Raw genomic sequence first — 55,551 nt, 5'->3', positions numbered from 1 at the left:
GGCCTGTGCAGTCGCGGTCTCGGCCCGGGCCTTTGTGGCCCCTCGCCAGGCCCTGGCTTGCTCCCACTTGGGAGCCTTCGCCCACGCCGGAGCAGTCACAGTCTCGCGCAGCTGCCGCCGGTGGGAGTGGTACCAGCAGTACCTGCGCGAGAACCTGCTGTACCTGCCCGCGCACCACCGGGTCGCCGCCGACCCGGCCCGCCGTCACCGGCCATGGCTGCTGCCGCGCCTCGTCGAGGAGGCTGGACGGCATGCCCCCGGCGATTCGGCGGTCGTTCGGACCCTGAGCGAACAGCGTCGCCTCCAGCAGGAGGTGCTCCGCTCCCGGTGCCGTACATCCTGCTGGCGAAGGCCAATATCGAATGCGAGGGCGGCGCTTCTCGCGGTGGTCGCGGGGTCAGCGGGTCGCTGAGACGGCCTCGTCGCAGGTGGTGCGCAGTGCCCGCACATAGGCGTCGGGCGGGCTGTGCGCCGGACAGGGCCTAGCGTCGTCCAGGATGTAGAAGGGGCACTCCGGTGATGCCCGCCTGCCGGGATTTCTCGGAGGTGCTGACTGGGACAGGGCAATCGCCGGCGACCTCCCGACCGGCGCTCGCCTGGTCCGGGCAGCCTTCGAGGGGACCGACTACAGCGACGCGTGGCGGATGAGGATGCGTCCCGCGATGCCGCGGGACCCCGAGTCCTGGCGAAGTGTCCTGCGCGGAGCCTCCTTCCCGGTGGTGGGCAGCGAGGCCGGCGAAGTGCTCCTGGGCGAGGACGCCGGACACCTCGACTTCCGCGCATCGATCCAAGTCGACGACCTTCAGGTCACGCTCAGTACGGTCGTGAGGATCCACAACTGGCGTGGCCGGCTGTACTGGGCCGTGGTCAAACACGTCCACCCGTTCATGGCCCGCACCATGCTCCGCCGCATCCACCGCCGACTCGCCCTCACGGCTCCCAGCGCCGCCGAACGCGCACAGGAGGCGACCACTCCCGCCGTACGGCCAGGGAGTTGAGCCCGACCCGACGCCACAGCGGCGATCAATGGGACCCGCACGACGGCAGTCCAGCCGTCGCCGAGGCCAACCCAGGTCGGCGGCATGGAAGTTGGTGAAGCAGTGAGCACGCGAAGCGCAAAGCGCCCGGCCTCTACAGGCCGCGCGCGCGTGACAGTTGGGGCCTGGGACCGGGACCGTGACCGGGACCGGCGCGAGTCTGTTCACGAACGTGTTGTTCCCGAGCTGACCGGACGAGTTCGCTCCCCACGCCACGACGGTGCCGTCGCCCAGCAGCGCCAGGCTGTGCTCCCCGCCCGCCGCGATCGCGTCGACGCCGTCGAGATTGAGCACGGTGACCGGAACGTCGCTGTCGTTGACCCGGATCCGACCGACAGGCAACCGAGACCGCCGACCGTGACCGCCAAGTGACTGTCGGCCCGGCGTGCTGACCTCTGGCCCCCGGACGCAGGCCGGCCGGTCGGGGGCAAACCCTCGAACGGGCGCCGTACAGCGCGCGCCGGGTGGCAGTCGGCTCACCAGGGGCGCGGAAGACCCTGGCGCGCCTCAGCTTCCTCCACCCGGCCCCCTCAGGGCGTCGACGCGCGGACAGCGGTCGGGTAGGCATGAGGGGGGTCGCGCCGACCGGAGCGATCGCCGCACACAGTGAGCGAGCAGTGGGGGGACGACATGGCCATCATCGTCACATTCGACATTCCGGGCGTCGGGCAGGAGCTCTACGACGCCTGCATCAACCACCTCACCGACGGCGGCGAGTTCACCTCGCTCGCCGACATCCCCGCACCCGGACTGATCTCCCACGCGGCCGGGCCGGTCGACGGCGGGTGGCGGGTCGTCGACGTGTGGGAGTCCGAGGAGGCGCTCGAGAACTTCTCGAAGATCCTGCAGCCGATCCTCTCCGATCTGGGCCACGCCGACGGCGAGCCGCAGATCATCCCGGCCCACAACGTCGTCACCCGCTGACCGACACACTCGTCACGGCGCGGCGGGTCAGGGCACCCAGTACCCCAACGGCAGCCCGGCGCGTGCGCACGCCGGGCTGCCCGCGTCGCCGATCGTCCCGACCGAGGAGACCAGGGCACACGCCATCGATTCAAGGTCACTGGTTCAAGTGTCCAGGCCGTAGCCGAGCGTGCCGTCACGGGACATGTCCCGTGACGGCGCCTTCGTGAGTACCGGGCTGCTGCTTCAGCGGGCGCGGGCGCTTGCTAGATGATGATCGGGTTCGCTTCCACAACGCAGCCCGATCCGATCACCGCGAGCGTCTTCCCGCCCGGCACGACGACGCCGCCGCTGTCGAGCAGGTTGCCGAGGGCGCTGACCGAGTTGGTGCAGTACACCTGTGTCGGAGCGGTTTCGCTGGTGCGGAGCACGACCGGGCCGGACCCGGGGTAGGGGTGGGTGCCGGAGTAGGGGTCGGTCGGTATGGACTTGTCACAGCCCAGGCCGACGGCGGTGGGGACTTCGGCCAGCCCCAGCCTCTTCGCCAGGTCGTTGATCGTGGCGACGGGGTAGCCGAGAGGGGGGTTGGTGAGATCGACCGTGCCCAGCCCGCACGCCAGCGCCGGGGTGTCCCCGGGGGGAGTGGGGGCTGCCTCGGCAGGTGAGGCTAACGCGAGGGCGGCGACCAGGGCGAGCGAGGCGACAGCAAGAGTCCTCTTCATGTTCCTGATGGTTGCCTGTACACGACCAACAGGCGCGGTCTTCAATGCTTAATCGCGAGATCTCCGCACTTCCTTGCTGCCCCGCCCTTCGCGGTCGGCAGAGTAGACGCAGCGCCGTCTGCGCTGGTGACGCGGTTCTTACCGGCCTCCTGGCTTCGTTCACGTTCAGCAGCAGCGTTTGTCGATGAGTTACAGCAGCGGTTGGTCAGCAATCGAGTCGTGGATGTTCACGAGAACTAGCGGCAGTGCCGTGTCGCTGAAGCGATCATCGTGAGGGGACGCTGCGGCAGTTCACGTTGAGTCCCAGCCACTCGCGCCCCGGACGAAGGTGCGATGATCTGTTCGTGGCGACAGATGCCGAGTGGGCTCGGATCCGGAGGGACCTGTGCTTCGGGCAGGTCTTCGAGGGCACCGTGGTGAAAGTTCCCCGGCCCGGTGCGATCGGGATCTTCGTGGACATCGGGCTGAGCGTCGGAGGCTTTGTCGACGTCCTGTTGCTGCCGAACGAGGGCGAAGACTGGCCAGCGGAGGGCATGGTTGCCGATTTCGAGATCTGGTGGGCAGACAGCCGCCAACAAATCCGGCTGAAGCCGTCCGACTCTCGGTATCTACGGACCGACTTCGCAGACTTCGTCGAACGCGTTCGTCCCAGTTGGCCATCCGAAGTCGGTCAGCCCGTTCGTGACTAAGGGCCTGTCATCCCCGACGAGTTGCAGCCGTGCTTCGCTCCGATGGGCCGCCGGCCAACTCCCCATGAGACTGGAGAAGTGGCCGGCTGTCCTTCGGCGGCTAGTGCGTTGTCCGTGATTGTCGGCCGCACCCTCACGGACAGCGCACCAGCTGGAAGGGGTTGCCCTCTTCCCTCGCGATACGGTGCTGCCATGTCTCGATCAAGCGAAACCGGATCAGTCTTGTCTCCCGTCACCGCGGACGACGTCGACCTTGCCGTGCGGCTCGCCGTGGGCATCCTTCGGGACGCACCCCCGCAGGGGTGGGGCGGTAAGGCCGGTTCGCTGGAGTGGGACTGCTGGGAGACCGCCGAGCACCTCGCCAACGACCTGTTCTACTACGCCGTGCAGCTGGGGCCGCAGAGCCCACCGCTGGACACCCATGTGCCCATCGCGTTGAGCCAGAAGAGGCCGGACGGACCCACGGTCTTCCTCTACGCGGACCGTGACGCGGGTCCGGCCGGCCTGCTGCAGGTGCTGGAGGCGTGCGGCGCGCTGCTGGTCGCCATGGTGCGTACCACGCCGCCCCGGGTCCGCGCCCACCACGCCGCCGGGGTGTCGGACCCCGAAGGCTTCGCGGCGCTGGCGCTGCAAGAGACGCTGGTACACATGCACGATCTGGCGGAAGGCTTCGGGCTTGCCTGGACCCCGCCCTCCGCTCTCTGCTCGCGGGTGCTCGCCCGTCTGTTTCCAGAGGCTCCGGGCGGCGCGGATCCCTGGCTCACCCTGTTGTGGGCCACCGGCCGCGCCGAACTGCCGGGGCACCCTCGTCTCACCAAGTGGCGCTCGGACAGCACACCGCGGTCATAGCAGCGGATCGGCCTCAGCCGCCTCCAGGCTGATGATCGTGCCCCTACCGCGGCGAGAGCACACCGGGCCACCCGTCCCAACCGGCAACCCGGCGAACCTATGCGGTCACGGCACTAGCTGGCTGCAGCTTCGGCGCGTGCTCGGGTGCTGGCGAGGCGGCAGGAGTCGGTGCCGGTCTCGATGATGGTGCCGTTGAAGGTGAGGCGGTCGACGATGGCCGCGCAGAGACGCGGGTCGGTGAACGTCTTGGTCCAGCCACCGAAGGATTCGTTCGAGGCGATGGCCACGCTGTTCTTCTCCTCCCGTTCGGTCAGAACCTGGAAGAGGAGTTCGGCGCCACGGCGGTCGAGTTCCATGTAGCCGAGCTCATCAATGCAGAGCAGGTCGACGCGGCCGTAGCGGGCGATCGTCTTGGTGAGCTGCTTCTCGTCGGCGGCCTCGGCAAGCTCGTTGACCAGTTTCGTCGCCAGGACGTACTTGACCCGGTAGTCGGCCATTGCAGCCTCGGTTCCCAGACTTCTCGCGGGGGAAACTGGCTGCCTTGATCCGACGTTCCGACCGGCGCCGAGACCGGTCATCGCACTCGGCCATCAGCAGCTCGGCGAGAAAGCCGCGGTAGGTCATCTGGTCCTTCATCGCCCGGTCGGCGATGTCGGCGAACTCGTTCCTGATCGACGGAAGCCGCAGCAGGCGGCAGGCAGTGTCGATGGCCGTGTTGGCGGCCTGCTCGGTCAATCCTCGCTGGAGGGGCAGGGTCACTGTGCTTCTCCCTCGCGGTGTTCACCGCCGCTGGTGCGACGGCGTCGGAGCAACTGGTCGTAGTGCGTCACCGAGGGCAACGGCCTGGTGTCCGGCGGAAGATGAGCGAGTCGCCACTCGTGCAGAAACGTCACCTTCACCTCACCGGCAGGTCCGCCCGGCGACAGGTGGCCAGCTGGCTCGTCCTCGGCCTGGGCGACCTTGCGGGCCTCGAGGGCGACCGCGTCCGCGGTCAAAGCCCCAGCCCGCAGAGCCATCGCGAGACCAGCGACCAGGTGCTCGTGCGAGACGTGGCGGCCCAACAGCAGCACCTCGATCAGCGCCCGCGTCCCAGCTGTGTCACCGTGAGCCTTGACCGCGGCGGCCCACCAGGCGTCATGGACCGGGGTGAACTTGCCTGCGGAGCGGGCCTGTTCAAGCGCGGTGGCGCCAGGAAAAGCTCCCGGCTTGCGGATCAGGGCCTCCAAGTAGTGGTCCAGATCCAGGCGGCAACCGCCCTTCGCGATCAGCCGCTCGTGCCGGGCCACTTCCACTCGGTACCGGTCCGGCTGATCGGAAAGCGCGTTCGGGTCGTGCTGCACGCTTCCCACCTGGCGGTTTATGACAAGGGCGTCCGATCCGGCGCCGTCCGTCGTGCAGATCCCACTGATCGACCAGCTCGTCAACAGCTCGGCTCTCGAGGCGGTCGGCCGCCGAAGTTCGACAAGACCGACTACCGCGAGCGGCATGCCGTCGAGTGCGGGATCAACCGCCTCTAGCGCCGCCGGGCCGTGGCTGCGAGGTACGACAAGCTTGCCGTCCGCTACCAGGCGACCGTGCTGGTCGCAGTGTTCAACGAGTGGCTGTGACCAGCACTTTACCGACAGACCCCAGGCGTAGCCCTGGCGATCCATAAGGGGTGAGATGCGGCACCGCACCACCGGCGATAGCATCGACATAACGGCCGCGCGAGCCCAGTGACCGGTGGCCGAATTCCCGTAGCGTTCCTTGCGTTCCTTCGTGCGCCTTCGTGTTCCTTCGTTCTCTGGGCCCGCAGACTGCGGGAAAGGAGATGGAACACGATGAGTCAGACGGACACCCTCATCGCCATGGAGAAGGCCGAAGTGGGATACCACGAAGGTTTCTCGAACGGCCACTACAACAACCATCAGAAGTTTTCCCCCGCCGTTCCCGGACTGGAGTGGTCACAGGATCAGTCATGGTGTCAGACCTTTCAGTCCTGGGCCTTCCAGCAGGCCGGCGTGAAGAGTCTGGCACCTGTGACCGCCTCTTGCCTGACGGCTGTCAACTGGTACAAGAGCCGCAGCAGGTTCTCGTACTATCCCGCGATCGGGGCGATGGTGTTTTTCGGCCCCTCGGGAGGCCAACACGTCGGACTCGTCTACAAGTACGACGCGGATTATGCGTATACCATCGAAGGAAACACCAACGCCAACGGTTCGTCCGAGGGCGACGGGGTGTACCTGAAAAAGCGTGCCCGCCGGGACAGTCATCTCTACGGATACGGGCTGCCGAAATTCGCGGAGGGAATCGTCACGGCCGATCCGGGTTTGAAGAACAAACCCGGATATACCTATATGGCCGCTGCCTCGTCCCGTGAGTCCGACGCACTACCCGTGGCAGAGGTCGAAGAGGCGCTGCCGTGGGTGTCCTCGAGCCAGCTCACCTGGGCGGCCACTCACCCCACGGCCGAGGAGCAGGCCGCGGGAAACGGCGGCGGCACCACGGCGGACGATGTCGCTCTCGTACAGGACGCGTTGGAGAAGGTCATGGGCGCCGCCCCGGACGACCCGCACTCCGTGTTCGAGGCGGAGACACAGGAGCTCTTCGAGCGATTCCGCACGGAGAAGCTGGGCCACTACGAGGCGGACGGCCACGGCGTTCCCAGCACGCAGGAGCTGGTCGAACTGGGCAGGCAGTCAGAGCTGTTCAACGTCAGGGCGGGTTCGTCGCCGGCCGCAGGGCAGCCCTGGGTCAGCCTGAACCAGGTGGTCTGGGCCTCGACGCACAGTGCCCAGGAGGAGCAGGCGCAGCCGGGCGGGGACGCCAGCCCGAAGGCCGATGTGGCTCTGGTGCAGGACGGGCTGGAGAGGGTCATGCACACGGACGTGGCCGATGAACGCGGGATCTTCGAGACCGCCACCCAGGCCCTCTACAACGAGTTTCGTCGTACGGTGCTGCATTTCTCCGGCAGTGACGCCGTCGGGACGCCCGGCATGCAGTCGCTGACAGAACTCGGGCAGCGCGCCGGGCTGTTCCAAGTGCGTACCGGTTTCCCGGTGGGCGAGACGACGGGTGGTACCGGCGTCGATGCCATGGGAGAGATCGACCCGAAGCAGGTGACGTTCCATCGGTACACACCCGAGGGCACGCTGGAGGACTGGATCGCGCAGGCGAGTACGGCGGCCGGAGTGCAGGCGAGCAGCTACTGGGTGAAGGGCTTCAAGACAGCCGTCGCGCGTGAGTCGTCCGGCAACCCCAACGCCTGCAATCTGTGGGACTCCAACGCCAAAACGCCTCCCGGCTTCAGCAAGGTCAAGGACTTCGGGGACGGCTATCTGCACGATGGGCGGATCGTGAGGCTGAACGGCGCGCTCACACATTTCCAGTGCTCCCGGGGCATCGTGCAGTGCATCCCGCAGACATTCGCCCAGCGCCACGCTCCCGGCACCTCGGTGAACATCTACGACCCTGTGGCATGCATCGCCGCCGCGATGCGGTACGTCCGCAGCCGGTACGGCGTCGCCATCGACGGTTCCAATCTCGCCAAGAAAGTCCAGCAGTTCGACCCCAACCGGCCTCCCCACTGGTACTGACGGCGAGGCCGGACAAGTACGACGAGCGGCGCCTGGCTCCGGTCGGGGGGAGGGGGCAGGCGCCACCGAAGGGGTCCGGGGTGACCCCGGACCCATGCCGCCGTACGACTGGGACGTGGCCAACCGAAGGCACACGGTCGCCTACGGACAGGTGCGGCCGGTTGCGGACGTCCGCCGCGGGTGTGGCGGCGCCCACGGGGACGGCGTAGCACATACCGACGTCGCCACTGCCTGTTCAAGACCTGCCGAGTGTCAACAACGCTCGTGATCAATACAGCTAGGAAATGCGAACAACCTCGTCGGTCACTGTATGACGACATGGCCGAGGCCGTTCAGGACGGCGCGGGCCGTCTCGAAGCGGTGGCGGCCTTGGCTTCGAGACGGTCGGCGTCCACCATCGCGAATGCCGCGGTGTCGAGACGGGCGCGGGCGATCCACCCGACGGTGGACCGGGTGCCGTCACTCCATACCCACCGCGCCGGGTGCACCGGCCGGCCTGGTTGCCCAGCCGTGCGCCGACCGGTCAAGTGATCGCCTGCGTGGTCCCGTCAGGCAACGCGCAGGCGTCGCCGGCGTAGGGGCGTGAAATGATCTGTCCGCCGACGGCCGTGCAGTCGTCTCTGGAGATGTTCGGAGACGAGGCGGCCCCGGCGCTGACAGCGCCGACGGCGCTCACGCCGGCAAGGGTTGCCGCGGCCAGGGCGAGGCCCAGGATTCTTCGCATGCGCATGACTTCCTCCTCCTCTCAGGCGCCTTCGTTCGGCCTTCGGGAAGGACAAGTCTCAAGACGACGGCGCCCTCCTACTCAGCATGGGCGCTCCGCATGAGGCCCGCGAGGCGAGGCTGGACGCCGCGCCCGGGGCGGTGAGTGCCCGGCCCCGGGGAGGCATGACGTCACCGACCTCGACCGGCCGCATCGGTACGCCGCGTGCGCGTCGGTAGGAGCGGGGCGACGTCGATGTCCCTGGCGTCGAGACTGCCCACCGGGGCCGCGTTGTGTCCGGGCAGGCCGGGGGCTGAGGAGGAGACGGGCCGTACCTGCCTCCGACCGGTGCCGGCGGGCGGCTGCCGCGCGGTCCTCTAACGCGGTTCGTGGGCCGCCGCCCGGCAGGCACCGGTGGCGGCGCCGGCCGCCACTCCGGCCCCGGTCAGCCCGGTCACACAACCCTGCAGGTCTCCGACCACGCCACGGCTGCAGGCCGCTGTGACGGAGTCGGAAGCGGTGGCACCGGCCAGTTCGGCCATCTGTGTGCAGGCGGGGATGTCCGCCCGGACCGCGGGAGCGGCGAGGACCGCACCGCCGAGGGTGAGGGTCAGGCCGGTGAGGGCACCGGCGATACGGGTCGACGTGCGCATGGGACGCACCTGCCTTCCGGGTTGGTCGCGCGGTCCTGGTCCCGGCGGCCCGGATCCACGCGGTAGGGCCGCCTGGCGACGCTCGGTGAGTGGTGCCCCCGGCCGGTGGGCTCACAGACTGACCGCACGATTCTGCGTCGCATCCATTGAGCCGCACCGGGACATGGTCGCCAGGCCGATGGAGAGGGCCGCGGACCGGATGAGACGCACTCGGACCTCCACTCGCGGGGCCCTCACTCCAGCGTCGCATCCTCTCCCCCGCCCGTCCTGGGCACCCGGGGGCGGCCGCGCTGAGTAACTGCGATTGTGCGAAGCGCGGTAGCCGGCCCGTCCGGCCGACCAGGTGGATCGGACGGCCCAGCGTCCCGCCCGGCTGTCTCCTGCACACCGCCGGGCGCGGCCGGCCGGGGAGGCGGCCGGCCTTCGCTTCCCCGCGAGGTGCTGGGCCGCCACTGCGGTGGCACTTCACGGCGAGCGCCGATGGGAGGCCAAGGTGTCGCCGGGGAGAGCGAAGCCCGGCAGGGCCGTGAGGGCGGCGCGGCCTATGCCGGTCTCCAGCATGTCGCCACACCGGACCGGGACGCTGTGGGCGCGGGCGATGTCGCGGGTACGGCGGCCCCCGAGGCAGGCGTCGATGGCAGCGCCCCTCCCCAGCGTCCCAAGATCCGGACCAGTTCCGGACCAGCCCCGCCCAAGGAGCCGCACCGACCGCCGTTTTCGCTGGTCAGCGTGGGCGAAGCCGCTGTACAGCCAGCAACCGAAGAACATTCTTTGTTCCTACAGCCCCAAGAAACCTGGGTTCTTCCAGAGTCCGAAGTCGGTTGCCTGGAGGCCCCTTGCCATGCTCAAGCGGGTCCATCAGCGTGCGACTGCACTGCGTCGGCTCATGCCGCAGTTGCTCAGTGCCGAGGGCTGGCGGCTCATTGCCCGTTGTCACCAAAGGTGGGCGGGCATGGGCGCACCTCGACCTCGTTCACCTGACAGGCCATCTGGCTGCGATCGTGTTCATGGCCACTTCAGGCTGCACCTGGCAGCAGCTGCCGTCCGCCTCGTTCGGGCCGTCGGCTACGACTACAACCACTTGCGACGATGGTTACGCAGCCGCGGAATCACGCCTCGGATCGCCCGCAAGGGCACAGTCTCCAGCGAACGGCTGGGCAAGCACCGCTGGACCGTCGAACGCACCATGGCCTGGCTCGCCGGATGCCGACGTCTCCACCGCCGCTACGAACGCAAGGCCAGCCACTTCCTGGCCTTCATCGGCATCGCCTGCACCCTCATCTGTTCTGGACGACTCGCCCAAGCAGACGACTTCTAGGATGCGTCGGCGTAGGCGAGATGGGCGCCGCAGACGGTGCAGCGGAGAAGCATGGCGGTCGCCCCCTCGCCCAGGTTGGCCAGGAAGTGCTCAAGCTGGTTTTCGTCGTGCCAACCGTCGATGCGCATGTCGGCCCGCAGCTGGTCGAGGGCTTCGGGATGCGCCGCCAGCTCGGTGTACCCGACTTCGCCTACGAAGGCGGCCGCGTCCTGGCAATGGACGAGCCGGCGCGGATCCTGCCAGGCGTGGAAGCCAGGGATGCGGCGGGTGACCTCATGCAAGACGTCCTCGCTGACACCGTCGAGTCCGTAGGAGTCGGTGAATTCACCCGCGAAGCGTTCAGCAGCAGCGCTCCCGTCTGCGATGCACCATGGACAGAATCGTCCGCTGACGTCCTGGGCGGTGTAGAAGGTGGCCGTGTAGATCCAGCCCGTGTTGTGCTTGCAGCAGGCGCACGTCTCGGGGGCCGCCCGGACGGACCCACTTGCGAGGGGGTCTGGATGATAACGAAAAAAGGGCAGGTCGGCACTCATCGCCGGTTTCCGACCTGCGCCCTGATGGCCATGCCTACTGATCTCCTGGAGAGCAGTCTGTCCGGGAGCAGGTCCCTGATCAAGCGCGGTGTCGGACTCCTCCTGGCCCAGCCGATTGAGACAGCTCGTAAGGGAGCGTTTCCGCAGGTCAACACGGCTCTTAGCATGGGGCCGGTTGCGGACGCTGCCCCCTCCGGAACAACGAAGAGACCACCCATCCGGCCGGGGCGGTCTGTTCGTTCCAGGGCCTGTCCGACGGGTCGCGTCACCGACCCCGCACCCGACAGCACTGTCACCCGAATGGCCCAACATGACGTGCCACCCACATGGGTGAAGATCAAGCTGGCTAGTGCCCCAACCGAGGCAATCCGTGAAAGGCGAACCAAATGCGCATTCGACGAATCCTCGCCGCCGTCATCGCCACGGCAGCCCTCGCCGGACTCGGCCTCACAGGCGCTGCCACCGCCACCGCCGCCGCACAGGGTGCCCCGTCCTACGTCACCCCTTCTCAGTGCAAGCAGGGCGGCGGAACGGCCGATCTGACGGACAACACCTGCAAGGGCGGTATGTACGACGGGGAGAAGATCGACTGAACCCCACAAGGCGCCCCGCAGCCACGCGCCGCGGGGCGCTCCCGTGCGAGCGTAGCCGTGAGAGTCGCAGGGACTGTGCCGACCCGTCGGGCACGCTGGGTCCGAGTCGGCCCGGAAGCACGCGGCGGGCGGGAGCTCTGGCTCGGCCGCGTAGCGGTTCCTCATCTCGGCTGCCAGCTCGCGGCTCGTCATGATGAGCGAAGGGACGGACTGGCGCTCGCCTTCGAGGGCGCGCTCGCCCATGACGAGCTCCTGTTCCAAGTCGCCCTCCCGCGCGGCAGTCACTCCCAGCGTTACCCGCGCCTCAGCGTTGCGCATGGGTGAGCGCTCCGTGCCGTCGAAGTCCGTGCCCGCCCGAAGGACTTCTTCCGCGAGCGCCCGGGCTAGCTTGTCCTCGCCGACCAGGCGATAGTAGTCCATGGCGTAGAAGTCGAACTTCGCCGAGTCCACCACGAAGTGATTATCGAGGTTCTCCGGGTGCGGCACCCCTTCGAGCAGGTTGCGCCCAGGATCGAGCGCCACCTCGACGCGTCGGCGGTCCCCAAGTCGGGCCCACGCCTTCGCTTCCTGCCCGGCGAGCTGTACAGCCACGCCCTGGTGTGGGGCCACGTCAGTCCCCGCCTGAGCCGCCGCGATGCCCCCGCGATAGTCGCCAGTGGTGAGCGCGAACCATGCGCGCATCTCGTGAGCCCATCCGGCGATCTCTGCGTGGTCCGCTTCAGAAGCCAGGGAGAGAGCAGCCCGACGCGTGGACTCAGCGGCATGACGGTCGCCCGTGTCGTACTCCACGCACCCTACGAGGAGTGCGAGCCAGCCTGAGAGGGCCAGTACCTCGCGGTGCTGCGAGAGCGTGAGGCTCTTCGAGTGGAGTTCCACAACGGGGCGGAGCCATTGGCGCCCCTCGATGAGGAGCTGCTCGCTCGGCATGAATGGGTACTCCGAGCAGAGTCGATCCGTGGTGATCCTTAGAGGTCACCTCATTTGGTTGCCTCGGTAGGCTGTGGGTCGTGGTGGGGATCGTCGAGCGGCTGGTGCCGGACGAGTTGTGGGAGTTGTTCCAGCGGGTGGTGCCGGAGGCGCCTTCGCCGCCTCAGGGCGCTGGCCGCCGCCGGCATGGCGACCGTGAGGTGCTGGCCGCGATCGTGTTCGTAACCACCTCGGGATGCACATGGCAGCAGTTGTCCGCTGTGTCGTTCGGTCCGTCGGGGACGACGGCTCACCGCCGTCTTGCCGAGTGGACGAAGGCCAGGGTGTGGGCCAAGCTCCACCGCCTGGTCCTCGACGGGCTCGGCTCCCGCGGCGAGTTGGACTGGTCACGCTGCGCGATCGACGTTACGAGGACGTGGCATCAAGCACCGCATCGCCCGCATGGGGATCGAGACCTCACAGTGGCTGGGCCGCCACCGCTGGACCATCGAGCGCACCATGTCCTGGCTCGCCGGCTGCCGCCGCCTCCCTTCGCCCCAAGGGGCCGCGCCCATGAACGCCGGTCCGGCCGGCCCGAGGGCGACCGGATACAGTGCGCGAGACGGCAGCCTGGTCAGAGAGGGGAAGCGTGACCGACACCAGCAACACCCAATCCGTCGACAGCGAAGCGCAAGCTCCGCGGCAGAGCCGACTGCACCGCCTGATGCGCTACATCCCCCTGATCGCCCCCGTCCTGCTGTGGGCCGTGCCCTGCTGGGTGCTCCTGTACACCGGCCAGCACTGGCCGGTGCCCGTCACGCTGGTCGGCACCGCCCTGTTCGTCCTCGGCCTCATATGTATGCCGCTCGCGATGGTGCGCGGCCACGGCCGGCGCCAGCAGGACCGGGCGGCGATCGTCGGTGACACCCTGCTGGGCACGAGCTGGGTTCTGTTCACCTGGTCCGTTCTGCTCGGCGTCTTCTTGCGGCTCGCCCTGACCGTGGCCGGCGTCGGCGAGAGTCAGGACCGGGCCCGATTCGTCACTTGGGCCGTCCTCGGCGTAACCGCCGTACTCCTCGCCTGGGGGTACGCCGAAGCCCGCCGCGTGCCACGCGTGCGCCGACTCGACGTGCAACTCCCGCGACTGGGTGCCGGGTTGGACGGCATCCGCGTCGTCCTCATCACCGACACCCACTACGGCCCCCTCGATCGCACTCGCTGGTCGGCACGGGTGTGCGAGACGGTGAACACCCTGGAAGCCGACCTGGTCTGCCACACCGGCGACATCGCGGACGGCACGGCCGAACGCCGCCGCGCCCAGGCCGCCCCACTCGGAACCGTGCGGGCCACCCGGGCCCGTGTATACGTCACCGGCAACCACGAGTACTACAGCGAGGCCCAGGGCTGGGTCGACCTGATGGACGAGCTGGGCTGGGAGCCGCTGCGCAACCGCCATCTGCTGCTCGAACGCGGAGGCGACACCCTCGTGGTCGCCGGCGTGGATGACGTCACCGCCGAGTCCTCCGGCCTGGCAGGCCACCGCGCCCACCTCGCCGGAGCCTTGAACGGCGCCGACCCCGACCTGCCCGTCCTGCTCCTGGCACACCAGCCCAAGTTCATCGACCGCGCGGCAGCCGCCGGCATCGACCTCCAACTCTCCGGCCACACCCACGGCGGCCAGATCTGGCCCTTCCACCACCTCGTCCGTATCGACCAACCCGCCCTCGCCGGCCTCAGCCACCACGGCCCCCGCACCCTCCTCTACACCAGCCGCGGCACCGGCTTCTGGGGTCCGCCGTTCCGCGTCTTCGCCCCCAGCGAGATCACCCTGCTCGTGCTCCGTTCCCCGCACCTGCCCACCTCGCCGTAGCACTGGGCGGGCCAACACGTCCGCTTGGAGCAGTCCACGAGCTGAGGGGTGCGGCGTCGGCAGATGACCAGGCCCAACGAGCCATAAATGGCCACGTTTTACGCAGGTCAGTGACGCGTGACGCCTGTACCACCAGCAGACGAAGAACGTTCTAGTTTCATACAGCCCAAAGAAACTTGGGTTCTTCTAGAGCTTCAAGTCGGTTGTCTGGAGGGAGTTCTGCCTTCCAGACAACCGAGACCCGAAGTCACTGTAAGTAAGGGACTCACGGCGTCGCCGCCTGGGCGGGCGTTGTCCATATCGCCTTCATCGTGGACACCTTCTCCCGCCGCATCGTCGGCTGGTCCGCGTCGCTGTCGAAACACACCCAACTCGTCCTGGATGCACTGGACATGAGCCTGTGGCAGCACGACCGAGACGGTCGTCCGTCCATGGCGCTTTCACGGTGCTCGGTGACTCACAGGCGGTTGACGGCCCCCGGATCACCAACTCGCCCGTCAGCCTGCCGCGTGTCAAGGGGTGTGTCCTGCAGCTGGAGTGTCCACCCGTACCCCGCTACCCGTACAAGCCCTGGCATTTGGCCCGGCATCTGGGCGCAGCATGGGCACTGCATGGCGACGGCGCGCTCATCGTCCGCTGCGCCTTGGCGCGATTGCCGGATGGCCACGCGATCCCTTCAGGCCGTTACCAAGCGCTACGGCAGTTCTGAAGAACGGCCGGCACGCTCAGCAGCGCGCCGTACGCCGCGATGGCCAGACCCACGCCCCAGCCGGGCAGGTCCAGGCCCAACCCGGCGAGGAAGAGCCACATGAGCGGGGCCGTGGCCCACATACTGCCCGCCCCGCCCGCGCCGGACCGCTCGACCTCGTCGCACACCCGCTCCTGCGGCACTCGGATGCGCTGCAGATCTAGCCATGCCCACCCCCTCTGAAGCCCGCCGTGCTCTGCCGTGAGCAGACCCTGCATTTCGCCCCCCTGGACAGAATTCCGGTCACCGGCCTTCTCGTGGTGGCTGGACACGACGACACGGCCCTGCCCGACGCCTCCGCTGCCGAAGCGGACCGCACCCTCACACGCCTGGGGACTTCCGTCCTTGGGCGCTTCAACGGCAACGTCGTCGCACACCGCCGCACCGTCCCGGACCAGACCCCCGGCCAAACCGACCACGCATTGATCACCGAAGCCGCAGCCGTCGCCGCCAGGCCGAGGGACACCGAAACCTCCTCGATCTCGATGCCGACTTCGGCCACGACCCGCTCCACCTGACGAAGTGAGTGCACCAAGGGAGCTTTATTCCGCGCACCGACAGGACTGACGCCGATCGAAGCTGAGTTTACTTTTCTATACCCAGAAGGTAGCGTCACCGGTACATCGATCCGGCTGCCGCACGGACACCTGTCACGGCACCCATCTGAGAAGGAGCGCCATCATGGGCGTCAGCCAAGAAGCACACGAGTTCGCGGAGTTCCTCGCCGGCGTGAGCGCGAAGTCCGCGACACCGGGTCTCGACCTGAGCGTCATCCGCGACATCGTCGACTCGAACCACAAGGCGTCGACCGAACCGGAAGGCGTCACCTACGCCGAGGTCGACGCGGACGGCGTACCCGCCCTCTGGGCCATCCCCGAGGGCGCCACCCCCGATAAGGCGCTGCTCCACTTCCACTTCGGCGGATCGGTCGCCGCCTCGATGCACTCCGACCGCAAGGCCGCCGGCCACATCGCGAAGGCCGCCGGAGTCCGCTCCCTGGTCGTGGACTTCCGCCTGGCGCCGGAGCACCCCTACCCGGCGCAGCTCGACGACGTCGAGACGGCTTACCGGTGGCTGCTCTCCCAGGGCTACGAGCCCCGGAACATCGGCAGCACCGGCCACTCCATCGGCGGCACGCTCGCGATCATGCTGGCGCTGCGTCTGCTGGCCAAGGGCGAGCCCACCCCCGGTGCGATCGTCAGCGTCTCGCCCTGGACCGACCTCACCCTCCAGAACAAGTCGGTGGACGCCAACGAGGCGCACGACAAGATGCTCAGCCGCGCCACCCTCGAGCTCTTCCGCGGAGCCTGGGTGCAGGACCCCGCCATCGAGCCCGCCGACCCCCGGGTCAGCATCGCCAACGCCGACCTGACCGGCCTGCCGCCCACGCTCGTCTACTACGGCGAGTACGAGACCCTTGCCGACGACGGTGCCGTGCTCGGGCTCCGGCTCGCCGACTTCAAGGTCACTTCCGAGACCCACGGGGTTCCCGAGGGTCAGCACTCGTTCGTCCTGGGCGCGGGCCGCGTGCCCGAGGTGAACGCGGCGATCGACCGGATGGGGCAGTGGCTCCGCACGCACCTCGGCGCCTGACCAGAGCATGAGTGCGGGGCCTGCCGACAAGGGCTCGCCAACCATGACGTGACGCGATGCCGGTGACCGGGAATCCGGGTCATCGGCATCCTGCTCGGCCATTGCGGCCAACCTGAGGTATGCGTTGAGGCAGCGTTCTGCACGCCGCCCCTCCCCCGGTCCCTGGACGCCACAAAGGAGTGCGCAATGGGAAAGTACGAGGACGTCTTCCGCGCCAGCACCGAAGACCCGGAGAACTTCTGGCTGACGGCGGCGGAAGGCATCGACTGGGATGTCGCTCCGCGACGCGCCCTGGACGCCTCCGGCGCACCCTTCTACCGCTGGTTTCCCGACGGTCGGCTGAACGTCTGCTTCAACGCGCTCGACCGGCACGTCGACGCGGGCCGCGGCGATCAACCCGCACTCGTCTACGACTCACCCGTGACCGGCACCCGGCGCACCTACACCTACACCCAACTCAGGGACGAGGTGGCGGCCTTCGCCGGAGGGCTCGCGCAACTCGGTGTGGAACAGGGCGACCGAGTGGTGATCTACATGCCGATGGTCCCCGAGGCCGCCATCGCGATGCTGGCCTGTGCGCGCATCGGCGCCGTGCACTCGGTGGTCTTCGGCGGGTTCGCCCCGCACGAACTCGCCCTCCGCATCGACGACGCCGCCCCCAAGGTGGTCGTCTCCGCCTCCTGCGGCATCGAGGGCAAGCGGGTCATCGCGTACAAGCCGCTGCTCGACCGGGCCATCGAACTCGCGGTCCACAAGCCGGAGAAGAGCGTTATCCTGCAACGTCCGCAGGAGCGGGCCGAGTTGGGGGCCGACGATCTCGACTGGGCCGACCTGGTCGCCGCGGCACCGCCGGCCGACTGCGCTCCCGTCCCGGCGAACGCGCCCCTGTACATCCTCTACACGTCCGGAACGACCGGGAAACCGAAGGGAGTTGTGCGTGACAGCGGCGGCTACGCGGTCGCCCTGCACTGGTCGATGGGCGCCGTGTACGACGTGGGCCCGGGCGAGACGATGTTCACCGGCTCGGACGTCGGCTGGGTCGTCGGCCATTCGTACATCGTCTACGCCCCGCTGCTGGTCGGCGCGACCACGGTCCTGTACGAGGGCAAGCCGGTCGGTACCCCGGACGCGGGGCAGTTCTGGCGCGTCGCCGCCGAGTACCGCGTCAAGACGATGTTCACCGCGCCCACCGCTTTCCGGGCCATCCGTAAGGAGGACCCCAAGGGTCTGCTCGCCGCGGACCACGACCTGTCCGGCCTGCGCCACCTCTTCCTCGCGGGCGAGCGCCTCGACCCCGAGACGTACCGCTGGGCAAGCACCCTTCTGGACATTCCGGTGATCGACCACTGGTGGCAGACGGAGACGGGCTGGCCCATCGTCGCCAACCCGGTCGGCATCGAGGCCGCGCCCGTCAAGCCCGGTTCCCCCACCCGCCCGCTGCCCGGCTGGGACGTCCGCGTCCTCGACCCCTCGGGCGATCCGGTGACCGCGGGCGTCGACGGCGCCATCGTCGTGAAGCTCCCCCTGCCGCCGGGCGCGCTTCCCACCCTGTGGAACGACGACGAACGCTACGTCGCCTCCTACCTCTCCGCCTACGACGGCTACTACCTCACCGGCGACAGCGGCCACCTCGACGACGACGGCTACGTCTTCGTCATGGGCCGCACCGACGACGTCATCAACGTCGCCGGACACCGACTGTCCACCGGCAGCATGGAGGAAGCCCTGGCGGCTCATCCCGATGTCGCGGAATGTGCCGTCATCGGGGTCGCCGACGCACTGAAGGGGCAAGTGCCGCGCGGTTTCGTCGTCCTCAAAGCCGGCATCAGCCGCGAGGCGACCGAGGTCGAGGCCGAACTCGTCCAGCTCGTACGCGACCGCATCGGTGCCGTCGCCTCGCTCAAGAGCGTGGCGGTCGTGGCCGCCCTGCCCAAGACCCGATCGGGAAAGATCCTTCGCAAGACGATGCGCGGCATCGCCGACGGCCTCGACGAACCCATCCCCTCCACCGTCGACGACGCGAGTGTCATCGAGGCTCTCCGCCCTGTCCTTCGACGCGCAGGCCGCGCCGTATGACCGTCCATCTTCTGCTATGCGCTGTTGAGCTGTCCGCGGCTGTCGTCCAGCGTCATGTCGATCACAGGGTGGCGGGTGCACTTCACCCGGCGAGACCTCGCGTGGCCGAGGGAAGTGAGCCCATTCATACGGGAGTTCAATGAGCTGTTCGGCGATCTGGATCAACGGCTGGACGACCTGGGCGTACCCGGAGGTCAGCCGTTCCTGATCAGTCCGAATCAGTCCGACGGCCGAGGGATCGCTGTGGCGTTGTCGCGTGCGGCTGGCAGCGGTCGAGGAGTTGGCGGTGTGCCGCTGGGGTGGCACTGACGCGCGGGGTGTAGTCCTGGCCGCGTCGTACGGTCACGGCCTGGCTCAGAACAGCAGTACGGGGCGCCCCCGTACACCGCCCACTTCGAAGAGACGGTGCGCCTCTGCCGCCTGTTCGGCTGGGAACGTGGCCGCGACCGGGAGTGTGAGGATGCCGGACTCGGCCTGGTCGCGTAGTTCCGTCAGGGCTGCCGTGTCCCGGAGCCGGTCCCCCACGAACAAGGGGAGCCGGCGCACACCACGGTCCGTGGTCCCGGTAAACCCCTGAAGGGTCACGATGGTTCCGCCGTCGCGCACCCCTGCGGCCACCGCCGCGTTCATCAGCCCGGCGCCGATGATCCCGCCCGCGCCGGCGGGGCGCAGTTCACGGACTCGTTCGGCGAATTGGTCCCCGCGGGGGAGCACGTGATCGGGACCCAGGCCGGTGACGAGGTCGCGGTCCTTGTCCGCCGCGTCGGCGATCACTGTCAACCCGGCGGCCTTGGCCGGCTGCACCGCGTAACCGCCGACGGCGCCGGCTGCGCCGGTCACCGCGACCGTCGCTCCGGGGGGGGCAGTTCAAGGGCGTCCAGCGCCATCCGCGCGGTGAGCGCGTTCATCAGGAGGGTCGACGCCGCCGTCAGGTCGGCCCCCTTGGGCGCGCGGACCACCGATTCCGGGGTTGCGACCACGTGGCGATCGTCGACGCCGTTCTCATGCCTTTGCTCTGACGGCCATTTGTGAAGCGTCACCGGCAGGCGATCGGTCGGAAGCGAGTTCAGGGTTGGTGTGCCCGCCACGAGCAGAGTGGCGCTGCGTCGCGAGGTCGGGTGTAGACCTCGTCGCCCGCCTTGAACCCGTGCACCGCGGGTCCGACGCGGCAGGCGAGGCCCGCGACGTGGCGCCCGTACGTAGGGGGTGGACAAGGCCGCGTGCAGGCTCCGTGTGTCGAGTGGGCACCTCTTCCCGTACGGATGTCGCGCCGCAGGTGAGGTGTTGGCGCGGTGCCTAGGCGCGGCGCCCGCTCCGCGGTGTCCCCTTGCACGCCGGTCAGTGCGCCGTCCTGGTGTCCCCTTCGTGCTCGATGCCCAGGAGGGCGAGGGCGTTGTGGATGCCCTGTTCGAGGACTTGATCAGCGAGCTGCGGGTCGGCGAGGGCCCGTGAGAGCTGGAGTGTGCCGGCCATCATGGCGTACGAGCTCAGTGCCATGGGGCGAACCGAGAGCGGGTCGTTGGGCGCCAGGCGGGTGGCGATGCCGTCGGCGACCACCAGTACGCCGTCGGTGTAGGCCTGCTTGGTCGGGTGTGTGCAGCGCCCTATCTCGTCGAGCAGGGCGGCGGAGGGGCAGCCGACGTCACGGCTGTCACGGTGCCAGGGGGACAGGTACCAGCGCACGATCTGTTCGAGGCCGGCGCGGCCCGGTTCCGCGTGCGCGACGATAGTCGCGTTCTGGGCCTGCAGCTGGTCGGCGATCGTGGTGGCCACCAGTTCGTCCTTGGACGTGAAGTGGGTGTAGAAGGCGCCGTTGGTCAGCCCGGCGTCCCTCATGAGCGCCGCGATGCCCGAGCCGTCGATGCCGTCCTCCTTGAAGCGACGGCCCGCCGTCTCGATGATCCTCTGCCGGGTGGCCTGCTTGTGCTCTCTCCCGTATCGCACCACACACTCCTCTACGTACCGGGCGGGCAACTCGCCCTCCATCGGCTCCCCCAATGTATTGTATTGTGAACGTAATTTAATAGCCCTGGATTCCAGCACCCTCACAGCCGGGGCGGGGCCGCAGCCTCTCATCCCCTGTCGTGCTGAACCGCTTGCACTGCCGGTCCGCATTCGGCTCCACAGCCGACCGCGAGCCCCGCTCACCGCAGGGGCCCCCTTGTGCGCCAGAAGCACCCATGCTTAATATTATGAGCATAATTCAATCGCCTCGCGGCTCGGCGCGGTGGATTCCGAGGCGATCGGAGCGCGCCGGAAGCCGCCTGGGTGACCCCAGGGGGTCGAGAAGGTGTCGAGCGATCCGAGCGGATCGGATCGTCGGCCTGATCCACAACTCCGGCTCGCCTCTTCGAGCGCCGGCCAACGGCAGCGGCCCCACAGGCCCAGCACGCCTCCCCGTGTGCTGCGTGAGCAGACCCGCCAGAACCGACGGGCACCCGCCAACAAGAGATGGACGTCATGAGCACATATCTGGCCGACACGGCCGAGAACCTCATCATGGAGGGGCCCTCCGCGACCTTCACCTACCGGCGCATGGGACCGCAGGGCGGCGTCCCGCTGGTCCTGCTGCAGCGTTTCCGCGCGACCATCGACTGGTGGGACCCGGAGTTCCTGGACTACCTGGCCGCCGACCACGACGTGATCGTCTTCGACAACGTCGGCGTCGGCTACACCACCGGAGAGCCGCGCGACTCCCTCGACGGATTCGCCGAGGGCGCCGCCGAGTTCATCGAGGCCCTCGGCCTCACGCAGGCCGACCTGCTCGGCTGGTCACTGGGCGGCTTCGTGGCCCAGCGCCTGGCCGCGCGACGCCCGGAGCTGGTGCGCAAGATCATCGTGGCAGGCAGCGGCCCGACCGGCTGGGTGCCCGGTGCGCCGGAGGCGAGCGAAAAGGTCCTGGGCATCATGGCCAAGCCCGACGCCGACCAGGAGGACATGCTGTACCTGTTCTACCCGGAGACGGACGCGGCCCGCGCCTCAGGTCACGAGCACTTCGCCCACGTCGCGACCCGGCTCGCCGCCGGCGGCCCCGCGGTCACCGAGGCGACGGCGCAGGGCATGCTCGCCGCGATCGGCCGGCTGCTGGCGGCCCCCTTCGACGAGGTACGGGCCGAACTGGAGTCCATCGAGCACCCCGTCCTGTACGCCAACGGTCTGCACGACGTGATGGTCCCCGCCCACGCGTCCTACGTCGCCGTCCAGCACCTGGCCGACGCCACCCTCCTCCTCTACGGCGACGCCGGCCACGCCTTCCTCTTCCAGCACGCCAAGGCCTTCACCAAGCAGGTGACCGACTTCCTCGCCGCCTGAGCACGCCGACCGCACCGCCGATCCCGAACCCCGGCGGCTGGCCGGCAGTCGTGCAAGCGCCGCCTCACAGCCGTGAGGCGGCGCTTGCACGATGGTTGACCGGCGTCGCCATCGAGGCTGGGCAGTCGGTGCGTACCGGCGACGTGACAATTCTGGATTGCCGGTTCCGAGTGGTTCACCGTCGTGTAGCTGAGGCCCTCGCCGAAGCGGCTGTGATGCCCCCGAACCTGGCCGCAGTAGACCGGCAGCTGTCCGGCAGGGCGGGGAACGCCGAGCGGCAGCCGCCCACTCGGCTCGATGCACCCGAGCATGAACTCGGCGATCGCCCGACCGCCCCGCATCCCGGGTTGAAGGCCTGGATGATGGCGTCCGCGCCGAGTTCCGAGGCGGGCAGCGTCGAGGGATTGCCCTGGATCAGGACGACGACGAGGGGCCGGTCGAGAGCTTCTGGAGGGCGTCGAGGAGCGCGATCTGACTCACCATGAGCTCCAGCGTCGCCGTGGAGCGGCCTTTCCCCGGTCAGACCGACGGTGTCGCGGACGACCGCGACGACGTAGTCCGCCTGGGACGCGACCGCCACCGCCTCAGGCAGTTCGGCCTCGCCGACCTTGGCGGGCGGGATCGACCGGATCGGGGATCAGCCGGCCGATCTGCGCACCACGACGGTGTTGCGCAGGAGCACGAGTGAACATCACGACAGTTCGAGGTCGGGGCGGACGTCGATGACGACGACGCCCACCACGTCACCGGCCGGGATGCCTTTTGGGCCCGCCCGTGAGCTGGGCGCAGCGGAACTCGTGGAAGGCCATGGCCGGTTCGAAGGCGTCTTCGCAGCCGCTCAAGGTGAAGTGGTTGGTCGCCAGGGCCGAACGCAGCGGCCGTACGCACAGCTCGCTGCCCTCAAGAACCCCTCACTGTCCTCAAGGACCCCGGGTGCCGCGCCGTGATGCCGTCCCGGCCACTCCGCGCGCACGGAGCTTGAGCCGGCCCACGGTGTTCTGTCCGAAGTCGAGGAGAAGGGGGGCCCGGAAGCGCCGCGTCAGATCCGCCGCAGGTGCACGTGGGCATGCGCCGTACCGGCGGCGCGGGATCGGGGCTGAGGCGGGCGTTGTCGAGCCGGTGCAGGCTCCGGCTCAGCCCTCGTCCTGGATTCCGGGGCGCAGCCAGGTGTCGTCGTCACGCCGGCATCGATGTCCTGACCGTCGTTGTCACCGCTCCGGGGCCGGACGTCCACGACTCATCGGTCACGATCAGCGTCTCGTGGCCGTCGGCGTAGGTGAGCCGCTCCTGCCCTGGTGGTGCGTTGCGCTATGCGCCATGACGCTTGGCGGAACTCGGGATTCCACAGCTGTGCATCCAGTTCGACTCCACCACTTGCACCCTGATTAAAGTACGGTCATACTTCAATAGTCGGCGGGTTGTTCAGGCCTGATCCAAGGGGTTTCCCACTTCCTGGGCCTCCTCTGACCGTCGACTCCGGACTGCAGTCGCAGCCGGGAGACCGGGAACCGCTCTGCGCTCACCCGCGAGGAAGCAGAAATTGGCGCACAGCGGCGGTAACCCACACATCGAAGGGCACGACCGTGAACGCACGCGAAACACGAAACGACGGCGACGTGGTGACGTCGTACAAGAACGCGCAGACCCGCACCGTCACCGCCGACGGAGTGACCTTCGCCTACCGCGACCTCGGCCCCCGGACCGGCATGCCGGTCATCTTCATCACCCACCTCGCCGCGGTACTGGACAACTGGGACCCCCGGGTCGTCGACGGCATCGCCGCCAAGCACCGGGTGATCACGTTCGACAACAGGGGCGTGGGCGCGTCCAGCGGCAAGACGCCGAAGACCATCGAGGAGATGGCCAAGGACGCCGTCACCTTCATCCGGGCGCTGGGGTTCGAGCAGGTGGACGTCCTCAGCTTCTCGATGGGCGCCATGATCGCCCAGGTGACCGCCCAGACCGATCCGCAGCTCATCCGCAGGCTGATCCTCGCGGGCACCGGTCCGGCCGGGGGCGAGGGCATCAAGAACGTCACCCGGATCTCCCACTACGACACCCTGCGGGCACTGCTCACCCTTCAGGACGTGAAGCAGTTCCTCTTCTTCACCCGCACCCCGAACGGGATTCGGGCCGGCAAGGAGTTCCTGGCCCGCCTGAAGGAGCGCACCAAGGACCGGGACAAGGCGATCCGCCCCACCTCCTACTTCTCCCAGCTCAAGGCCATCCACCGCTGGGGGCTGGCACAGCCGCAGGATCTCTCCCACATCCAGCAGCCCGTGCTCGTCGCCAACGGCGACGACGACCGCATGGTTCCGACGTCGAACTCGCACGACCTGGCCCGGCGACTGCCCAACGCCGAGCTGGTGATCTACCCCGACGGCGGCCACGGCGGCATCTTCCAGTACCACGAGCAGTTCGTGCCGACGGCGCTCGAGTTCTTCGGCCGGCCGTAGGGCCGCGGTGCGGTCTGCGTACGGGCCGAGGACGCCGACTCAGAGCCGTGACGCCCGGCGGGCGTCACGGCTCTCGGCACCTGTTCGACGTAACCGAGCTGCTCGCTTCTCAGTCATACGGCGCCGAGACGGTTTTTGTGCGGACGGCGATGCGGAGACCGGCGTGGTCGATATCCCGTCTGCGCCAGTCCGCTACGGCGTATCGAATGAGTGGAGCGTCATGCGCCGTACGAGCGGAGGATCGCCGCATCGGTGTCGCTTCCGAGATCGCAGTTGTCCCGGCGACCGCCCGCTCACGCTGACGGCCGAAATCGCGGGTGCGCGGCACCGGCGTCCCGGCCCTTGCCAGGTGGTCAGCCAGCCGGTACCGACCGCTGTTGCGCGAAGGTGAGGGCGTTCTCGATTCCCTGCTCGAGGACCTCGTCGGAGAACTTCCGGTCGGAGAGCGCCCGGGACAGCTGCAACGTTCCCACCGCCATGGTGTAGAGCCCGATGGCCTGACCGCGGGCGGATTGCGGATCCTCGGGTGCCAGGCGGGCGGCGAGCTCGTCCAGGATGGCCCTGGCGCCGTCGGTGTAGACGTCCTTGGTCGCGTCACCGCAGCGGCCGATCTCGTCGAGCAGGGCCGCGGACGGGCAACCGTCACCGGGGTTGTCCCGGTGCTCGGGCGACAGATACCCGCGGATGAAATCCTCAAGTCCCTCGCGGCCGGGCCGGAGCGTGTCGTACTGCTTGACCTGCGCGCGCAACTGCTCGGCGACGACATTGGCGACGAGGTCGTCCTTGGACTCGAAGTGGGCGTAGAAGGCTCCGTTGGTGAGTCCGGCGTCGGACATCAGCGTGGAGATGCCGGAGCCGTCGATGCCGTCCTGCTTGAACCGGTGGCCGGCCCGCTCGATGATCCGCTGCCGCGTCACCTGCTTGTGCTCTTTGGCGTAGCGCGCCACAGGGTGCCTCCCTCAACTTTGCCGGGCATTGCCTCGTGATCCCATCCTAATCCATGGCCTGACGCACGTAATATTACGAGCGACAGGTGATTGTGCGGTCAATCTGCCTCCCAGCGGACGGCAGGCCATGGGCTCGCATGGCGGCCTTGGCTGTTGCCCGGCGCGACCGCCCCTCCTGGAGACCACCGACCTGGCCGGCGGACGAGATCGCCGGCCAGGTCGGCTTCGGTGCAGGCACCTCGCTGCGACCTTGCTTAGCGGCCTGAACGCCCGTCGAGCTTGCCGAGGATCGCGTGCACCACGCGATCACGTGCCAGACGCCCGTCGATCACCGGGTTGATCACTCCTCGCGGCACGGACAGCGGGGCCCAGCGAGCCGGCCGGATCACACGGGGTGACCGGTGTTCGATGACCCGCACCACGGCTTCGGCGGCCTGGTCCGGCGCCAAGCGCTTGAGCAGCGGCCCCGGCGATGTCCTGGCCGACATCTCAGTGATCGCAGGATCCGCGTCGACGCCGTTTCTGATCATGTCCGTCTGGATCAGACGGTGGTGGCGGAGGCGCCGTGGCGGGCGAGTTCCACGCGCACTGCCCATGATGCCGGCGCTCGCGATCGCGACGCCGACCCGCCCGAACCGCTCACACAGGTGGGCCACGGCATCGTTGAGCGCGCTGCGGTCGCAGACGTCCGCGGTAAAGCCGACAACGTGGGACGACGAGATGTCGGCTGCGATCTCCAGCGTGTCCGGACGCAGATCCACGATGCCGACCCGGGCGCCGCGGGAGAGAAGGGCCCGGGCCATGGCGCTGCCGAGTCCGCCGGTGCCGCCGGTGCCGCCGGTGCCGCCGGTGCCGCCGGTGATGAAAACGACCTTGTCGGGGAGATCGCATGCATTGATGCGAATGCCTCGTCTTCAGTCATGAAATGGGGCCGAGTCCCCGTCCGGTGCGGCGAGTCCGGATTCAAAGCCGCGGGGCGGGACCTCGTCGTCATCGCCGGCGCACCGCTCGCGTCGCGAGCGCATTTGCCCCGCTGCCTGGCTGCGCCGCGCGCACGCCGAAGCGCCCGAGGAAGGCGACTCCCTCGGGCACCGGGCGCTCTGGTCAGGCGGCGTAGGTGGGGTAGTCGGTGTAGCCGGCCGCGCCACCTCCGTAGAAGGTGGCCGGGTCGGGGGTGTTCAGGGGCGCGCCCGCACGGATGCGCTCGACCAGGTCGGGGTTGGCGAGTGCCATTGAGCCCACGGTGATGACGTCGGCGATGCCGTTCTCGATGTCCTTGGCGCGGGTGGCGATGTCGGTGCCCGCGCGGTTGAGGAGCAGCGTGTTCGGCCACAGCTCGCGCAGCGTGCCCAGGAGTTCCTCGTCGCCGCCGTGGGCGAGGTGCAGGTAGGCGAGGTCCAGGGCAGCGAGGGCGCGCACGAGGTGCGGGTAAAGCTCGCGGGGGTCGTCCTCCGTGAGGTCGCCGAGTTGGAAGGGGTTGCCGGGGGAGAGCCGGATGCCGGTACGGTCGGCTCCGATCTCGTCGGCCACGGCGGCGGCGACCTCCACCGCGAAGCGGATGCGGTTGTCGAGGGAGCCGCCGTACTGGTCGGTGCGCTGGTTGGTGCTGGGGAAGAGGAACTGGTGGACCAGGTAGCCGTTGGCGCCGTGGATCTCGACGCCGTCGGCGCCGGCCGCGATGGCGGCCGCGGCGGCCCGCCGGAAGTCGTCGACCGTCGCGGTGACCTCCTCGGTGGACAGTGCGCGCGGTTCCGGCATTTCCTGCATCCCGGAGCCGGTGAACGTGAGGCCCCCCGGCTTGATCGCGGAGGGGGCCACCGGCTGCCGGTGGTGGGGGGTGTTGTCGGGGTGGGAGATCCGCCCGACGTGCATGAGCTGGATGACGATACGCCCGTCGGCCTTGTGTACGGCGTCGGTGACCTTGCGCCAGCCGGCGATGTGCTCGTCGGTGTAGATGCCCGGCGTCACCGGGTAGCCCTGGCCGTCGGCGGAGGGCTGGGTGCCCTCGGTGATGATGAGGGCGTGCGAGGCGCGCTGGGCGTAGTACTCGGCGTTGAGCTCGGTCGGCACGCCGTCCGGGGTGGCCCTGCTGCGGGTCAGGGGGGACATCGCCAGACGATGCGGCAGGGAGATCTTTCCGGCGACGGTCGGGGTCCACAGGCTGTCGAGCATGCGTGCTTCCTCAGGTTGTTGGTGGCGGACATCCGGCAGACCTCGTCCCGGACTGTGAATCCGATGAGGCATCCGCCATGAGCATGGATAAATTACATTACGTACGTAATACTTTACTGGGTGGCGGACGGCGCAGGAACGACCGGGACCGCCGTCGGCCGAGGACGTGCCGTTCGGCCTTGGCGCGCAGCTACTTACTCGTCGAGGAACTGGAGGGCGTGCTTGAGGAACCGCTCGGGGTACTGGAAGTGGGCTCCGTGCCCGGCGTCGGGGTAGATCAGCAGCTGGGCGTTGGGGATGTTCTGGGCGAGGTGCCAGGAGTTGATCGAGGCGATCATCACGTCGTTCTCGCCGTTGAGGACCAGCGTCGGCTGGGTGATCGCGTTCAGGTAGGCGTAGGGATTCTCGCCCGGCAGCGGCTCCGCATAGGCCATGGACGCTTCGAACTGCGCCTGCCCGACTGCGGGCGAGCTCGGCGGGTCCTGGTCGGCCCGCTGGTGACGTCGCTCCCAGAAGGCCCGGCCCGCTTCGACCGCGGCTTGTGAGCGGCCGAAGAACAGGAAGAGGAAGTCCTCCAGGGTGGGGACCGGGTTCAGCGCCACCTCGGGCACCTTGGGGTCCATCGTCGGGTCCCCGCCGCGGAGGCCGGTGCCGAGCAGGAGGAGCTTGCGTACCAGCTGGGGGTGGCGCAGCGCGACCTCCTGCGCCTGGTAACCCCCGAGCGAGAAGCCGAGCAGATCGACCTGCTCCAGCCCCAGCGCCCGGATGACGGCGGCGATGTCGTCGGCCATGTCCTCGACCCGGTTGCGCGGCGTGCCGGATGACGAGGCGATACCGCGCCCGTTGAACAGGATGACCTCACGGCCTTCGGCCAGGCCGTCGGTGAGCAGGGGGTCCCAGTTGTCCATTCCCCCGCGGAAGTGCTGGACGAGGAAGATCGGGACGCCGGAGGGCTTGCCCCAGCGGCGGTAGGCGAACCGTTCACCGTCGACCTCGATGTACTGGGTCGGTGCGGTCACATGCGTGTCACTCATGGCCTGAGCCTTTCTGGAGGGGCGAGCAATACAATGACGGTCGTAATTTAAAAAGTCAACCTCATAGATGTCGATCGACATCTATGTATGCTTGACCGTCGAGCGTCGACCGTGGAAGGGAGCTGGACATGCGGGTCACCAGGGCCCAGGCGGAACAGAACCGTGCGCACATCGTCGCGACAGCTGCCAGGCTGTTCCGCGAGCGCGGCTATGACGCTGTCGGCGTGGCGGAACTGATGGCAGCCGCCGGGTTCACCCATGGCGGGTTCTACAAGCACTTCCGCTCCAAGGCCGACCTGATGGCCGAAGCGTCCGCGAGCGGGCTCTCACAGACCGCGGCACGGACGGAAGGTCTGGGCCCCGCCGAGTTCGTCGAGCGCTATGTCTCCCGGGAGCATCGCGACGGGCGCAGTGACGGTTGCACCATCGCGGCCCTCAGCGGCGATGCCGCACGTCAGTCGGCGGATATCAAAACGGAGTTCGCGGCCGGGATCGAGAACCTGTTGACGGCCCTTCAGGCCCCGAGCGACACGCCAGGGGATGCGGACCAGCGCGTGGACCGCACCACGCTGATCGACATGCTCGCTCAGTCGGTCGGCGCGGTCATGCTGTCGCGGGCATGCCCGGACGGTTCTCCGCTGGCGGACGAAATCCTCGATGTCTGCCGCAAGGAAATTCTCGCCTCGCTGGCGCACGGCAGCGAGGACCAGCCGGCGGCACTGAGCCCAGAAGCCTGAGCTTGTCCTACGGTTCTAGCGCGGGCTCACGCCGGTCATTCGTAGGATCGGTGAAGCCCGAGGACTCCGGGTATGGCAGTCAGCTTGTCGCCGCGATGGCCAGCATCCGGTGCTGTCCCGTCTCTCAGCGCTACTACCATCGCAAACGCAACGAAGGTAAAAGCCACATCCAGGCCGTCCTCGCTCTGGCCCGCCGACGCCTCAACGTTCTCTGGGCCATGATCCGCGACCAGACCTCCTACGAACCCCGCCCCTCGCTCGCGGCTACGGCTTGACGTCCGCTATTGGGAAGTCCTTTATGGTCGGCGGTTTCGTTGAGGCCGGCAGCGCACGCGGGCGGGCTTGACGGCCTGGGCTGTTCGAGAGCCGTCGGGGTCCGGGACGAAGTGGCAGTGGAACGTCGGCTGATCAATTGCGTACTGCCCTAGCTCGCCGATCCGGGTGTCGCTGGTCCAATGCGCGATCGAGCCGCAGGTCCCCGTTCTCGCAGGTCACGCCTCTGTATTGCGAGAACGAGCCATCAGATGGTGCGGCCGGCATCACGCGACACTACTGTCAGGCGGTCTCTTTCAGCTGCGGGGAGGAGTCCTCCACCCGCAACACATAGGCCGCAGCCCCGGCGTAGGAAGCCTCGACGACAAGAACGGCGATCAGCAGAGCATGGGGCCACCCATCCGCCACGATGCTGACCAGGCGCCCCACAGCCAGGCCGCTCATGAAGGTGAACAGCGTGATGAGCGAAGTCCTGGTGTAACGCGTGTTAAAGGCTCCCAGGCAGAACAAGATCGCCATGGCTACGAACAGTGACCCGGAACCGCTCCTGAAAATGTTCGCCTCCGATGGCGACTGGATGTCGACCCCGTAGACGTCGAGCAAGAGGTGGGGAGCCAAGAGATAGATCAACCCGATCACGGCGATCCCGAGGCCCGCGGAACCAAGAACCAGCTTTTTCAGACGCATCTTTCTGATACCTCCGGCTTGGGAGCTCATCGAAGAAGCTCCGGAATATGCGGCACGAACTGCTCGTGGTGCTCGTGGTGCTCGTGGTGCTGGAAGACGCCGCCATGGCCGGCATCGGGGTAGATCCGAAGTGAGGCGTTGGGCAGGCGATGCGCGAGGTCGGACGATGCTCGTGTGGGAAGCCTGCGGTCGTCCTCGCCGTACGCGACCAGAACGGGATGCCGGATCAAGGAGAAGTCCATCGGTGCTTGATTTCCCCAGCGAAGAGTCGCCTTGAGCTGGGCAGCGACCCTCTCGGTGAGGTGCCGGACACAGTCTCGAGGTTCGGACCCCGGCGGGCGGGGCGCGGCCCTCCGGCCGGGAGCCGGCGGCCGGGGCTGCCGTTGGGCGTGCCCGGCCGCCGCAGGGACCCTGGTGGGCCGCCGAGGATGGCACCGGCCCAGGCTGTCGCGGCGCCTACGGGCGCCCAGTGGGGCGCTGCGGTCGGTCGTGGGCGCGGCCGGGGCCATCAGAGGGCTTCGCTGACCCGGCCGATGTACTCACCCAGCTGGTACTCGACGTCGAGGCCCTTTTCGGCAACCAGTGCGCCGAGTCCGACCGCACGCGCGGCGAATCCCGGCTGCGTCAGGGTGCCCGCGAACTCGCCGAAGGCGGCGACCAGGTGGGCGTCCGGCGGCAGTGTCGCCCGGTTGACCTGGGACTTCGCGGTCGCCAGCGCATGCCGGTCGAAGGAGGCGAGGCGGGCGACGGTCGCGTCGACGAAGGCGTCGAGTTCCGCGTCGGGCAGGGTCCGGGTGACCCATCCCCAGCGTTCGGCCAGGTCGGCGTCATAGTCGGCGCTGGTCAGGATGGCCTCCAGGGCGCGGTCGCGGCCGATGGAGCGCGGGAGCCGCTCGGCGCCGCCTCCGCCGGGGACGAGGCCGAGGCCGACCTCGGGCTGGCCGAAGAACGCCTTCTCGCGGCTGGCGTAGCGCAGGTCGCAGGCCAGGGCCAGCTCGTTGCCGGCGCCGCGGGTACGGCCCCGGATGGCCGCGATGCTGACGAACGGAGCCTTGCTCAGCCGCAGGACCATGTCGGTCCACAGCGGGTTGTCGTCCTCGTGCTCGGGCACGGGAAGGTCGGCGGCCGCGGCGGCGTCGAAGTGGTTGATGAAGAAGTCGGGAAGTTCGCTGGCGAAGACGACGACCTGGATGTCCGGGTCGTTCTCCAGCTCCGAGACGATCTTGTGCAGCGTCACGATGGACTCGGGAATCACCAGGTTCACGGGGGGATTCGAGAACGTGATCCTCGCGGTCCGCGGGGTCGTCCGCTCCAGGCGGATCGTGCTGGGCTGGCTCATGGCGTGGTTTCCATTTCATAGGGGCTCGGGCTTGCATGACCGTGATCGCGTCCGGCGACCACGGAGCTGTTGCGCCTGGTGGGGTGCGGGTGTCGCCGACTTGTCCGTCGGAGCGGCGTCGGCTGGGCCGGCCCCGCCTGCACCTGTGCGGCATGGTGTGGGCTCTGTTCGTTCGAGCTGATGGCGAGCCATCGCTCGTTTCCCACCATTCACCTTACGATCATAATACAATAGGCCCGGGAAACGCTCAGCAGGCAAGACCCGACACACGGGGCGAGCCACCGGCCAGCCGTTTTCGCCTGGATGGCCGACCGGCGAACCGAGCCGTCGAGACCGTCCGGCGGCGTACGAGAGTGGGAAAGGCCAGGCGGGCAGAAGAGCTCCTCGCTTTTGAGCGAGGCCGCCGCCGAGGTCTTAGCGGATGGAGGGGAGGGTGGCGGTGACGATCAGGTTGTCGAGCGCGGTGATGACTCCGGCCATGCCGGTCATGACCGCGGCCCCGACGGCACTGCCTCCCGAACCGGTTGCTTGTGATGCCGTGTCAGGACGTCCCCTTGGCGGACGCGCCTGGCGATTGGCCGGCGAGGGCGGGCCCTCCTCAGGGGAGCTGCGGGTAGAGCGCCGAGACACCCCCGGACAGTGCCGCCTGCGCCTGGCGGGCCGCGTTGTCGGCGAGGATCTCGTAGGCGCCGGCGGCGATGCCGTCCACGGCGATGCGCGCGATGTCGGCCGGGTCGGACTTGGCCGCGTCGACGGTTCGGACCATGTCGGTGTCCATGTAGCCGACGTGCAGACCGGCCACGCGGATGCCCTGGTCGGCCAGTTGCACGCGCAGGGTGTTGGTAAGTGACCACTCCGCGGATTTGGCGGCGCAGTAGGCGCCGAACTCCGGGAAGCTGACCCAGGACAGGCCGGACAGGACGTTCAGCATGGCCCCGCCACCGTTGGCCGCGATCTGGGGTGCGAAGGCGCGGGCCACCGTCAGGGTGCCGAGGTAGTGGGTGTTCATCTCCAGGCGGATGTCGTCCAGGTCGGCGGTGAGCAAGTCGGCGCCGGTGGAAGATCCCGCGTTGTTGACCAGGATGGTCACATCGCCGGTGGCCGCGGCGGCGGCCGCGACGGAGGCGGGGTCGGTGATGTCGAGCGCGATCGGCTTGGCGCCGGGCAGGTCGACCTGGTCGGGGTTGCGGGCGCCGGCGTAGACGGTGGCGCCGCGGCTGAGCAGTTCGGCGGCGAGGGCCCGGCCGAAGCCCCGGTTCGCTCCGGTGACAAGGGCGGTGCTGGCGGAGAGGTCCATGAAGGTTCCCGATGAAGTGGAGAGGAGATGACCAGAGCGCTGATGGCGTGACCTGACGCGGCCCCAGTCCATTAAATTACGATCGTAAGAGTAAGCAGGTCGAGTCAGTGATCGCAACCGATCCGCCTGGTGAATGACGCTGAGCCGGGCCTCTCGCCGGAACACTGTCAAGGAGCTGATCGATGCGGGCAAGGCCAAGCACTTCGGCCTGAGCGAGACCGGCCCGCAGACCATCCGCGGGGCGCAGGTGGTGCGGCCGGCCTCCGTCCTTCAGGCTGGTACTCCTTATCGAGCGGGACGTCGAGCAGCTCTTCCCGGTCCTCGACGAACTGGGCGTCGGCTTCGTCGCCTACTCATCTCTCGGCCGCGGCTTCATCACCGGCACCGCCACACCCGCCGGCGAACGCGACGTAGCCGACATGCGCAATGTCGACCCCCGCCGGCAGCCCGGCAACGTCGAGAAGGACGCCCAAGCCGTGGGCAAGCTCGGCAACCTGGCCGCGACCAAGGGCATCACCGTCTCCCAGCCGGCCCGCCCGCGCCGTCGATGTCCCTCTGACCAGGGGCGACGGCCTCGCCACGATCGACGAGATTCTGCACACGGCGGCTTCGGCGCCCGCTACTCCGAGGACCACGCGCCCGTCTGGATCTGAATCCGCGCCGGGACCCAAGCCGCCCTTCCTGACGGACACCGCCGGGACCCTCACCCCGAGGGCACCGACAACCGGCTCGCGACGGACAACGGACAACGTAAAACCCTGTCGACAATGACGGCTCGTACGCTGCATCACGACCTTGGCCCCGCTGCCCGCCGTACCGATCGCCTCCGCCACGGCTTCCGCCACGTCGTCGTCGATGAGGCACGCCGGATCCTCACTCCATACTGCGACCCGGAAATCAACGAGTCCGGTCGCGCGCGGAGGCGCAGTGTGCAGGTGAAGCCGACGTCGTGGTCCGCCGGCCCGACCACCGCCTGCAGGATCGGGACGAGGTCACGTGGGTCGCGGACCTGTGCGCCGCCGCAGGCCATGTCGGCCTCTGTCCACCGTCCCGGCCCCGGGCCGTAGGGAACATGTCCGATGAGGGGGATCGATCGCCTTGTCGACTCGTACCCGTACAGGCCGGTGAAGTGGGACGACCGCCTCCGGCGGACCCGCCCGACGTACGGGCCGTGTCCCACGGGTGTGACGAGGGGCCGAACACGGGGTTGTCGGCCTGGACGTCCTGGTGGCCCGCCGGCATGTTGCTCCTGCCCATGATGACGGCGCCCGCCGAACGCAGCCCTCTGACCGCCTCGGCGGCCTGGTCGGGTATGTAGTTCTTCAGATCCGTACGGCCGCAGACGGTGTGCATTCCTGCCGTCTCGAAGGCAGTGAACGGACGCATCTCCAGGCACACCTGACCGGCGATTCCCGTCGCACGCCGCGCCAACTCTTTGCACCAGCAGGCGAGCAGCCTTCGCACGGGCCGCAGAAGGGACAGTTCGGTCGAGCCCGTAGGGCGAAGGGTTCCCCCGCGCACCGAGGCATTGCCGGCGCCGGTCGCCGTGGCGTGAGCCGCCCCCACTCGTGTGGCAAGGGCACTCAGGGGCGCAGCCTGGGAGGCCCGTTGGCACGCAGTGACATGTCGCACACATCTCACAGGCTGTTGACAGGCCATCACAGAGTCCGTGATTCTCCTGACCACAACACGGCGCATCACCACAACAGCGGCTTGCAGCTACCTGCACCCTTCCGCGAGGTCCGGCTGGAACCTCACGGTCCGTGCCCAGCTCGTCGTCCGCGTTGATCCGCCAAGCCCCCGACGCAGCACCCTGTGCATCGAGTGGCAGCAGATGCGAACAGCCCCATGTGCTGTGTGCCGTGCTCCCCCGGGCGCCACACCCGTTGGCCCTTGCCCACCATCGCCATCCCGTGACCGGCCGGACCCGCCTGCCGGCACCGGGCGCTGCGCGCCGCGCCGTCACCCACCCTCAATGCCCGGAGGTTCCGTGCACTCGCCTTTCTCCCCGACCCCCCTGGCCGCCCATCGGCCCCGCTCCCGTCGCACCATGACGGACCGTCACACCACCTGAACAGACTCCGCGAGACCGCGCATCGCCTGCAGCGCGACTTCCTTGTCGTCAACGGGATCCCCTTCGCCGTCGGCATCACACTGTCCTGCTTCACGGACGTCCCCGCGGTGCAGGTGTACGGCAAGCTCACCCTGGGCCTGATGTGGGGCGTTCTGCAATGCGCCCTGTTCATCGCCACTGCCTGGTTGTACGAGATACGAAGCGCCCGGTCGACCGATCCCCTCGAACAGGCTCTGACCTCCGACGCACCCCCCACCGACGTATCCGATGTCGCCTCCGCCAACGGTCCCGGTGGTGACGCGGTGACTCTGGACATCCTGAGCTCGGGCGTACTCGACCCCATAGGTTCGGACGCGAGACGCCCCGTGATCATGGCCTTCCTCATCTTCATCGGAGGGTTCCTGTTGTGGATCTTCACTCTCGCCACGGCGGAGGAGGAGAACCCGGAGAGGCTTTATGTCGCCAACCGGTCGCTCTCCCCGGTCATCAACGGATTCGCCCTGGCCGGTGAGCAGATCTCGGTCGTCACCCTGCTGACGGTCTCCGGCGGTGTCGCGCTGTTCGGTTACGACGGGTTCACGTACGCCCTCGACGGCCTGATCATGCTCGGCGTACTGCTGCTTCTCGCCCAGAAGATACGTACCAGCGGTCGCTACACCCTCGGTGACCTCTACGCATTGCGGGCGTCAGGACCGGGCCCCCGCCTCGCCGCGGCGGCGGTGACGCTGGCCATCTCGATCCCCCTCATCGTGATCCAACTGCGCGTCGCCGGAACCAGTACGGCCCTCCTGGTCGGTATGACGACCGACGGGGGGCAGCTCGTGTGCACGATCCTGATGGGCTGCCTCGTCGCCTGCTTCGCCGCGATAGCGGGCCTTCGCGGCAACAGTTTCATGCACGTCGCCAAGGTCCCGCTGACCTTGACGGCACTCGCGGTACTCACACTGCTGGCCCTCAGGAAGTTCGACTGGGCCCCTGGGTCTCTGTTCTCGGCCGCGGTGGACAACAGCACGGCGCCGGACGAATACCTGGAGCCGGGGTTCTGGCCGTACACGGCGAGCTTCGGCTCACTCAACACATTCGGCAATCACATGGTCTTCATCCTCGGCACGGCCGTGATGCCCCACCAGATCCTGCGGGTCAGCGCATCCCGAACCGGCCGCACGGCACGGCGGTCCACGAGCATCGCCACAGGACTGGTCGGCGCGTTCATTCTCCTGCTGATCACCACCGGCTTCGCAGCAGCGGCCGTGGTGGGCGCCTCCGGTCTCGGCGCGGTCGATGCCACGGGACAGTCGTCCCTGATCCAGCTGGCCTCTGAGGTGCTCCAAGACGGTTCGACGGGACGCATCGCGCTCATCACCGTCTTGGCATGTGCCGTGTTCCTCACGGTGCTCACGGCCATGGCCAGCGTGACCTTCGCTGCCGCCGTCTCTCTCACCCACGATGTGTTCGCGCGTGGCAAGCGCCTGCGCACCGAGACCCATGAGCTACGGGCGCTGCGCATGGCCGCCGTCAGCGTGTGCGCGGTGGGCCTTTCGCTGGCCGCGGCCATCCACCGCTATCCGACTGAATTCCTGGTCGCCTTCTCGATCGGCGTTGCGGCCACGTGCGTCTTCCCGGCGTTGATCTACTCCTTCTTCCGGAGTCGCTTCAACCGTCGGGGCCTACTGTGGTCCGTCTACGGGGGACTACTGCTCTGCACCGTCCTCACGGCCTTCTCCCCCATCGTCTCGGGCACCGCGTTCGCGCTCTGGCCGCAAGCCAGTTTTGACTGGTACCCGTTCCAGACCCCAGGCCTGATTTCCGTTCCCGCGGCGTTCGCCCTGGGCTGGCTGGGGAGCGTCACCTCATCCCGAGAACCCCAAGTCGATTTCCGGCACGTGCAACACGAAATCCTGACCGGACAGAGAGCCAGATGACCGGCGGGACAGTGGACTCACAGCCGCCGTCCTGCACTTGACCATCTGAAGGGACCCCGCAGCGACGCACTCCACCATCTGGGTTTACTTACATATACTCAGATGGCAACGTCCCGATCAACCGTCCGCAGGGTCGCCACAAGTCGCGGACCCGCACCAAGTTGCCGCACCCATCTGGCAACTGCGCCCACCGCTGTCCGATCCGGAACTCTCCAGGCGCACGTGTCAGCACCTCACGGCGACACCACCAAGACCCTCCCGCTGCGACGACCGACCAGCCACGGTCGCTCAACTGCGGGTTCGCCGATCAGCGCACACAGAAACGAGGCTCTCCGTGCGTGACCTCCCCTTCCAGCCGGCCACGGACCAACTGGAGGCGCTGGCGTCAGGGCAGGTTTCGAGTGAGGAACTGCTCGAAACCTACTTGCGACGCATTGGCGTGCACAACGAAACACTGAACGCGGTCGTCACGCTGGACGTCGAGCGGGCGCAGTTCGATGCCAGGGCAGCCGACGCGAAACGGGCGGCCGGGGCGGAACTCGGCGCGCTCCACGGTCTCCCGATCACGCTGAAGGACAGCTACGAGACCGCCGGCCTGCGGACGGTCTGCGGTCGCACCCACCTCAAGGACTACGTACCCGAGCAGGACGCAGAGGCGGTACAACGCTTGCGGGCCGCAGGTGCAGTGATCATCGGCAAGACCAATCTGCCCGCCGGAAACCAGGACGTCCAAGCGGACAACCCCGTGTTCGGGCCGACGCTGAACCCCTGGAACACCGCCCGCACGTCCGGAGGTTCCGCAGGCGGTGGAGCAGTGGCAACAGCCGCCGGACTCACGGCTTTCGACTTCGGCTCGGAAATCGGCGGATCCACCCGGATTCCGGCACACTTCAACGGCCTCTACGGACACAAGGCGACCTGGCGGTCCATCCCCCTCATCGGACACGTCCCGGGCGGACCAGGTGTCGGACGGTGGGCGGAGATCGACCTCGCTTGTGCCGGCGCCCAAGTGCGCGACGCACGCGACCTGGTCCCCATCCTCCACGCGACGGTAGGACCGCCGGAGCGCGACGGTGGCTTCAGCTACACCCTCGCACCACCACGAGCGAACGAACTCGGCGCCTTCCGCGTGGCGGTGTGGACTGAGGACGCGTCATGCCCGATAGACCACGATGTCGTTGCCGCAGTGGACGACGCCTTGAGCGCCCTGAAAGCGGCGGGCACGAAGGTTGAAGTACGGCCCACCAGCCTGCCCGTCGACATGACGACCAGTCATGCCCTGTTCCAGCGCCTGCTCTTCGGCGCCTTCACCTACGACCGGTCCGGACTGACAGCGGCCTCCAACGCCGCGACCCTCGCGCGTCTTGTCCAACACCCTCGTGGAGAGGTGCTGGACGCGGTGAGAGGAACCTTCCAGTCCCACTACAGCTGGCTGCAAGCGGACGTCGCACGCCATGAACTCCGGCACCGGTGGGCCGAGTTCTTCCGTGAGTTCGACGTCCTGCTCATGCCGGTGACTCCGACCACGGCGCCGCCTCATCACACCAAGCCGATCGACAGGTTCGGCCGGCGGATCCAGGTGGACGGGCATTCCCGTTCCTATTGGGATCAGGTCAAGTGGAGCGCCATCGCCAATGTGGCCGGCTCTCCGGCGACGACCATCCCCGTCCGAACGGGCCGTGACGGTCTGCCCGTCGGGCTGCAGGCGATGGGGCCGAGCGGCGGCGACCTCACCACCATCAAGTTCGCCGAGCTCCTGGGCCGGGAAGTCGAGGGCTACCAGCCCCCTCCGGCCTTCGCGTGACGATCAGCCCCCCCGCATGGGTGAACGGCCACCGGTTCGGCCCGCACGGTTTCACTCGCCGTCGGGCACCATCGAGACCACGACCTTGCCGGCCTTGGTGCGGCCCTGCTCGACGTACGCCATCGCCTCGAGCGTCTGGTCGAAGGGGAAGGTGCTGTCGATGACCGGGCGGAGCTTCCCGCTGTCGTAGAGGGCGCCGAGTTTGCGCAGCTGGGAGCCGTTGGCCTGCATGAAGAGGAACTCGTAGCGCACGCCCAGCGCCCTGGCCCGCTTGCGGATCTTGCGGCTGAGGGTGTTCATGACCAGGCCCAGGACGGAGGGTGCGCCGAGCTGCTTGGCGAAACCGGCGTCGGGCGGGCCGACGACACTGATGGCCAGGCCGCCGGGCTTCAGTACGGTCAGTGACTTCTCGAGGTTCGCCCCGCCCAGGGAGTCCAGCACCAGGTCGTAGCCCGAGAGCACCTTGGAGAAGTCTTCCTTGGTGTAGTCGACGACGACGTCGGCGCCGAGGCTCCTGACCAACTCCTCGGACCTGGTGTTCGCGGTCGTCGCCACCGTGGCGCCGAGGTGCTTGGCGAGCTGGATGACCGTCGACCCGAGGCCGCCGGCTCCGGCGTGGACGAGCACTTTCTGCCCCGGCTTCACGTGCGCGCGCTCGACGAGGATCTGCCAGGCGGTCAGGGCCACCAGCGGCACCGCGGCCGCCTCCTCCAGGGAGAGTGAGGCCGGCTTGGGGGCGACATCGTCCGCGTCGATCGCGATGAACTCCGCGAAGCCCCCGACCCGCAGGTCGCGCGGGCGGGCGTAGACCTCGTCGCCGACCTTGAAGCCGTGTACGGCGGAGCCGACCTGTGTCACGACGCCGGCCACGTCGTGGCCGAGCACGAACGGGCGCTTGTACTTCAGGATCTGCTTGAACTCCCCGTTGCGGACCATCTTGTCCAGCGGGTTGATGCCGGCGGCACTCACTCTGACCAGAACGTCGCGGGCTCCGACGGTGGGCTCGGGCACGTCGGCGGCGCGGGCGCCGTCCTTGCCGTACTTCTCGACGACGAATGCCTTCATGGCGGCCGCCTTTCTGCGTGGGTGTCTCGGTGGTCGGTGTGATTCTTGGGACGGGTCCCCTGTGCGCCTGCTTCTCGTCTGCGGCCGGGTTGACGTGCCGATCATGACAGTACTAGCTGAGTATGGAAAAGTAAACTCAGAGGAGGTTAGAATCCCCCCTATGGACGCAACGACCGAAGCCCTGCAGGACGACGCCGGCACGTTTCCCCATCTCGACCGGGACACGTCGAACTGCTCGATCGCCCGCACCCTTGAGGTCGTGGGCGAGAAGTGGACGATCCTGATCCTGCGCGAGGTCTGGTACGGCTCGTCCCGTTTCAGCGAGTTCGAACGCGTCCTCGGCTGTCCTCGCAACCTCCTCGCGGCGCGACTCAAGATGCTCGTGGAGGAAGGGATCCTGGCCACCGAGACCTACAAGGAGCCGGGCTCGCGGAGTCGGCCGAAGTACGTGATCACACCCAAGGGTGTGGATCTGGTCCCGGCCGTGATGGGGCTCCTGCAATGGGGGGACCGCTACCGCGCCGACCCGGAGGGCCCGGCCATGCTGTCCCGGCACCGTGGATGCGGCGCGCACGTCGACGCCCAGATCCGCTGCGACCAGGGCCACGCCGTACAGCCGGAAGACATCGAGAGCATCCCCGGCCCCGCTTTTCGCCTGAGGCCCGCCGAGTGAACTGAGCGCGGTGGCGCCGGGAGCTCGCGACGGGCTCGGTCCGCCCAGGTGCGCTCGCGCTCGCCCGGTCCGGCCCGGGTCCGCGTTCTGGCGGTCGCCGCCTGGACGACCTGGACCACCAGTGGCGATTGCGGGCGTCGGTCGCCGGACGTGGACCAGGCGGCGCCGAGAATCAAACAACGCCCGTTCCCGCCCCCGCCGAGCACGGCCCTGAAGCGGTCACGCACCCACCACCTCTCCAGGCAGGTCACGCCACAGGCGCAGGCAATGCCCGCACAATTAGCGCAGCAATCACGGCGGCGCGGGCGGCGGGCACGGTCAGAACCCTGCGCCCCGGCTCGACCGTCGTCATCCTGAGCTGCGCCTCCAGCGCCAACACGACTGCGATCGCGCAGACCGAGTAGCGCAGCCGTGAGCGGGGTGTCGCGCACGCCTTGCGCACCGGGGCGCGGATCGTCGCCGTCCGAGAGGGGGAGTTCCGCCCACGCCCCGAAGCGGAGCGGGATCAGGCCGGATCGACGAAGATGTCGAGGGCGAGATCCCCCTCGAAGCCGGCAGGGCTGTACTCGGAGAGGTCGGCGACGCCTTCGTCCGACAGGACCTCGTCGTCGATGAACAGGTTGCCGGTGCACTTGCGCGCGTCACGCGTGAGGACGGCGTACGCGGCGTCAGCCATGATCCGCGGACTACGGGCCTGCCCGGCGCCGCCGACCACGTTGCGTACGGCGGCCGTGTCGATCAGCGTTCGCGGCCACAGCGAGTTGGCGGCGATGCCGTCGGCGGCGAGCTCCTCGGCGAGCCCGATGGTGCACAGACTCATCCCGTACTTCGACAGCGTGTAGCCGAGATGCCTGCCCACCCAGTGCGGCGCGAGGTTCAACGGCGGCGAGAGGGTGAGGATGTGCGGGTTGTCCGCTTCCCGCAGGTGCGGGATCGCGGCCTTGCTCAGCAGGAACGTGCCGCGCGTGTTGATGTCCTGCATCAGGTCGTACCGCTTCATCTCCAGCTGCTCCGTCGACGACAGGCTGATCGCGCTGGCGTTGTTCACCACGATGTCGATGCCGCCGAAGGCAGTGACCGCGGCGTTGACGGCGGTACGTACGTCGTCCTCGTTGCGGACGTCACCGACGACGGCCAGCCCCTTGCCGCCCGCGCGCTCGATCTCCTCGACCGCGGTGTGAACCGTGCCTTCGAGCTTCGGGTGCGGTACGGCGGTCTTGGCGAGCATCACCACGTTCGCACCGTCGCGGGCCGCGCGCAGGGCGATGGCGAGTCCGATGCCGCGACTGCCTCCCGACATCAGGACGGTCTTGCCGGCCAGCGTCCGTGTCATGGTCGAACCTCCAAAATCGATTGGTGAACTAATCATATGCGACACGAATGATATGGTCCGCGCATGACTTCCACTTCCACTCCCGCACGTCAGAGCGACCGGCTCTACCACGAGCTCCTCGCCCCCAAAGAGACCCAGTCCGTACGCGCCGCCGTGCGCCGGATCGCGGAGCAAGAAGTGGCTCCGCACGCCGCAGCGATCGCGAACGGCGACGAGCGCACCGACGGCTTCCCCCGGCAGGTGTTCGACGCGCTCGCATCGGCGGGGGTCTTCCGGATCCCCTTCCCCGGCGAGGTCGGCGGCGACGGTCTGACCCACCCGGCGACCGCCACCGCCGCGGCGATCGAGGAACTGGCCTACTACTCCAGCAGCGTCGCGGCCGTCTTCGACGTGCACTGCATCCTGGCGGGCAACGCACTGCGGCAGGGCACCGAGGAGCAGCAGCAGCGCTGGCTGCCCAAGGTCGCGGAGGGTTCCGTGGTCGGCGCGTTCGCCACCACCGAGCCGGACGCCTCCAGCGACCTGTCTCCGCAGGCCGTTCGAACCGAGGCCGTACGCACCGAGACCGGCTGGGTGCTGAACGGCCACAAGCGGTGGATCTCCAACTCGCCCGTGGCCGCGTTCGTGGTGGTTCTCGCCCGCACCGGCGAGCGGCTGAGCATGTTCATCGTCGACACAGCACTTCCGGGCGTTCAAGTCGGCCTCGCCGACCGCAAGATGGGCAACCGCGGCCAGCTCACCGCGGACATCCGCTTCTCGGACGTACACCTGTCCGACGACGACCTCCTCGGCGGCACCGAGGGACACGGACTGCGCCACGCACTGACCACTCTCACCTACGGCCGGATCGGCATCGCGGCCGCCGGGGTCGGCATGGCACAGGCCGCCTTCGATCACACCGTGGCCCACCTGTCGACGCGCCACGCCTTCGGCAAGCCGGTGGCCGCCAACCAGCACTGGCAGTTCCTGCTCGCCGAGCGGGCCACCGAGATCGACAACGCCCGCACCCTCGTCACCAAGGCGGCCCTTCGCCTGGACGCCGGCAACCCGTCCCCGGAACCCGAGGCCGCGATGGCGAAGTACTACGCCACCAAGCTGTCGGTGGACATGGCACGCGACGCCGTCCAGGCTTTCGGAGGCCTCGGCTTCGCCCGCGAACTGGGTGCCGACGGCAGCCCCGGCCCTGTCGAGGCGATCTACCGGGACAGCAAGATCGGTGAGATATACGAGGGCACCAACGAGATCCAGAAGTGGGTCATCGCCCGGCAGATCTTCGGCCGGACCATCGTCGGCTGACGGCCCCGCGCATCCCCTGCCCTGCGTGCCCCGATTCCGCGCGCCGAGATCGCTGCCCCGGTCCGGCCACCTCAGGCCTTCTCGTAGGATGGACCCAGACGATACGCAGGCCTAACCATAGGCGGGATAAACGATGTCCGAGGCTCCGCTGGTACCGGGGACAGTGGCTGAACACACCATCTGCCTGCTGGTCAAACTCGGGCAGGTGGCTTTCAGGATCGCCGAAGACGGCATCAGCGGTACCGGCCTGCGAGTGCGCCACTACAGCGTCTTGCAGGCCCTGGCCGACAACGGGGCCATGCCGCAGCTGGCGCTCGGCTCGTTCCTGCGCATCGACCCGGCGACGATGGTGACGAGTCTCGACGACCTTGAGCGGGCCGGATACGCCGAGCGGACACGCGATCCGCAGGACCGACGCCGCTACGCCGTCAACATCACGGACGACGGGCGCAAGGTCCTGGCCGACCTCAACCGCACACTCGTCGGCCTCGACACCGAAATCCTCCCCGACCTCGGCACCACTGAGCGGCACTCGCTACACGCCCTGCTGAGCAGCCTTGCCGAGAGTCCCGCTCTCACCGCCATGTTCGACGCCGTCCGCGAGCAGAGCGGCGCGAAAAGGGCTTGACGTGCTCCCTGACCTAGGCCGTGTCTGATAATTGATCTTGTGGTTGGTCGGGGTGAGTTGCCGGATGCGGCGTGGGAGCGGATAGCTCCGCTGCTGCCGGGTGCGGATGGTCGTGGGCGGTCTTGGCGGGAACACCGGCAGGTCGTGAACGGCGTGTTGTGGCGGTTGCGGACAGGAGCGCCCCAGCAACACGGCCGGGTGCAGATACTCTTGCCCGGTCACAGCCTGGGCACCCGCGCAACCCCCTCGGCTTCGCCGACGCCCTGAGCCAGCACGGTCTGCCTGCCCGCGCAGCCCGGAACACCGCCATGATGGACGCCCTCGTAGACCTGCCGCCCATGGTCATCACCGACCTGCTCGGCATCCAACCCAAGGCAGCCGAACCCTGGGCCACCCTCGCGGGCGGGAACTGGTCCGAATACTTGGCAGCGCGGCAGTCCGCCCCGCCGGGCATGCCCGTCTGTGGCCCGAGGGGCCGATGGAACCGACCGTAGCGATCCTGCCGCTCTTCGACGAGGAGCCCTCCCAGCCAGTCGCCGACCGCCTGCGCGCAAAGCTGGAAGACATCGTCAGGCAGGACCACCTCCTGGCCCCGGCCGCCGACTCCGCTTCTGGGCCCGTATGGTCGCCCAGCGGCGCCTCAGCGCCACCGTCCAGGACCGCCCGGCGCCGGGAAGGCCATCATCGCCCGGCTCCTCACGGGCGGCCGCGACATGGCATTCGAGCCGGTGCCGGCCACCTTCCCGGCTCAGCAGAACCACCCCCGACCACCGATGGTAAGTGGATCGACTTGCCTTAAGGGTGGTGTGGGAGTTACCTTCCGATGGTGAGTCCATCGACTTACCTTACTTCTCGGCAAGGAACAGGGAACATGAATCGTCTTGCGGGCAAGCGCGCCCTCATCACCGGCGGCACGAGCGGGATCGGTCTGGAGACCGCCCGGCGGTTCCTCGCGGAGGGGGCCGACGTGCTGGTCACCGGCGTGACCCCGGCCAGCATCGACAGGGCCCGGCAGGTCCTCGGGGACAAGGTGCCCGTCGTACAGGCCGACGCCCGCGATCTCGATGCGCAGCGCGCCCTGGCAAAGCAGGTGGGTGAGCACTTCGGGAAGCTGGACGTGGCGTTCCTGAACGCCGGCGTCTCGGACTGGCGGCCCTTCGAGGACCACACGGAGGACAGCTACGACCGGCTCTTCGACATCAACGTCAAGAGCGTCTTCTTCCTCACCCAGGCCCTGGTGCCCGTGCTGGCCAACCCGTCCTCGGTCATCCTCAACGCGTCCAGCAGCGCGCACGGCGGCTACGGGAACTCGAACGCCTACGCCGCGACGAAGGCGGCTGTCGGCTCCCTGATGCGGTCGTGGAACGCGGACCTGCTCAAGTCGCACGGCATCCGGTTCAACGCGGTCAGCCCCGGCCCGGTGGACACCCCGCTGTACGCCAAGCTCGGGATCGAGGACCCCGCGGTGCAGGCGGCGGTCCTGGAGCGGATCAGCGCCGGCATCCCGCTGGGCCGCATGGGTCTGCCGGAGGAGGTCGCGGAAGCCGTCGTGTACCTGGCCTCCGACGCCGCCGCCTTCGCGGTGGGCCAGGACCTTATCCTGGACGGCGGCCAGACCGTCCTCTGACAGCGAGGACGCGGCCGGGAAACGGGCGAGGGGCGAGGGCATGGCGGTGGCGGAACGAGCGGAAACCGGTGGCGAAGCGAGCCAGGCCGGGTATCACGCGCAGATCAAAGCGGAGAACCGCGCCCGCATCATCCGCGCCGCCCGCGACCTCTTCCTCGCCCGGGGATACGACAAGACCTCCCTGGCCCAGATCGCCAAGGAGGCCCGCGTCTCCACCGGCACCCTCTTCAAGCGGTACCCCTCCAAGGCCGCGCTGTTCGAGGCCGTCACCTCCGAACAATGGCAGCTGGATGTGGAGTACGCCGCGCCGCCACCGCCCGGCGACCCCCGGTACGGTCTGGACCACATCGGCCGCGACTACGCCTGCCTGGTCGCGCGTCCGGGCACGGCGGCGCTGTGCCGCCTCATCATCACCGAGCTGCCCCAGATGCCGGAACTCGCCGACATCGTCGGCACCGGCTTCGCCATCGACCGGGGCCCCTTCTTCGACCGGCTCCGCGACTACCTGGACGCCGAGGCACAGGCGGGCACACTCGACTTCCGTTCGGCCGACGGACAGCCGCTGTCGGCATCCGAAGTGGCCGAACAGTTCCTCGGCATGATCTGCAGTCAGTTCCTGTGGCCTCAACTCGTACGGACCGACTTCGTCCCGCCCAACCCCACCGACGCCGCGATCGTGGACGAAGCGGTCGCCCTCATGCTCAGCCGCTACGGCACCGGATCCTGAACTCCGGACCTCCGGTTCACGCCGCAAGGATTTCGACACGTCGCCCTACCGTCGGCAGCGCTCGCGGTCGTTCGTCCAGGAGGTGGGCAGATACAGCCGCCGGTCGATCAGCGTGCGTCCGCGGCCGGTGGCGTAGGCGAGGAACACACCGATCCGGCAGTTCTCGAAAGCCGCCGGCAGCACGCCTCCGCGAGAGCGTCACCCATGTCGAGCCCTCATAACGCTACATGTTGATCATGTGGCCGGCGAGGCCATGGACGGCTTCCTTGACCGCCTCGCCGAGGGTCGGGTGGGCGTGGACGTTGCGGGCGACCTCGTGGACCGTGAGGTCCCACTGCTGGGCCAGGGTCAGCTCGGGGAGGAGTTCGGTGACGTCGGGGCCGATGAGGTGGCCGCCGAGGAGCTCGCCGTACTTGGCGTCGCTGATCAGCTTCACGAACCCGGTCGCATCGCCCAGGCCATGGGCCTTGGCATTTGCGGTGAACGGGAACTTGGCCACCTGGACGTCGAAGCCCTTCTCCCTGGCCTGTGCCTCGGTGTAGCCGAAGCTGGCGATCTGAGGCTGGCAGAAGGTGGACCGCGGGATCATCACGTAGTCCAGCTCCATGGTCTCCGCGTCCGCGATCGTCTCCGCGGCGACCACGCCCATGGCCTCGGCGGCGTGCGCGAGCATCAGCTTCGCGGTGACGTCACCAATGGCGTAGATGTGCGGGACGGAGGTGCGGCAGCGGCCGTCGACGTCGATCGCGCCCCGTTCGGTGACCCGCACTCCGGTGTTCTCCAGACCGTAGCCGGTGACGTTCGGCGCGAAACCGATCGCCTGCAGGACCTTGTCGGCCTGAAGGACCTGCTGGGCGCCGTCCTTGCCGGTGACCGTGACACGGACCTGCGCGCCCGACTCGTCGATCGACTCGACGCGGGTCGAGGTGAGGACGTCGATGCCCGACTTCCGGTACTGCTTGGCGAGTTCGGCGGAGACCTCGGCGTCTTCCAGCGGGGCGATCCGGTCCAGGAACTCGACGATGGTGACCTTCACACCGTAGTTGTGCAGGATGTACGCGAACTCGACGCCGATGGCGCCGGCTCCCGCGATCACGATCGACTGCGGCAGGTCCTCGGCGAGGATCTGCTCCTCGAACGTCACGACACGCGAGGTGCGGCGGGTGCCGGGCAGCAGCTTGGGCGTCGCTCCGGTGGCGATGACGCAGTGGTCGAAACCGACGGTTCGGGTGTTGCCGTCGTAGTCCACGACCTGGAGCGTATGGGGGTCGAGGAACGTGCCGCGCCCACTGATCTCCGTGATCTTGTTCTTCTTCATCAGGTAGTGGACGCCCTTGACCCGGCCGTCCGCGACCTTCCGGCTGCGGCGGAACGCCTCGCCGTAGTCGAAGGAGACCTCGCCGTCGACCTTGATGCCGAAGGTCTTCGCCTCGCGCGTGAAGACGTGCGCGAGTTCGGCGTTGCGCAACAGGGCCTTGGTGGGGATGCAGCCGACGTTCAGACAGACGCCTCCCCAGTACTTCTCCTCGACGACCGCGACCCGCTTGCCCAGTTGTGCGGCCCTGATCGCGGCAACGTACCCGCCGGGGCCCGCGCCGAGTACGACGACGTCGAAGCGCTCACCCTGCTCGTCCATGGACGGCTTCCTTTCCACTGGTGCGGCCGGCCCCCGCGAGGGGCGGACTCACTCCCGATCGAACCATCTGTTCACCAACCCGCCGGCGGCGGCATCCGCCACCGCCCGCCGCGCGGGGAACCGGTGGAGGCGGCCGTATGGTCCACCGTCTCGGCGGCTTCCCGAACGTCAGCTTCAGCGCCGCGGCGTGGTGATCTATGCCCGCTCAGCCGTCATCGACGGCGGGCCGACGCCCCGTCGACTTCGTGTACTCCGGCCTCGGCGGCACCGAGCCTGAGAGTGTCGAGGCCGAAGGCGGCGACCGGGCCGTGCGCACCGGGCTTGAGTACGGCATCCGGCTGAGCCGCGTGGGCGGCGCCCCACGCCAGGAGGGATCCCGTCATCTCGTACGGATCGGGTCCGGTGAGGGCCGTCGTGGCCAGGGGTCGGCCGTGGCCGTCGCGAGCGACGGCGATCACCAGGGAACGACCGTCGGGGTCCGGCTCGCGCTGCGATCCCGGGAGCCGCTCGGACCACCGCGCCAGCGCAGCCCGCACCTTCGCCGAGCGCAACAAGGGGGCCTGGATCGTGGCGGCGATCTGCACCGGGCGCGTCCACCGTCCGAACCACCCGAGGCCCACCTCGACGCTCTCCAACTGAGGGAAGACCTCCGGCAGTCCGAGATGCTCCGTGCCCGGGACGGTCATGGCCGCACGTTTCACGCCGCCGTAGTGGAAGGTACGCACCCGCTTGCCTACTCGCTCGTCGACCACCCGGGCGCCGGCCCAGGGGCGCGGCCTGCGGTAGGCGAACCCGTCCTCGGCCGCGGCAGCGACCAGCGTCTGACGTGTGCCTCCCGTGGTCAGGGTGTACGCGTCGCGCAGGGTGCTGCGGTAACGCAGTTCGTCGCCGTGTCCGGCGCGGGTGATGAAGTACCCGGTCTCCACGTGGCGTGCCCGCTCGCCCGCGCGCGTCAGGGCGAGCGCGCCGGCGAGGTTGCCCGGCACGTAGTCGTAGCCGAACGCGGGCACGAGAGTCGCTCCCCGGCCGGCCGCGACGGCGTCCAGCTCAAGGAGGACGCGGCGGGCGAAGGTTCCCTCCCCCGTCGAGTCGAAGTAGTGCGCCCCCGCCCGCGCGGCAGCCGTGACCGCGGGCATTCCGAGCCGCATGAACGGTCCGATCGTGGAGACGACGACATCGCCGGGCTGCACGAGGCGCGTCAGGTCGGCCGTCGAGGTGACGTCGACCTCGGCCACCGGCAGGTCCGCCTGGAAGCGGTCGGCCAGGGTCTGCATCCTGGTCCGACTCCGCCCGACCAAGGTCGGCTTCTCCCCACGTGCGAGCAGCTCCCGGAGCACGCGCTGCCCGGTGTACCCCGTCGCACCCAGCAACACGATCCTGCGCTTTTCCACGGCTCCGCCTGCCTTCCGGATGGCGTTGTCACGACAATCGCCCGACTGACCGCGAGTCATTCACTGACCCAAGGTCACTGAATATACGATGGTGCGCATGCGAGGGCCAAACCGACGACAGATGTATGCGGAGCAGACCCGGGCGGACCTGGTGACGGCCGCGCGGAAGCTGTTCGTGGACAACGGGTTCGCGGACACGTCGGTCGAGGCCATCACCGGGGCGGCGCGGGTGAGCAAGGGCACCTTCTACAGCCACTTCCCGGACAAGAGGGCGATGTTCGCCGAGCTCTACATCGAACTGCTTCAGCAGGTCGGCGCCCTGTGCGACACGACGTCCGAGGCGATCCGTGCGACAAAGCCGGACCAACCCGCCATGACCGCGGTCGCCGACCTCACGCACGCCTTCCTGCGGCGGACCATCGACGACCCCCTGCACCGGGAGCTGATGGCCCAGGCACCCTCGGTTCTGGGAGAGCAGTACCGACATGTCAACGACACCGTCGCCCAGCCGCAGATCGAACGGCTGCTGACCGTTCTGGCCGAACGCGGTGACCTGCAACCGGACGTGCCCGTCGCCACCGTCGCCCGACTACTGCTGGCCGGCCTGTGCGAGGGCAACCAGATCATCGCCGCCGCGATGGACCGGGAGGAAGCCCTGACCAGGACATTCCAAGCGATCACCCTGATGATGTCGGGCCTGGCGGCCGACGGCGTCAGCGCCCGCGGTTGACCTGAACCGGGGCACGGCGGACGGCATCGGCCTATGGCGGCCCGCCTCGGCCGCTATGGCCTGTCGTCAGCGTGCCACCTCGTCTCGATCGAGGTCGCGGACCAGGTCGATGGCCCGGCCCAGGGTGGCGAGCCGGGCGTCGAGAGTCTCGCCGGCGGGATAGAAACGGACGGTGTCGACACCGACGTCGCGCCACACGCGCAGTCGCTCACGCACCATGTCCTCGGTTCCGATCAGCGTCGTCGCCAGCACCATCTCGTCGGTGATCAGACCGGCCGCGCCGTCCCGGTCCCCGGCCTGCCAACGGGTCCGGACCTCGGCCGCGACCTCGGCCCAACCCTGGCGGCTGTAGGCGTTGTTGTAGAAGTTCGTGGTCGCCGAGCCCATGCCGCCGAGGCTGAAGGCCAGCTCCTTCTTGCGTCCGGCCACCATCATGCGCAGGTCGTCCTCGTCCTCCGCGAAGGCGACCTCGGCGCCCTGGCAGATGTCGAGGTCGGCGCGTGTACGGCCGGCGTTGGCAAGGCCCCGGTCCAGGTGGTCGAAGTACGCCTCTTTGGCGCCTTCGGGTACGAAACTGGTGAGCCCCGAGGGGGCCGGCCCCATCTGCATCCATTCCCGCAGCACCGTGCCCCCGTCCTGTGGCTCCAACGTGAATCGCCAGATCGCCGAGGGGTACTGCGGATCCTCTACCGCCCAGGCGAGCCGCTTCGGCGGCTCCCACTCGACGATGTGGGACGTGGTGGCCCACTCCCCGAACGCTTCGTGCTTGCTCCGGCCGACGAACCGGGCTCCCAGAGCAGGCCCGCCGCCGTCCAGCCATTCCACCGACTGCAGCTCGGAGCTCATGCGCGGCATCAGTTCGATGTCGGACACCAGCCTCCACACCTGAGCCGGTGGTGCGGCGATCCAGGTGTGGACCTCAACCGTCGGTTTGTCCGCATAGCGTGCGCCCGTCCACTCCATGAACCCGCAGCCCCTCTGTCGCCAAGAGCGCTCAAATGAGCGTCTGACCAGTAAAGTTGCGTAGGTAGACCCCCTTGTCAAGGGTGACCTGCCGTGCAGGGGGCTGCCCGGTCAGCCCGTGAACCGGGCCCGCACATCCGGCCGTTCGGCCAGGTGCGGTGGGTAGCCGGGGCCCATCCGGGGGTGGGTGTTGTCCAGGGTCATGGGCTCGCCGCAGGCGGCGCACACCACCTCGGCATGCGTCTCCTGCCCGCACGCCTCGTGGCGCATCGTCACCGGCGGGCCCGCTTCGCCGGAGAGCCAGCGGTCCCCCCACCGGTTCATCACCAGCAGCACGCCATAGAAGTCGCGCCCCTTCTCGGTGAGCACGTAGTCATGGCGGACCGGCTCCGTCTGGTAGGGCCGCTTCTCCAGCAGCCCCTCCTCCACCAGCCGGCGCAGCCGGTCCGTCAGCGTGTTGCGGGCGATCCCCAGCGACTCCTGGAACGCGTCGAACCGCCGGATCCCGTAGAACGCCTCACGCAGCACCAGCGGCGTCCACCAGTCCCCGAGCAGGTCCATGGTGCGCGCGATCGAGCAGGGCCACTGCGCAAAGGATGTCCGTCTCATGACGGCCAGCATAGGTTCGTCCAGTCGTGAGACCCAGCAGGTGAACCGAACAGCGACCGGTGCGCAGTCTCTTGTGCTCCATCAATAACGAAGTTATGTTGCCGCCATGAAACGTGACTTGCTGGGCAAGAAGCTGGTTGTTACCGGAGCGGCACGCGGCATCGGTGAGAAGGTGGCCCGCCTGGCCGCCGCCCGAGGGGCCCGGGTGACCGTGATCGGCCTCGAAGCCGATCGGTTGCGCGCCCTCGCCGACGAGCTGGGTGCCGGCGCCGCCTGGCGTGAGGCCGATGTGCGCGACGGGGCTGCTCTACGGTCGGCGATCGACGAGGCCGCCGAGGCCATGGGCGGCGTCGACCTCGTGGTCGCCAACGCCGGCGTCGTGGCGTACGGGACGGTGCGACAGACGGACGAGGCGTCGTTCGAGCGGGTTCTGGACATCAACCTCAACGGTGTCTTCCGCACCCTCAAGTACGCGACGCCCCATCTGGAGCGCAGCCGTGGCCATGTGCTGGTCGTGGCGTCCGCGCTGTCGTTCATGCCGCTGGCCGCGATGGCCTCCTACGGCGCGAGCAAGGCCGGGGCCGAGTTGCTCGCTCTGACCTACCGACAGGAAGTGGCCCACCTCGGAGTCACGGTCGGCGTGGTACACCCCTCCTGGATCGACACGGATCTCGTCCGGGGCGCCGAGGCGGACCTCCCCTCGTTCCAGGACCTGCGCACACGGCTGCCCTATCCGGGCAACGTCACCACGAGCGCGGACCGGGCGGCCGCAGCGATCGTCGACGGGCTCGTGCGCCGACGCAGCCGCGTGTATGTCCCGCGTGCGGTCGTCGTGGCCAACTGGGCCAAGGCGGCGCTGAATTCACCGCTGGCCTGGCCCTGGGCGCGGCGCTTCGCGGCCCGGGCGGTGCCGTCCCTCGAACGGGAGGTCGCGGCGCTGGGGAGGCAGGACCAGGTCACGCCGGGCGCAGATGCCCCTGCCGCGGAGACCAGGTCGTCCTAGGGCCTGGGGCAGCACCCAACCGCCCGGCTTCTCAGCGGCCTTGGACGATCGAGTCGTACAGGCGCGCGCCGGCCTCGTGGGAGGCTTCGGCACGTTCGCGCTCGTCACCGAGTCCGACAGCGAAGTTCACACCCATCGGCACGAGCACCTGCGCCACGGCGTCATCGAACTCGACGAAGTGCTCAGCCAGTTCAAGGGTGATGTAACCGTGCACGTAACTCCACAGCTGGGCGGCGATGGCTTCGGGTTCCTGACGCTCGATCCTGCCGGAGCGCACGAGCCGTTCGCACGCCGCGGTGACATAAACATGGGCTTCCCGAAAGGCCTGGGAATGCCCGCTCAGGCGACGGTCCGTATCCGGCAGCGGCCGGTATGTCGCCCGAGTGGACAGACCGAACATCAGGTCATAGAGGTGAGGGTTCTCCCGGGCCTGCCGACGGCAGGTCAAGGCCATGGCGAAGAGATCCGCGATCGGGTCCTCCGTCACCGGTACCCGGCCGAACGCCGCGCCGAGTTCCTTGAACCCGTGGTCGGCGACAGCCCTCATCAGCTCGGGGATCCCACCGAAGTGGCTGTAGACCACCATCGTCGACAGTCCGCTCGCGGACGCCACCGCGCGCACCTTCAGAGCCGACGGACCCTGCTCGGCCAGCAAGCCGACGGCCGCCTGCACAAGTCGCTCCGGTGCGTCATCGAGCCTCGCCCGCCCTGCCATGTCCCGCACGCCTCCACCGTTGACACACCAGAAATAACTTGGTTATGTAATTTCTCACGGCAATAGTACACATCGCATGTGACGCGCCGCCTTCGATACACGCGTCCGCCCTCGGGCACGTCATCACGCGCTGGTCCAGTCTCCTGCCGCCTGTGCGGGCACAGCATGTCGGGCGAACCCGACCTCATCGCTGCCACACGCATCCGCGGCCGTCCCGACGCACTTTCCCATCGCCATGAACTCAGCACGGGAGCAGAACTCATGCCATACAAAGACAAGGGCCGTCTGACGATCGAAGATCGCGGGGCCGTCCTGATCGTCCGGGTCGACGGCGGCCCGCACCAGGAGTTCGGCCTCGACATCGCCCAGCAGCTGGACAGGCTGGTGGCCCGAGCCGACCGCGATCCGAACGTCCGTGCCGTCGTCTTCACCGGGGCGCATCCCAAGCGGTTCGTCAGTCATGCCGCGGTCCGGTGGCTGCAGGAGGAGGGCGCCGCGAGCCCCACGGTCGGACGGCGCGGTGCCGCGGCCGTCGTCCGCATGGCGAAGCACGTGGACCGGTCCCGTCTCCTCGCGCCTTTGCTGCGCAGGACCCCGATGCGAGGGGCCCTGCAGCTGGAACGTCTGCACACCACCTTCCTGCGGATGAACGCCAGCGGTGTGCTCTACGTCGCCGCCCTCAACGGTTCCGCTCTCGGCCTCGGCGCGGAGTTCGCCTGGGCGTGCGATCTGCGGGTCATGGCCGAGGGGGAATTCTTCATCGGCCAGCCGGAGATCCTCCTCGGCATCATCCCGGGCGGTGGCGGCACCCAGCGGCTGACCCGCCTGATCGGCACCCACCGGTCCCTGGCCGCGATCCTCGAAGGCAAGCCGTTCACGCCCGCGGAGGCCCTCGCCAACGGGGCGGTGGACAAGGTCGTCGCGCAGGACAAGGTGGTCGCGCAGGCGGTCGAACTCGCCGAGCACTTCGGAAAGCGGTCGAAGGGGTCGGTCGCGGCGGCCAAGAGGTCGGTGTACTTCGGCGGCTCGATGTCACTGGAGGACGGTCTGCACGTCGAACGCGCCGAGTTCTTCGCCCAGATCATGTCAGAGGAAGGCCAGAGGCTGATGCTCGACTACCAGGCCACGACCGCCGCCACCGGCGAACTCCCGCTCTACACGCCGGGCACCTACGCCCGGGCCCTCGCATCGGGCAGTGTGCCGGGCGGTCGCTCGACGAGCGGGCGGTGAACCGACGATGACCACTTCGCAGTCCTTCACCCGTCACGACATCACGTTCCCTTCCGGCGACAGCAACTGCGCCGGCTGGCTCTACCTCCCCACGGGCGTCACGTCTGCGCCCGTCGTCATCCTCGGGCACGGCCTCGGCGCCGTCCGCGAGATGCGCCTGGACGCCTTCGCCGAGCGCTTCGCGCAGGCCGGCATCGCCGCGGTGGCCTTCACCTACCGGCACTTCGGCGACAGCGGCGGCCACCCTCGCCAGCTCCTGTCGATCAAGCGTCAGCTCGCCGACTGGGACGCCGCCATCGCCTACGTCAAGGCCCGCACGGACGTCGACCGGGCCCGCATCGCCGTATGGGGCAGCTCGTTCGGCGGCGGCCATGCCATCACCGTCGCCTCCCGCCACCCCGAGCTGCGCGCGGCAGTGTCGCAATGCCCCTTCACCGACGGTCTCGCCTCCGCGCTCGCGCTGGGCCCTGTCGCCTCACTCAAGGTCCTCCCCGTGGTCGCCCGCGACCTGGCGGCCAGAGGCCGCGGAAAGCCGCCCGTGATGGTGCCGATCGCCGCCACCCCCGGCTCGTCGGCCCTCATGAACGCCCCGGACGCCCTGCCCGGATACCAGGCGCTCCAGCCTCCGGGAACGACGTTCCGCAACGAGGTGGCGGCGCGGGTCATCCCGACCATCCTCACCTACCGGCCCGGGCGTGCGGCCAAGAAGATCGCCATGCCGATCCTCTTCTGCGTCAGCGACACCGACTCCGTCACGCCTCCCGCCCAGACCCTCCGCTACGCGCGCACCGCACCCAAGGGAGAGATCAAGAGGTACGACGCCGGCCACTTCGACTTCTACACCGGCGAGACCTTCGAAGTACTGGTGCGCGACCAGATCGAGTTCCTCACCCGCCAGCTGAAGCCGGCAGCCGCCGCGTCAGCTCCGTGACCGGACCGCATCACACCCAGACAGGTACGCCCTCGCCATGAATTTCGCATCTCTGCCCGACCGCCGCGCGTCCCTCGACCCCGACGGGGCCGCGGTCGCGGACGGCCGCCAGGCCCTCACCAACGTCCAGTTGCTGCGTCGCGTCCAGGCGGCCACACGTCACCTCCAGGAT

At 68.5% G+C, this 55,551-nt stretch carries 53 protein-coding genes and 8 pseudogenes (1 of these 61 cut by a window edge); 30 read left to right on the top strand and 31 right to left on the bottom strand.

Annotated elements, in window-relative coordinates; translation table 11 throughout:
* Positions 1-662: 662 nt before the first annotated feature.
* Positions 663-998: a DUF2867 domain-containing protein gene (locus CRP49_RS34965; protein ID WP_257033594.1), complete on the top strand. Its 336-nt coding sequence runs from the start codon at positions 663-665 to the stop codon at positions 996-998.
* 183 nt (positions 999-1,181) lie between these two features.
* Here CRP49_RS34965 and CRP49_RS48255 read toward each other — a convergent pair.
* Positions 1,182-1,331, bottom strand: a pseudogene (locus CRP49_RS48255) (hypothetical protein); the annotation flags it as partial.
* Positions 1,332-1,667: 336 nt separating this feature from the next.
* On the opposite strand from CRP49_RS48255, the gene CRP49_RS34955 reads away from it, so the two are divergent.
* Positions 1,668-1,961 carry a hypothetical protein gene (locus CRP49_RS34955; RefSeq protein WP_097257708.1) on the top strand — a complete coding sequence of 98 codons (294 nt, stop codon included), beginning with the start codon at positions 1,668-1,670 and terminating at the stop codon, positions 1,959-1,961.
* Between the two features lie 245 nt (positions 1,962-2,206).
* Here CRP49_RS34955 and CRP49_RS34950 read toward each other — a convergent pair whose 3' ends face one another.
* Complete coding sequence (locus CRP49_RS34950) at positions 2,207-2,662, bottom strand: hypothetical protein (protein WP_097256938.1); 456 nt, start codon at positions 2,660-2,662, stop codon at positions 2,207-2,209.
* Between the two features lie 344 nt (positions 2,663-3,006).
* On the opposite strand from CRP49_RS34950, the gene CRP49_RS34945 reads away from it, so the two are divergent.
* Both CRP49_RS34945 and CRP49_RS34940 read left to right on the top strand, forming a co-directional pair.
* Complete coding sequence (locus tag CRP49_RS34945; protein WP_097256937.1) at positions 3,007-3,351, top strand: hypothetical protein; 345 nt, start codon at positions 3,007-3,009, stop codon at positions 3,349-3,351.
* 192 nt (positions 3,352-3,543) lie between these two features.
* On the top strand, positions 3,544-4,200 hold the full coding sequence (locus CRP49_RS34940) for a hypothetical protein (protein WP_097256936.1): 657 nt from the start codon (positions 3,544-3,546) through the stop codon (positions 4,198-4,200).
* 113 nt (positions 4,201-4,313) lie between these two features.
* On the opposite strand, the pseudogene CRP49_RS34935 reads toward CRP49_RS34940, so the two are convergent.
* Positions 4,314-4,959, bottom strand: a pseudogene (locus tag CRP49_RS34935) (ATP-binding protein).
* Positions 4,956-5,852 (bottom strand): hypothetical protein, encoded by an 897-nt coding sequence (locus tag CRP49_RS48250; RefSeq protein WP_257033593.1) that lies wholly within the window; start codon positions 5,850-5,852, stop codon positions 4,956-4,958. Before CRP49_RS48250 ends, CRP49_RS34935 begins: the two are co-directional and overlap by 4 nt.
* A 168-nt stretch (positions 5,853-6,020) precedes the next feature.
* Here CRP49_RS48250 and CRP49_RS48245 point away from each other — a divergent pair, with 168 nt between their 5' ends.
* A complete protein-coding gene (locus CRP49_RS48245) occupies positions 6,021-7,775 on the top strand; it encodes a CHAP domain-containing protein (RefSeq protein ID WP_097256935.1) in 1,755 nt (584 codons plus the stop codon).
* A gap of 523 nt (positions 7,776-8,298) precedes the next feature.
* Here CRP49_RS48245 and CRP49_RS34915 read toward each other — a convergent pair.
* The 3 genes and pseudogenes from CRP49_RS34915 to CRP49_RS48240 form a co-directional block, all read right to left on the bottom strand.
* Positions 8,299-8,505, bottom strand: coding sequence for a hypothetical protein (locus CRP49_RS34915; protein WP_097256934.1), 207 nt, complete (start codon positions 8,503-8,505; stop codon positions 8,299-8,301).
* Between the two features lie 350 nt (positions 8,506-8,855).
* Positions 8,856-9,131: a hypothetical protein gene (locus CRP49_RS34910; protein WP_097256933.1), complete on the bottom strand. Its 276-nt coding sequence runs from the start codon at positions 9,129-9,131 to the stop codon at positions 8,856-8,858.
* Positions 9,132-9,608: 477 nt separating this feature from the next.
* A pseudogene (locus CRP49_RS48240) lies at positions 9,609-9,755 on the bottom strand (o-succinylbenzoate synthase); the annotation flags it as partial.
* 439 nt (positions 9,756-10,194) lie between these two features.
* Between CRP49_RS48240 and CRP49_RS34900 the strand changes: the two are divergent.
* Positions 10,195-10,449, top strand: a pseudogene (locus tag CRP49_RS34900) (transposase); the annotation flags it as partial.
* Here the strand turns inward: CRP49_RS34900 and CRP49_RS34895 are convergent.
* Positions 10,446-10,982 carry a CbrC family protein gene (locus CRP49_RS34895; RefSeq protein ID WP_097256932.1) on the bottom strand — a complete coding sequence of 179 codons (537 nt, stop codon included), beginning with the start codon at positions 10,980-10,982 and terminating at the stop codon, positions 10,446-10,448. The pseudogene CRP49_RS34900 and the gene CRP49_RS34895 overlap by 4 nt on opposite strands.
* A 386-nt stretch (positions 10,983-11,368) precedes the next feature.
* On the opposite strand from CRP49_RS34895, the gene CRP49_RS34890 reads away from it, so the two are divergent.
* From CRP49_RS34890 to CRP49_RS34875, 3 genes and pseudogenes are all read left to right on the top strand, one after another.
* Positions 11,369-11,575, top strand: a complete 207-nt coding sequence (locus CRP49_RS34890; protein ID WP_097257707.1) for a hypothetical protein — start codon at positions 11,369-11,371, stop codon at positions 11,573-11,575.
* Between the two features lie 998 nt (positions 11,576-12,573).
* A pseudogene (locus tag CRP49_RS34880) lies at positions 12,574-13,030 on the top strand (transposase); the annotation flags it as partial.
* A 100-nt stretch (positions 13,031-13,130) separates the two neighbouring features.
* Positions 13,131-14,351: a metallophosphoesterase gene (locus tag CRP49_RS34875; RefSeq protein WP_097256931.1), complete on the top strand. Its 1,221-nt coding sequence runs from the start codon at positions 13,131-13,133 to the stop codon at positions 14,349-14,351.
* Positions 14,352-14,616: 265 nt separating this feature from the next.
* On the opposite strand, the gene CRP49_RS49265 is transcribed toward CRP49_RS34875, so the two are convergent.
* Both CRP49_RS49265 and CRP49_RS34870 read right to left on the bottom strand, forming a co-directional pair.
* A complete protein-coding gene (locus CRP49_RS49265; protein ID WP_373560381.1) occupies positions 14,617-14,745 on the bottom strand; it encodes a hypothetical protein in 129 nt (42 codons plus the stop codon).
* Between the two features lie 290 nt (positions 14,746-15,035).
* Entirely contained in the window at positions 15,036-15,242 is a 207-nt protein-coding gene (locus CRP49_RS34870) for a hypothetical protein (protein ID WP_257033592.1), read from the bottom strand.
* 117 nt (positions 15,243-15,359) lie between these two features.
* On the opposite strand from CRP49_RS34870, the gene CRP49_RS34865 reads away from it, so the two are divergent.
* The 3 genes from CRP49_RS34865 to CRP49_RS34855 all read left to right on the top strand — a co-directional run bounded on the left by CRP49_RS34865 (position 15,360) and on the right by CRP49_RS34855 (position 18,768).
* Positions 15,360-15,617, top strand: coding sequence for a hypothetical protein (locus tag CRP49_RS34865; RefSeq protein WP_143670049.1), 258 nt, complete (start codon positions 15,360-15,362; stop codon positions 15,615-15,617).
* Between the two features lie 163 nt (positions 15,618-15,780).
* On the top strand, positions 15,781-16,692 hold the full coding sequence (locus CRP49_RS34860; protein ID WP_097256929.1) for an alpha/beta hydrolase: 912 nt from the start codon (positions 15,781-15,783) through the stop codon (positions 16,690-16,692).
* Positions 16,693-16,878: 186 nt separating this feature from the next.
* A complete protein-coding gene (locus tag CRP49_RS34855) occupies positions 16,879-18,768 on the top strand; it encodes an AMP-binding protein (protein WP_097256928.1) in 1,890 nt (629 codons plus the stop codon).
* A gap of 354 nt (positions 18,769-19,122) precedes the next feature.
* Here the strand turns inward: CRP49_RS34855 and CRP49_RS34850 are convergent, their stop codons facing one another.
* The 3 genes from CRP49_RS34850 to CRP49_RS34845 form a co-directional block, all read right to left on the bottom strand.
* Positions 19,123-19,608 carry a zinc-binding dehydrogenase gene (locus CRP49_RS34850; RefSeq protein ID WP_218892978.1) on the bottom strand — a complete coding sequence of 162 codons (486 nt, stop codon included), beginning with the start codon at positions 19,606-19,608 and terminating at the stop codon, positions 19,123-19,125.
* Complete coding sequence (locus tag CRP49_RS47525; RefSeq protein ID WP_218892977.1) at positions 19,605-19,748, bottom strand: hypothetical protein; 144 nt, start codon at positions 19,746-19,748, stop codon at positions 19,605-19,607. Before CRP49_RS47525 ends, CRP49_RS34850 begins: the two co-directional genes overlap by 4 nt.
* Positions 19,749-20,106: 358 nt before the next feature.
* Positions 20,107-20,715 (bottom strand): TetR/AcrR family transcriptional regulator, encoded by a 609-nt coding sequence (locus tag CRP49_RS34845; protein ID WP_097257706.1) that lies wholly within the window; start codon positions 20,713-20,715, stop codon positions 20,107-20,109.
* A gap of 513 nt (positions 20,716-21,228) precedes the next feature.
* Here CRP49_RS34845 and CRP49_RS34840 point away from each other — a divergent pair.
* Positions 21,229-22,080, top strand: coding sequence for an alpha/beta fold hydrolase (locus CRP49_RS34840; RefSeq protein ID WP_097257705.1), 852 nt, complete (start codon positions 21,229-21,231; stop codon positions 22,078-22,080).
* A 743-nt stretch (positions 22,081-22,823) separates the two neighbouring features.
* Here CRP49_RS34840 and CRP49_RS49260 read toward each other — a convergent pair.
* Positions 22,824-22,970: a hypothetical protein gene (locus CRP49_RS49260; protein ID WP_373560408.1), complete on the bottom strand. Its 147-nt coding sequence runs from the start codon at positions 22,968-22,970 to the stop codon at positions 22,824-22,826.
* A gap of 693 nt (positions 22,971-23,663) precedes the next feature.
* Between CRP49_RS49260 and CRP49_RS34830 the strand changes: the two genes are divergently transcribed.
* Positions 23,664-24,536 (top strand): alpha/beta fold hydrolase, encoded by an 873-nt coding sequence (locus tag CRP49_RS34830; protein ID WP_097256927.1) that lies wholly within the window; start codon positions 23,664-23,666, stop codon positions 24,534-24,536.
* Between the two features lie 353 nt (positions 24,537-24,889).
* Here CRP49_RS34830 and CRP49_RS34825 read toward each other — a convergent pair whose 3' ends face one another.
* From CRP49_RS34825 to CRP49_RS34810, 4 genes are all read right to left on the bottom strand, one after another.
* Entirely contained in the window at positions 24,890-25,483 is a 594-nt protein-coding gene (locus CRP49_RS34825) for a TetR/AcrR family transcriptional regulator (protein WP_095851116.1), read from the bottom strand.
* Between the two features lie 254 nt (positions 25,484-25,737).
* The gene (locus CRP49_RS34820; RefSeq protein ID WP_257033716.1) at positions 25,738-26,346 is read right to left on the bottom strand and encodes an SDR family NAD(P)-dependent oxidoreductase; all 609 of its coding nucleotides are present in this window, start codon (positions 26,344-26,346) and stop codon (positions 25,738-25,740) included.
* A 241-nt stretch (positions 26,347-26,587) separates the two neighbouring features.
* Positions 26,588-27,655: an alkene reductase gene (locus tag CRP49_RS34815; protein WP_097256925.1), complete on the bottom strand. Its 1,068-nt coding sequence runs from the start codon at positions 27,653-27,655 to the stop codon at positions 26,588-26,590.
* 194 nt (positions 27,656-27,849) lie between these two features.
* Complete coding sequence (locus CRP49_RS34810) at positions 27,850-28,689, bottom strand: alpha/beta fold hydrolase (protein WP_097256924.1); 840 nt, start codon at positions 28,687-28,689, stop codon at positions 27,850-27,852.
* 128 nt (positions 28,690-28,817) lie between these two features.
* Between CRP49_RS34810 and CRP49_RS34805 the strand changes: the two genes are divergently transcribed.
* Both CRP49_RS34805 and CRP49_RS34800 read left to right on the top strand, forming a co-directional pair.
* On the top strand, positions 28,818-29,426 hold the full coding sequence (locus tag CRP49_RS34805; RefSeq protein ID WP_097256923.1) for a TetR/AcrR family transcriptional regulator: 609 nt from the start codon (positions 28,818-28,820) through the stop codon (positions 29,424-29,426).
* Between the two features lie 86 nt (positions 29,427-29,512).
* Positions 29,513-29,701 (top strand): annotated as a pseudogene (locus CRP49_RS34800) (IS110 family transposase); the annotation flags it as partial.
* A 280-nt stretch (positions 29,702-29,981) separates the two neighbouring features.
* On the opposite strand, the gene CRP49_RS34795 reads toward CRP49_RS34800, so the two are convergent.
* From CRP49_RS34795 to CRP49_RS34780, 4 genes are all read right to left on the bottom strand, one after another.
* The gene (locus CRP49_RS34795) at positions 29,982-30,386 is read right to left on the bottom strand and encodes a DUF4345 domain-containing protein (RefSeq protein ID WP_179851845.1); all 405 of its coding nucleotides are present in this window, start codon (positions 30,384-30,386) and stop codon (positions 29,982-29,984) included.
* 26 nt (positions 30,387-30,412) lie between these two features.
* Entirely contained in the window at positions 30,413-30,895 is a 483-nt protein-coding gene (locus CRP49_RS49255) for an alpha/beta fold hydrolase (RefSeq protein WP_373560380.1), read from the bottom strand.
* The gene (locus CRP49_RS34785; protein ID WP_037705111.1) at positions 30,895-31,725 is read right to left on the bottom strand and encodes an enoyl-CoA hydratase/isomerase family protein; all 831 of its coding nucleotides are present in this window, start codon (positions 31,723-31,725) and stop codon (positions 30,895-30,897) included. The genes CRP49_RS49255 and CRP49_RS34785 overlap by 1 nt, the downstream gene beginning before the upstream one ends.
* Before the next feature lie 598 nt (positions 31,726-32,323).
* Complete coding sequence (locus CRP49_RS34780; protein ID WP_093903864.1) at positions 32,324-33,022, bottom strand: SDR family oxidoreductase; 699 nt, start codon at positions 33,020-33,022, stop codon at positions 32,324-32,326.
* Between the two features lie 275 nt (positions 33,023-33,297).
* Here CRP49_RS34780 and CRP49_RS48230 point away from each other — a divergent pair, with 275 nt between their 5' ends.
* Positions 33,298-33,675 (top strand): aldo/keto reductase, encoded by a 378-nt coding sequence (locus tag CRP49_RS48230; protein WP_306459784.1) that lies wholly within the window; start codon positions 33,298-33,300, stop codon positions 33,673-33,675.
* 244 nt (positions 33,676-33,919) lie between these two features.
* Here CRP49_RS48230 and CRP49_RS49250 read toward each other — a convergent pair whose 3' ends face one another.
* Positions 33,920-34,408, bottom strand: coding sequence for an amidase family protein (locus CRP49_RS49250; protein ID WP_218835945.1), 489 nt, complete (start codon positions 34,406-34,408; stop codon positions 33,920-33,922).
* A gap of 795 nt (positions 34,409-35,203) precedes the next feature.
* On the opposite strand from CRP49_RS49250, the gene CRP49_RS34770 reads away from it, so the two are divergent.
* The gene (locus tag CRP49_RS34770; RefSeq protein WP_257033591.1) at positions 35,204-37,018 is read left to right on the top strand and encodes a transporter; all 1,815 of its coding nucleotides are present in this window, start codon (positions 35,204-35,206) and stop codon (positions 37,016-37,018) included.
* A 334-nt stretch (positions 37,019-37,352) separates the two neighbouring features.
* Complete coding sequence (locus CRP49_RS34765) at positions 37,353-38,822, top strand: amidase (RefSeq protein ID WP_095851122.1); 1,470 nt, start codon at positions 37,353-37,355, stop codon at positions 38,820-38,822.
* Positions 38,823-38,873: 51 nt separating this feature from the next.
* On the opposite strand, the gene CRP49_RS34760 is transcribed toward CRP49_RS34765, so the two are convergent.
* On the bottom strand, positions 38,874-39,887 hold the full coding sequence (locus CRP49_RS34760; RefSeq protein WP_097256921.1) for an NADP-dependent oxidoreductase: 1,014 nt from the start codon (positions 39,885-39,887) through the stop codon (positions 38,874-38,876).
* A gap of 160 nt (positions 39,888-40,047) precedes the next feature.
* Here CRP49_RS34760 and CRP49_RS34755 point away from each other — a divergent pair, with 160 nt between their 5' ends.
* Entirely contained in the window at positions 40,048-40,560 is a 513-nt protein-coding gene (locus CRP49_RS34755) for a helix-turn-helix domain-containing protein (RefSeq protein WP_097256920.1), read from the top strand.
* A 505-nt stretch (positions 40,561-41,065) separates the two neighbouring features.
* Here the strand turns inward: CRP49_RS34755 and CRP49_RS34745 are convergent.
* Complete coding sequence (locus tag CRP49_RS34745; protein WP_097256918.1) at positions 41,066-41,893, bottom strand: NAD(P)-dependent oxidoreductase; 828 nt, start codon at positions 41,891-41,893, stop codon at positions 41,066-41,068.
* A gap of 63 nt (positions 41,894-41,956) precedes the next feature.
* On the opposite strand from CRP49_RS34745, the gene CRP49_RS34740 reads away from it, so the two are divergent.
* From CRP49_RS34740 to CRP49_RS34715, 5 genes and pseudogenes are all read left to right on the top strand, one after another.
* Positions 41,957-43,189 (top strand): acyl-CoA dehydrogenase family protein, encoded by a 1,233-nt coding sequence (locus CRP49_RS34740; RefSeq protein WP_097256917.1) that lies wholly within the window; start codon positions 41,957-41,959, stop codon positions 43,187-43,189.
* A gap of 133 nt (positions 43,190-43,322) precedes the next feature.
* Positions 43,323-43,817: a MarR family winged helix-turn-helix transcriptional regulator gene (locus tag CRP49_RS34735; protein ID WP_095851127.1), complete on the top strand. Its 495-nt coding sequence runs from the start codon at positions 43,323-43,325 to the stop codon at positions 43,815-43,817.
* 39 nt (positions 43,818-43,856) lie between these two features.
* Positions 43,857-44,000 (top strand): annotated as a pseudogene (locus tag CRP49_RS34730) (transposase); the annotation flags it as partial.
* Positions 44,001-44,688: 688 nt separating this feature from the next.
* On the top strand, positions 44,689-45,444 hold the full coding sequence (locus CRP49_RS34720; RefSeq protein ID WP_097256916.1) for an SDR family oxidoreductase: 756 nt from the start codon (positions 44,689-44,691) through the stop codon (positions 45,442-45,444).
* 40 nt (positions 45,445-45,484) lie between these two features.
* Complete coding sequence (locus tag CRP49_RS34715; RefSeq protein ID WP_097256915.1) at positions 45,485-46,171, top strand: TetR/AcrR family transcriptional regulator; 687 nt, start codon at positions 45,485-45,487, stop codon at positions 46,169-46,171.
* Between the two features lie 51 nt (positions 46,172-46,222).
* Here CRP49_RS34715 and CRP49_RS34710 read toward each other — a convergent pair.
* From CRP49_RS34710 to CRP49_RS34700, 3 genes and pseudogenes are all read right to left on the bottom strand, one after another.
* Positions 46,223-46,336: pseudogene (locus CRP49_RS34710) on the bottom strand (IS701 family transposase); the annotation flags it as partial.
* 58 nt (positions 46,337-46,394) lie between these two features.
* Positions 46,395-47,807, bottom strand: a complete 1,413-nt coding sequence (gene lpdA, locus CRP49_RS34705; RefSeq protein WP_037705104.1) for a dihydrolipoyl dehydrogenase — start codon at positions 47,805-47,807, stop codon at positions 46,395-46,397.
* Positions 47,808-48,019: 212 nt separating this feature from the next.
* Positions 48,020-49,258: a saccharopine dehydrogenase NADP-binding domain-containing protein gene (locus CRP49_RS34700; protein ID WP_097256914.1), complete on the bottom strand. Its 1,239-nt coding sequence runs from the start codon at positions 49,256-49,258 to the stop codon at positions 48,020-48,022.
* Positions 49,259-49,295: 37 nt separating this feature from the next.
* Between CRP49_RS34700 and CRP49_RS34695 the strand changes: the two genes are divergently transcribed.
* Entirely contained in the window at positions 49,296-49,928 is a 633-nt protein-coding gene (locus CRP49_RS34695; protein WP_165854152.1) for a TetR/AcrR family transcriptional regulator, read from the top strand.
* Between the two features lie 66 nt (positions 49,929-49,994).
* Here the strand turns inward: CRP49_RS34695 and CRP49_RS34690 are convergent, their stop codons facing one another.
* Together CRP49_RS34690 and CRP49_RS34685 are read right to left on the bottom strand one after the other, a co-directional pair.
* The gene (locus CRP49_RS34690; protein ID WP_097256913.1) at positions 49,995-50,891 is read right to left on the bottom strand and encodes an LLM class flavin-dependent oxidoreductase; all 897 of its coding nucleotides are present in this window, start codon (positions 50,889-50,891) and stop codon (positions 49,995-49,997) included.
* Between the two features lie 111 nt (positions 50,892-51,002).
* Positions 51,003-51,500, bottom strand: a complete 498-nt coding sequence (locus tag CRP49_RS34685) for a helix-turn-helix domain-containing protein (RefSeq protein WP_097257703.1) — start codon at positions 51,498-51,500, stop codon at positions 51,003-51,005.
* Between the two features lie 106 nt (positions 51,501-51,606).
* Between CRP49_RS34685 and CRP49_RS34680 the strand changes: the two genes are divergently transcribed.
* Entirely contained in the window at positions 51,607-52,503 is an 897-nt protein-coding gene (locus CRP49_RS34680; RefSeq protein WP_097256912.1) for a short-chain dehydrogenase/reductase, read from the top strand.
* A gap of 31 nt (positions 52,504-52,534) precedes the next feature.
* On the opposite strand, the gene CRP49_RS34675 is transcribed toward CRP49_RS34680, so the two are convergent.
* Positions 52,535-53,218: a TetR/AcrR family transcriptional regulator gene (locus CRP49_RS34675; protein ID WP_097256911.1), complete on the bottom strand. Its 684-nt coding sequence runs from the start codon at positions 53,216-53,218 to the stop codon at positions 52,535-52,537.
* A 261-nt stretch (positions 53,219-53,479) separates the two neighbouring features.
* Here CRP49_RS34675 and CRP49_RS34670 point away from each other — a divergent pair, with 261 nt between their 5' ends.
* The 3 genes in view from CRP49_RS34670 to CRP49_RS34660 are tightly spaced (at most 37 nt apart) and all read left to right on the top strand, a layout consistent with a single transcriptional unit that may run on beyond the window.
* Entirely contained in the window at positions 53,480-54,448 is a 969-nt protein-coding gene (locus CRP49_RS34670) for an enoyl-CoA hydratase/isomerase family protein (RefSeq protein ID WP_095851138.1), read from the top strand.
* A 7-nt stretch (positions 54,449-54,455) separates the two neighbouring features.
* Positions 54,456-55,379, top strand: coding sequence for an alpha/beta hydrolase (locus tag CRP49_RS34665; protein ID WP_097256910.1), 924 nt, complete (start codon positions 54,456-54,458; stop codon positions 55,377-55,379).
* 37 nt (positions 55,380-55,416) lie between these two features.
* A protein-coding gene (locus tag CRP49_RS34660) for a class I adenylate-forming enzyme family protein (protein ID WP_097256909.1) crosses the window boundary here: on the top strand, positions 55,417-55,551 show its start. It continues 1,341 nt past the right edge of the window; the window shows 135 of its 1,476 coding nt (coding positions 1-135); its start codon is at positions 55,417-55,419; its stop codon lies beyond the right edge, outside the window.

It is taken from the genome of Streptomyces sp. Ag109_G2-15 (assembly GCF_900215565.1).
Lineage (GTDB): Bacteria > Actinomycetota > Actinomycetes > Streptomycetales > Streptomycetaceae > Streptomyces > Streptomyces diastatochromogenes.
The sequence above is the reverse complement of the archived record's forward strand: the minus strand, read 5'-3'. Positions and strand labels throughout refer to the sequence as shown.

Coding starts and splice junctions, on each gene's coding strand:
- CRP49_RS34675 (WP_097256911.1), bottom strand. CDS start 53,218: ATGGCAGGGCGGGCGAGGCTCGATGACGCACCGGAGCGACTTGTGCAG.
- CRP49_RS49265 (WP_373560381.1), bottom strand. CDS start 14,745: ATGTCCAGTGCATCCAGGACGAGTTGGGTGTGTTTCGACAGCGACGCG.
- CRP49_RS34965 (WP_257033594.1), top strand. CDS start 663: ATGCCGCGGGACCCCGAGTCCTGGCGAAGTGTCCTGCGCGGAGCCTCC.
- CRP49_RS34940 (WP_097256936.1), top strand. CDS start 3,544: ATGTCTCGATCAAGCGAAACCGGATCAGTCTTGTCTCCCGTCACCGCG.
- CRP49_RS34735 (WP_095851127.1), top strand. CDS start 43,323: ATGTCCGAGGCTCCGCTGGTACCGGGGACAGTGGCTGAACACACCATC.
- CRP49_RS34780 (WP_093903864.1), bottom strand. CDS start 33,022: ATGGACCTCTCCGCCAGCACCGCCCTTGTCACCGGAGCGAACCGGGGC.
- CRP49_RS34840 (WP_097257705.1), top strand. CDS start 21,229: ATGAGCACATATCTGGCCGACACGGCCGAGAACCTCATCATGGAGGGG.
- CRP49_RS34700 (WP_097256914.1), bottom strand. CDS start 49,258: ATGACTCGCGGTCAGTCGGGCGATTGTCGTGACAACGCCATCCGGAAG.
- CRP49_RS34855 (WP_097256928.1), top strand. CDS start 16,879: ATGGGAAAGTACGAGGACGTCTTCCGCGCCAGCACCGAAGACCCGGAG.
- CRP49_RS34810 (WP_097256924.1), bottom strand. CDS start 28,689: ATGAGTGACACGCATGTGACCGCACCGACCCAGTACATCGAGGTCGAC.
- CRP49_RS34760 (WP_097256921.1), bottom strand. CDS start 39,887: ATGAAGGCATTCGTCGTCGAGAAGTACGGCAAGGACGGCGCCCGCGCC.
- CRP49_RS34950 (WP_097256938.1), bottom strand. CDS start 2,662: ATGAAGAGGACTCTTGCTGTCGCCTCGCTCGCCCTGGTCGCCGCCCTC.
- CRP49_RS34715 (WP_097256915.1), top strand. CDS start 45,485: ATGGCGGTGGCGGAACGAGCGGAAACCGGTGGCGAAGCGAGCCAGGCC.
- CRP49_RS34745 (WP_097256918.1), bottom strand. CDS start 41,893: ATGACACGGACGCTGGCCGGCAAGACCGTCCTGATGTCGGGAGGCAGT.
- CRP49_RS34805 (WP_097256923.1), top strand. CDS start 28,818: ATGCGGGTCACCAGGGCCCAGGCGGAACAGAACCGTGCGCACATCGTC.
- CRP49_RS34915 (WP_097256934.1), bottom strand. CDS start 8,505: ATGCGCATGCGAAGAATCCTGGGCCTCGCCCTGGCCGCGGCAACCCTT.
- CRP49_RS34785 (WP_037705111.1), bottom strand. CDS start 31,725: ATGAGCCAGCCCAGCACGATCCGCCTGGAGCGGACGACCCCGCGGACC.
- CRP49_RS34910 (WP_097256933.1), bottom strand. CDS start 9,131: ATGCGCACGTCGACCCGTATCGCCGGTGCCCTCACCGGCCTGACCCTC.
- CRP49_RS34670 (WP_095851138.1), top strand. CDS start 53,480: ATGCCATACAAAGACAAGGGCCGTCTGACGATCGAAGATCGCGGGGCC.
- CRP49_RS34695 (WP_165854152.1), top strand. CDS start 49,296: ATGCGAGGGCCAAACCGACGACAGATGTATGCGGAGCAGACCCGGGCG.
- CRP49_RS34665 (WP_097256910.1), top strand. CDS start 54,456: ATGACCACTTCGCAGTCCTTCACCCGTCACGACATCACGTTCCCTTCC.
- CRP49_RS48245 (WP_097256935.1), top strand. CDS start 6,021: ATGAGTCAGACGGACACCCTCATCGCCATGGAGAAGGCCGAAGTGGGA.
- CRP49_RS34740 (WP_097256917.1), top strand. CDS start 41,957: ATGACTTCCACTTCCACTCCCGCACGTCAGAGCGACCGGCTCTACCAC.
- CRP49_RS34685 (WP_097257703.1), bottom strand. CDS start 51,500: ATGAGACGGACATCCTTTGCGCAGTGGCCCTGCTCGATCGCGCGCACC.
- CRP49_RS48250 (WP_257033593.1), bottom strand. CDS start 5,852: ATGGATCGCCAGGGCTACGCCTGGGGTCTGTCGGTAAAGTGCTGGTCA.
- CRP49_RS49255 (WP_373560380.1), bottom strand. CDS start 30,895: ATGGCCCCGGCCGCGCCCACGACCGACCGCAGCGCCCCACTGGGCGCC.
- CRP49_RS34815 (WP_097256925.1), bottom strand. CDS start 27,655: ATGCTCGACAGCCTGTGGACCCCGACCGTCGCCGGAAAGATCTCCCTG.
- lpdA (WP_037705104.1), bottom strand. CDS start 47,807: ATGGACGAGCAGGGTGAGCGCTTCGACGTCGTCGTACTCGGCGCGGGC.
- CRP49_RS34955 (WP_097257708.1), top strand. CDS start 1,668: ATGGCCATCATCGTCACATTCGACATTCCGGGCGTCGGGCAGGAGCTC.
- CRP49_RS34895 (WP_097256932.1), bottom strand. CDS start 10,982: ATGAGTGCCGACCTGCCCTTTTTTCGTTATCATCCAGACCCCCTCGCA.
- CRP49_RS34690 (WP_097256913.1), bottom strand. CDS start 50,891: ATGGAGTGGACGGGCGCACGCTATGCGGACAAACCGACGGTTGAGGTC.
- CRP49_RS34890 (WP_097257707.1), top strand. CDS start 11,369: ATGCGCATTCGACGAATCCTCGCCGCCGTCATCGCCACGGCAGCCCTC.
- CRP49_RS34795 (WP_179851845.1), bottom strand. CDS start 30,386: ATGCGTCTGAAAAAGCTGGTTCTTGGTTCCGCGGGCCTCGGGATCGCC.
- CRP49_RS34860 (WP_097256929.1), top strand. CDS start 15,781: ATGGGCGTCAGCCAAGAAGCACACGAGTTCGCGGAGTTCCTCGCCGGC.
- CRP49_RS49250 (WP_218835945.1), bottom strand. CDS start 34,408: ATGCGTCCGTTCACTGCCTTCGAGACGGCAGGAATGCACACCGTCTGC.
- CRP49_RS34720 (WP_097256916.1), top strand. CDS start 44,689: ATGAATCGTCTTGCGGGCAAGCGCGCCCTCATCACCGGCGGCACGAGC.
- CRP49_RS34755 (WP_097256920.1), top strand. CDS start 40,048: ATGGACGCAACGACCGAAGCCCTGCAGGACGACGCCGGCACGTTTCCC.
- CRP49_RS34680 (WP_097256912.1), top strand. CDS start 51,607: ATGAAACGTGACTTGCTGGGCAAGAAGCTGGTTGTTACCGGAGCGGCA.